The organism is Cesiribacter andamanensis AMV16 (assembly GCF_000348925.1).
Lineage (GTDB): Bacteria > Bacteroidota > Bacteroidia > Cytophagales > Cyclobacteriaceae > Cesiribacter > Cesiribacter andamanensis.
Map to the genome: position 1 here is coordinate 1 of NZ_AODQ01000016.1, position 55,389 is coordinate 55,389.

41 protein-coding genes and 1 pseudogene are annotated in these 55,389 nt (G+C 54.3%); 21 read left to right on the plus strand and 21 right to left on the minus strand.

Annotation, left to right across the window (positions count from 1 at the left end; genetic code table 11):
- Window positions 1-20: 20 nt before the first annotated feature.
- Window positions 21-446: a sigma factor gene (locus ADICEAN_RS20945; RefSeq protein WP_051068791.1), complete on the minus strand. Its 426-nt coding sequence runs from the start codon at window positions 444-446 to the stop codon at window positions 21-23.
- Window positions 447-654: 208 nt separating this feature from the next.
- On the opposite strand from ADICEAN_RS20945, the gene ADICEAN_RS04690 reads away from it, so the two are divergent.
- A complete protein-coding gene (locus ADICEAN_RS04690; protein ID WP_040396245.1) occupies window positions 655-2,994 on the plus strand; it encodes a TonB-dependent receptor in 2,340 nt (779 codons plus the stop codon).
- Window positions 2,995-3,076: 82 nt separating this feature from the next.
- Here the strand turns inward: ADICEAN_RS04690 and glmS are convergent, their stop codons facing one another.
- From glmS to ADICEAN_RS04705, 3 genes are read right to left on the minus strand one after another with little or no spacing between them, the layout of a single operon-like run.
- The gene (gene glmS, locus ADICEAN_RS04695; RefSeq protein WP_009194384.1) at window positions 3,077-4,915 is read right to left on the minus strand and encodes a glutamine--fructose-6-phosphate transaminase (isomerizing); all 1,839 of its coding nucleotides are present in this window, start codon (window positions 4,913-4,915) and stop codon (window positions 3,077-3,079) included.
- A gap of 16 nt (window positions 4,916-4,931) precedes the next feature.
- The gene (locus ADICEAN_RS04700; protein ID WP_009194385.1) at window positions 4,932-6,392 is read right to left on the minus strand and encodes a DUF4270 family protein; all 1,461 of its coding nucleotides are present in this window, start codon (window positions 6,390-6,392) and stop codon (window positions 4,932-4,934) included.
- Window positions 6,376-7,188: a glycogen/starch synthase gene (locus ADICEAN_RS04705; RefSeq protein WP_009194386.1), complete on the minus strand. Its 813-nt coding sequence runs from the start codon at window positions 7,186-7,188 to the stop codon at window positions 6,376-6,378. Before ADICEAN_RS04705 ends, ADICEAN_RS04700 begins: the two co-directional genes overlap by 17 nt.
- Window positions 7,189-7,323: 135 nt before the next feature.
- Between ADICEAN_RS04705 and panC the strand changes: the two genes are divergently transcribed.
- The 7 genes and pseudogenes from panC to ADICEAN_RS04740 all read left to right on the plus strand — a co-directional run bounded on the left by panC (window position 7,324) and on the right by ADICEAN_RS04740 (window position 13,107).
- Window positions 7,324-8,202, plus strand: coding sequence for a pantoate--beta-alanine ligase (panC, locus tag ADICEAN_RS04710; protein WP_009194387.1), 879 nt, complete (start codon window positions 7,324-7,326; stop codon window positions 8,200-8,202).
- 8 nt (window positions 8,203-8,210) lie between these two features.
- On the plus strand, window positions 8,211-8,558 hold the full coding sequence (panD, locus tag ADICEAN_RS04715) for an aspartate 1-decarboxylase (RefSeq protein ID WP_009194388.1): 348 nt from the start codon (window positions 8,211-8,213) through the stop codon (window positions 8,556-8,558).
- A 2-nt stretch (window positions 8,559-8,560) separates the two neighbouring features.
- Window positions 8,561-9,577 carry a lysylphosphatidylglycerol synthase transmembrane domain-containing protein gene (locus ADICEAN_RS04720; RefSeq protein WP_009194389.1) on the plus strand — a complete coding sequence of 339 codons (1,017 nt, stop codon included), beginning with the start codon at window positions 8,561-8,563 and terminating at the stop codon, window positions 9,575-9,577.
- Window positions 9,558-10,049, plus strand: coding sequence for a D-glycero-beta-D-manno-heptose 1-phosphate adenylyltransferase (rfaE2, locus tag ADICEAN_RS04725; RefSeq protein WP_009194390.1), 492 nt, complete (start codon window positions 9,558-9,560; stop codon window positions 10,047-10,049). The genes ADICEAN_RS04720 and rfaE2 overlap by 20 nt, the downstream gene beginning before the upstream one ends.
- A gap of 14 nt (window positions 10,050-10,063) precedes the next feature.
- Window positions 10,064-10,756 carry a zinc metallopeptidase gene (locus ADICEAN_RS04730; protein ID WP_009194391.1) on the plus strand — a complete coding sequence of 231 codons (693 nt, stop codon included), beginning with the start codon at window positions 10,064-10,066 and terminating at the stop codon, window positions 10,754-10,756.
- A 162-nt stretch (window positions 10,757-10,918) separates the two neighbouring features.
- Window positions 10,919-12,057 (plus strand): annotated as a pseudogene (locus ADICEAN_RS04735) (acyl-CoA dehydrogenase).
- Between the two features lie 129 nt (window positions 12,058-12,186).
- Window positions 12,187-13,107, plus strand: a complete 921-nt coding sequence (locus tag ADICEAN_RS04740; RefSeq protein WP_009194394.1) for a helix-turn-helix domain-containing protein — start codon at window positions 12,187-12,189, stop codon at window positions 13,105-13,107.
- Here ADICEAN_RS04740 and ADICEAN_RS04745 read toward each other — a convergent pair.
- The 4 genes from ADICEAN_RS04745 to ADICEAN_RS04760 all read right to left on the minus strand — a co-directional run bounded on the left by ADICEAN_RS04745 (window position 13,090) and on the right by ADICEAN_RS04760 (window position 16,249).
- On the minus strand, window positions 13,090-13,866 hold the full coding sequence (locus ADICEAN_RS04745; protein WP_009194395.1) for a geranylgeranylglyceryl/heptaprenylglyceryl phosphate synthase: 777 nt from the start codon (window positions 13,864-13,866) through the stop codon (window positions 13,090-13,092). The genes ADICEAN_RS04740 and ADICEAN_RS04745 overlap by 18 nt on opposite strands.
- Window positions 13,859-14,239 (minus strand): hypothetical protein, encoded by a 381-nt coding sequence (locus ADICEAN_RS04750; protein WP_009194396.1) that lies wholly within the window; start codon window positions 14,237-14,239, stop codon window positions 13,859-13,861. The genes ADICEAN_RS04745 and ADICEAN_RS04750 overlap by 8 nt, the downstream gene beginning before the upstream one ends.
- 51 nt (window positions 14,240-14,290) lie before the next feature.
- Window positions 14,291-14,968, minus strand: a complete 678-nt coding sequence (locus tag ADICEAN_RS04755; protein ID WP_009194397.1) for a phage holin family protein — start codon at window positions 14,966-14,968, stop codon at window positions 14,291-14,293.
- Between the two features lie 90 nt (window positions 14,969-15,058).
- Entirely contained in the window at window positions 15,059-16,249 is a 1,191-nt protein-coding gene (locus ADICEAN_RS04760; protein WP_009194398.1) for a Na/Pi symporter, read from the minus strand.
- Window positions 16,250-16,596: 347 nt separating this feature from the next.
- Here ADICEAN_RS04760 and ADICEAN_RS04765 point away from each other — a divergent pair, with 347 nt between their 5' ends.
- The gene (locus ADICEAN_RS04765; protein WP_009194399.1) at window positions 16,597-17,724 is read left to right on the plus strand and encodes a hypothetical protein; all 1,128 of its coding nucleotides are present in this window, start codon (window positions 16,597-16,599) and stop codon (window positions 17,722-17,724) included.
- Between the two features lie 129 nt (window positions 17,725-17,853).
- Here the strand turns inward: ADICEAN_RS04765 and ADICEAN_RS04770 are convergent, their stop codons facing one another.
- The 9 genes from ADICEAN_RS04770 to ADICEAN_RS04810 all read right to left on the minus strand — a co-directional run bounded on the left by ADICEAN_RS04770 (window position 17,854) and on the right by ADICEAN_RS04810 (window position 28,215).
- Window positions 17,854-19,044 carry a M20 metallopeptidase family protein gene (locus tag ADICEAN_RS04770; protein WP_009194400.1) on the minus strand — a complete coding sequence of 397 codons (1,191 nt, stop codon included), beginning with the start codon at window positions 19,042-19,044 and terminating at the stop codon, window positions 17,854-17,856.
- A 65-nt stretch (window positions 19,045-19,109) separates the two neighbouring features.
- Window positions 19,110-19,652 carry an SPOR domain-containing protein gene (locus tag ADICEAN_RS04775; protein ID WP_161622662.1) on the minus strand — a complete coding sequence of 181 codons (543 nt, stop codon included), beginning with the start codon at window positions 19,650-19,652 and terminating at the stop codon, window positions 19,110-19,112.
- Between the two features lie 118 nt (window positions 19,653-19,770).
- A complete protein-coding gene (gene secA / locus ADICEAN_RS04780) occupies window positions 19,771-23,154 on the minus strand; it encodes a preprotein translocase subunit SecA (protein ID WP_009194402.1) in 3,384 nt (1,127 codons plus the stop codon).
- A gap of 148 nt (window positions 23,155-23,302) precedes the next feature.
- Window positions 23,303-24,079 (minus strand): diaminopimelate epimerase, encoded by a 777-nt coding sequence (gene dapF / locus ADICEAN_RS04785; RefSeq protein ID WP_040396258.1) that lies wholly within the window; start codon window positions 24,077-24,079, stop codon window positions 23,303-23,305.
- A 129-nt stretch (window positions 24,080-24,208) separates the two neighbouring features.
- Complete coding sequence (locus ADICEAN_RS04790; protein ID WP_009194404.1) at window positions 24,209-25,432, minus strand: S8 family peptidase; 1,224 nt, start codon at window positions 25,430-25,432, stop codon at window positions 24,209-24,211.
- Window positions 25,433-25,917: 485 nt separating this feature from the next.
- A complete protein-coding gene (gene rplS / locus ADICEAN_RS04795; RefSeq protein WP_009194405.1) occupies window positions 25,918-26,271 on the minus strand; it encodes a 50S ribosomal protein L19 in 354 nt (117 codons plus the stop codon).
- 151 nt (window positions 26,272-26,422) lie between these two features.
- Complete coding sequence (gene trmD, locus ADICEAN_RS04800) at window positions 26,423-27,127, minus strand: tRNA (guanosine(37)-N1)-methyltransferase TrmD (RefSeq protein WP_009194406.1); 705 nt, start codon at window positions 27,125-27,127, stop codon at window positions 26,423-26,425.
- A complete protein-coding gene (gene rimM, locus ADICEAN_RS04805; protein ID WP_009194407.1) occupies window positions 27,127-27,651 on the minus strand; it encodes a ribosome maturation factor RimM in 525 nt (174 codons plus the stop codon). Before rimM ends, trmD begins: the two co-directional genes overlap by 1 nt.
- A 9-nt stretch (window positions 27,652-27,660) precedes the next feature.
- Window positions 27,661-28,215 (minus strand): 30S ribosomal protein S16, encoded by a 555-nt coding sequence (locus tag ADICEAN_RS04810; RefSeq protein WP_009194408.1) that lies wholly within the window; start codon window positions 28,213-28,215, stop codon window positions 27,661-27,663.
- A 266-nt stretch (window positions 28,216-28,481) separates the two neighbouring features.
- Between ADICEAN_RS04810 and ADICEAN_RS04815 the strand changes: the two genes are divergently transcribed.
- The 3 genes from ADICEAN_RS04815 to lpdA all read left to right on the plus strand — a co-directional run bounded on the left by ADICEAN_RS04815 (window position 28,482) and on the right by lpdA (window position 34,620).
- Window positions 28,482-31,370 (plus strand): 2-oxoglutarate dehydrogenase E1 component, encoded by a 2,889-nt coding sequence (locus tag ADICEAN_RS04815; RefSeq protein ID WP_009194409.1) that lies wholly within the window; start codon window positions 28,482-28,484, stop codon window positions 31,368-31,370.
- Window positions 31,371-31,457: 87 nt separating this feature from the next.
- Window positions 31,458-33,098 (plus strand): 2-oxoglutarate dehydrogenase complex dihydrolipoyllysine-residue succinyltransferase, encoded by a 1,641-nt coding sequence (gene odhB, locus ADICEAN_RS04820; RefSeq protein ID WP_009194410.1) that lies wholly within the window; start codon window positions 31,458-31,460, stop codon window positions 33,096-33,098.
- Window positions 33,099-33,216: 118 nt separating this feature from the next.
- Window positions 33,217-34,620, plus strand: a complete 1,404-nt coding sequence (lpdA, locus tag ADICEAN_RS04825; RefSeq protein WP_009194411.1) for a dihydrolipoyl dehydrogenase — start codon at window positions 33,217-33,219, stop codon at window positions 34,618-34,620.
- Between the two features lie 96 nt (window positions 34,621-34,716).
- Here lpdA and ADICEAN_RS04830 read toward each other — a convergent pair whose 3' ends face one another.
- A complete protein-coding gene (locus ADICEAN_RS04830; protein ID WP_009194412.1) occupies window positions 34,717-35,457 on the minus strand; it encodes a hypothetical protein in 741 nt (246 codons plus the stop codon).
- Window positions 35,458-35,644: 187 nt separating this feature from the next.
- The gene (locus ADICEAN_RS04835) at window positions 35,645-38,947 is read right to left on the minus strand and encodes a VPS10 domain-containing protein (RefSeq protein ID WP_009194413.1); all 3,303 of its coding nucleotides are present in this window, start codon (window positions 38,945-38,947) and stop codon (window positions 35,645-35,647) included.
- A 434-nt stretch (window positions 38,948-39,381) separates the two neighbouring features.
- Here ADICEAN_RS04835 and ADICEAN_RS04840 point away from each other — a divergent pair, with 434 nt between their 5' ends.
- The 5 genes from ADICEAN_RS04840 (at window position 39,382) to ADICEAN_RS04860 (ending at window position 45,218) form a co-directional block, all read left to right on the plus strand.
- Window positions 39,382-40,581 (plus strand): hypothetical protein, encoded by a 1,200-nt coding sequence (locus tag ADICEAN_RS04840; protein ID WP_009194414.1) that lies wholly within the window; start codon window positions 39,382-39,384, stop codon window positions 40,579-40,581.
- Between the two features lie 36 nt (window positions 40,582-40,617).
- Window positions 40,618-42,276 (plus strand): hypothetical protein, encoded by a 1,659-nt coding sequence (locus ADICEAN_RS04845; protein WP_009194415.1) that lies wholly within the window; start codon window positions 40,618-40,620, stop codon window positions 42,274-42,276.
- A 407-nt stretch (window positions 42,277-42,683) separates the two neighbouring features.
- Window positions 42,684-43,481, plus strand: coding sequence for a hypothetical protein (locus ADICEAN_RS04850; protein WP_009194416.1), 798 nt, complete (start codon window positions 42,684-42,686; stop codon window positions 43,479-43,481).
- Between the two features lie 340 nt (window positions 43,482-43,821).
- Window positions 43,822-44,601, plus strand: a complete 780-nt coding sequence (locus ADICEAN_RS04855; RefSeq protein ID WP_009194417.1) for a hypothetical protein — start codon at window positions 43,822-43,824, stop codon at window positions 44,599-44,601.
- 224 nt (window positions 44,602-44,825) lie between these two features.
- Window positions 44,826-45,218, plus strand: a complete 393-nt coding sequence (locus tag ADICEAN_RS04860; protein ID WP_009194418.1) for a YybH family protein — start codon at window positions 44,826-44,828, stop codon at window positions 45,216-45,218.
- A gap of 97 nt (window positions 45,219-45,315) precedes the next feature.
- Here ADICEAN_RS04860 and ADICEAN_RS04865 read toward each other — a convergent pair whose 3' ends face one another.
- The gene (locus ADICEAN_RS04865; protein WP_009194419.1) at window positions 45,316-48,453 is read right to left on the minus strand and encodes a WD40/YVTN/BNR-like repeat-containing protein; all 3,138 of its coding nucleotides are present in this window, start codon (window positions 48,451-48,453) and stop codon (window positions 45,316-45,318) included.
- 369 nt (window positions 48,454-48,822) lie between these two features.
- On the opposite strand from ADICEAN_RS04865, the gene ADICEAN_RS22960 reads away from it, so the two are divergent.
- On the plus strand, window positions 48,823-50,622 hold the full coding sequence (locus tag ADICEAN_RS22960) for a MopE-related protein (RefSeq protein ID WP_009194420.1): 1,800 nt from the start codon (window positions 48,823-48,825) through the stop codon (window positions 50,620-50,622).
- A gap of 154 nt (window positions 50,623-50,776) precedes the next feature.
- Here ADICEAN_RS22960 and ADICEAN_RS23505 read toward each other — a convergent pair whose 3' ends face one another.
- A complete protein-coding gene (locus tag ADICEAN_RS23505; RefSeq protein ID WP_009194421.1) occupies window positions 50,777-50,899 on the minus strand; it encodes a hypothetical protein in 123 nt (40 codons plus the stop codon).
- A 316-nt stretch (window positions 50,900-51,215) separates the two neighbouring features.
- Between ADICEAN_RS23505 and carB the strand changes: the two genes are divergently transcribed.
- The 3 genes from carB to ADICEAN_RS04885 all read left to right on the plus strand — a co-directional run bounded on the left by carB (window position 51,216) and on the right by ADICEAN_RS04885 (window position 55,203).
- Window positions 51,216-54,032, plus strand: a complete 2,817-nt coding sequence (carB, locus tag ADICEAN_RS04875) for a carbamoyl-phosphate synthase large subunit (protein WP_009194422.1) — start codon at window positions 51,216-51,218, stop codon at window positions 54,030-54,032.
- An 11-nt stretch (window positions 54,033-54,043) separates the two neighbouring features.
- Window positions 54,044-54,334, plus strand: coding sequence for a DUF4834 family protein (locus ADICEAN_RS04880; RefSeq protein WP_009194423.1), 291 nt, complete (start codon window positions 54,044-54,046; stop codon window positions 54,332-54,334).
- Window positions 54,335-54,423: 89 nt separating this feature from the next.
- Entirely contained in the window at window positions 54,424-55,203 is a 780-nt protein-coding gene (locus tag ADICEAN_RS04885) for a TVP38/TMEM64 family protein (protein WP_009194424.1), read from the plus strand.
- Window positions 55,204-55,389 lie beyond the last annotated feature (186 nt).

Here is a 55,389-nt window from a genome sequence, read left to right on the forward strand (position 1 = left end):
TTCGGCAGTATCAGCCTTTATCAGCTCCTCCTGCGGCAGGCTGCNAGTTTCTTTTTCCGATAATGATCGGTGAGGGTATTTTGGGCAATACGGGTAAGCCAGGCCCGTACATCCCGGGCCTCATGCAGCCGCTCGCAATTCTTATAGGCTTTTAGCATTACGTCGCTGAGCAGATCGTCGGTAAGGCTTTGCTCCCGGGTGCGCTGCTGCAGGTACTGGCGCAGGCTTTTGGCATGTTGCTGCCACACCCCCCAGGCCTGTGTGCATAATTCAGGCACAGCGGTTGCTGCTTCCGGAGCAGCTATGCAGGAGGTGCAGGTATCCGTAGGCTGCGCTACTAGCTGCTGTTGTTGATAAGCGGATAAGGACTCCATAATAAACCAGGGATGTTGGCTTTTTCCAGCATGGAAGCCCGCTGGCTGTACAGCGGCGGTTGCTGCTTCCATGCGAGCTGTACACTAAAGATAGAAAATATTTCCCGTTTTTCTGGTAGGGCAATGGCGCTCCCTATTCTACCAGCATAGCAGATCTGTTCTGGCGGGTGGAGGGTTCAGGGCATGCTGCCGCATTCCGAAACCACAATTTCTCATAGCTCTCGATTTTATGTACCTTGGGCTGTGGCAGGGGTAGTGCCCGCTGCTCAGCTTAATTTTCATGATGGGACAATCTATTTCTACAGGGGCTACCCTTGCCCTGCTGCTTTTTTTATGTTACCCGGCACTGGCTCAGCAACCTCAGCAAACGGTGCGCGGGCAGGTGCTGGACCAGCAAAGCCTGCACCCCATCAGCGGGGTACAGCTGCTGCTGGTTGATGAAGAAGGCCTGCAGTATCAGACCACCAGCGATAGCCTGGGCCACTTTATGCTTACGGTGCCCATTGGGCGCTACCAGCTGCAGGCCCGGCACCTGGCCTACCAACCCCAACAGCTGCCCGAGTTGCTGGTGTATGCCAGCCGGCTACCGGCGCTCCGCCTGCTGCTGGTAGCCCGGCAGGAAGTGCTGCAGGTAGTAACCGTTACGGCAGGGCAAGGGGCAGACCTTCCTGCCACGGCCGCCTCAATCCCCTTTACGGTTGAGCAGCTGCAGCGCACCCCTACCACCTTCTGGGATCCGGCTCGCTTTGTCGCCACAGCCCCGGGCGTTACAACCGTAAATGATCAGGCCAATCATATCTCTGTACGGGGCCTGCCCCCCTGGGCGGTGCAGTGGCGGCTGCAGGGGGTATCCATCCTGAACCCTAACCACCTGGCCAATGCCGGCACCCTGCAGGATCGGGCCGCTCCTGCCGGCGGAGGGGTCAACATCCTGAGCGGACAGCTGCTGGCCAACTCCAGATTCTGGCAGGGCTATGTTCCTCCCGGCTATGGCGGAGCCCTGGGCGGCATTTTTGATATGCAACTTCGGCCAGGTATCCGCCACAAAGCACATCACACCCTGCAAGCCAGCCTGCTGGGGCTTGATGCCGCTACCGAAGGCCCTCTGGGCAAGGGAGGCGCTTCTTACATAGTCAACTACCGCTACTCTACCGTGGGTCTGCTGGGCGATCTGGGCGTAGACTTTGGCGGCGAATCCATCCGTTTTCAGGACCTTTCCTTTCATGTGGCTACCCCTTTAAAGGTAGGGGGACAGCTATCGGTATGGGGCATGGGCGGCCTAAGCGCTAACCAGTTACGCCCGCTGGAAGATCCGGCCAGCTGGGAGCGGGAGCGCGATGCCCTATCGGTTGATTATACGGGCACCATGGGGGCCCTGGGCAGTAGCCTGGAGCTCCCCCTTTCGGGCCGTATTAGTCTGCAGGCCTCGCTGGCCTATTCCCTTCGGGAAGATACCCGGCAGGAAGTACTGACCCTCTCTCCGGGCGGTACGCCTGATTTTCAGGCAGAAGATGACCTAAAGGAACACCTCTATTCGGGCAGGCTATTGGTGCAGGGAGGCAGTGCGCTGCTGCAATGGCAGCTGGGCGTAGAGGGAGAATGGCTAAACAGCAGTGGCGCTGCCAGCAGCCCCCTGCCCACCCCTCAGCAGTACTGGGCGGCCACCCAACGGCAGCAACTGCTGGCCCCCTTTGGCAGCCTGCGCTGGCAGCTTCACCGGGACTGGACGCTTAGCAGCGGCCTGCGGGCAGCCCACTGGTCTGCTGCCGATGCCCTGCTGCTTCTGCCCCGACTTGTGGTAGACTGGCAGGCCACACAGCAACTTCAGCTCTGGCTGCAGCTGAGCCGGGAGGCGCAGCCACTGCCTACCCCCCTTCAGCTGGCACAGGCCTCCCTCTCGCCTGCCGAGCGGGCGCATGCCCCAGTGCAGAGTCTCTCGGCCAGCCTGGGGCAGCGACTTGCCCTTTCGGAGCAGCTGGTGTTTTCTACTGAAGCATTCATACATCGGCTCAGCCACATCCCTTCCCTGACGGGCAGCAGCACCTATCATGCACTAAATCTGCTGGACGAATCCCTGCTGTTACCTCTGGAGGCGCAGGGCAGGGCCAGCAGCAGTGGCCTTACGGCCCAGCTGCGCCAGCAGTTCAGGCGAGGGTATTTTTACCGCCTAAACGGTAGCCTGCTCTATACCCGGCATGAGGTTGGCGGCGAACAGCAACGCCTGCGCTATGACCCGGGCTGGTCGGCTGCACTGGTGTGGGGTAAGGAATGGAAAAAGCAGCGGCCCAGTGCGGTGCGCCGCCTAGGGGTATTTGGCCGCAGCAGCCTGCGGGGCGGGCACCGCTTACCGGGCATTGATGAGGCCGCCTCGCAGCAACGCATGCGCAGCCAGTGGAACTATGCCAGCCAGGAGCAACTTCCCGCCTATGCCAGCCTGGATATCCGCCTGAGCCACATCCGCGAGAAAACCAACTACACCCGCACCTGGTCGCTTGATCTGCAAAACCTTCTGGCCCGGGAAAACATTGCAGGCTACTACTATGATCGCCTGCTGCAGGAAGTTAAACCCCTCAACCAGATGGGTCTGATACCGGTGCTGGCCTATCGGGTAGAATTTTAAGGGGTGCCAATACTCTAGGTCTCAAAAAAAGAAAGCCATCCGGGTGGATGGCTTTCTTGTTTATACTATATAAATCAAGTGCTTACTCTACCGTAACCGACTTGGCCAGGTTACGGGGCTGGTCTACGTTGCAGCCACGCATTACAGCTATGTGGTAGGAGAGCAGCTGCAGCGGAATTACCGATACCAGCGGCATCAGCGCCTCATGGGTAGCCGGCACCTCAATCACAAACTCGGCCATTTCCGGAATTACGGTATCGCCTTCGGTTACAATGGCAATTACCCGGCCTTTGCGCGCCCGTACTTCCTGTATGTTGGATACGATCTTTTCATAGGATTTATCCCGTGTGGCAATGAACACCACCGGCATTTCCTCATCGATTAGGGCAATGGGGCCGTGCTTCATTTCGGCAGCGGGATAGCCTTCTGCATGGATGTAGGAGATCTCCTTCAGCTTCAATGCCCCTTCAAGCGCTACCGGGAAGTTATAGCCACGGCCCAGGTACAGGAAATTGCGGGCATCTTTAAATAGCTCGGAAATGTACTTTACCTGATCATTCAGCTGCAGGGCCTTTTCTACTTTGCTGGGAATGGTTTCCAGCTCAATAAGCATCTGGTTATACTGCGTAAGGGGCAGGGTGCCTCGTTTAAAGGCTACCTGCAGGGCCATCATGGCCAGTACGGTAAGCTGTGCGGTAAAGGCCTTGGTAGAGGCCACGCCAATCTCGGGACCGGCATGAGTATAGGCCCCTTCATGGGTAATGCGGGAAATGGACGAGCCCACCACATTGCACACGCCAAAGATAATGGCGCCTTTGCTCTTGGCCAGCTCAATGGCCGCCATGGTATCGGCCGTTTCGCCCGACTGGGAGATGGCAATCACTACATCCCCTTCCTTGATCACCGGGTTGCGGTAGCGGAATTCGGAGGCATACTCTACTTCTACCGGAATGCGACAGAATTCCTCAAAGAGGTACTCGGCTACCATACCGGCATGCCAGGAGGTACCGCAGGCCACAATAATGATGCGGTCGGCATTTTCCAGCCGGTTGGCGTATTCCCGTATGCCGCCCAGCTTCAGATAGCCCTCATCGGCCTTTAGGCGGCCTCTAAGACAGTCGGCGATGGAACGGGGCTGCTCAAAGATTTCCTTGAGCATGAAGTGATCGAACCCGCCTTTTTCAATGGCTTCCAGCTCCATGTCCAGTACCTGTATATAAGGGTTGGACACCTCATCCTGGGTGTTTTTGATCTGGAGGGTGTTGTTGCGGATTACGGCAATCTCAAAATCGTTCAGGTACACCACCTCATTGGTGTACTCGATGATGGGGGTAGCATCGGAGGCCAGGAAATACTCGCCCTTGCCAATACCTACTACCAGGGGGCTGCCTTTGCGGGCGGCCACAAGGGTGGAGGGATCTTTTTCATCCATCACCACAATGGCATAGGCACCTACCACCTGGGTTAGGGCCAGGCGGACGGCCTCTTCAAGCGAGCACTTTTCGTGCGTCTGAATATCCTCGATAAAATGGATGAGCACCTCGGTATCGGTCTCGCTTTTGAACTGGTGCCCCTTGCGGGCCAGCTCTACCTTCAGGGAGCTGTAGTTCTCAATAATACCGTTGTGGATAATGGCCAGCTTGCCATTTGAACCCGTATGCGGGTGCGCATTTACGTTATTGGGGGCACCGTGGGTAGCCCAGCGGGTATGGCCCATGCCAATGCCGCCCTGCAGGTTCTGGCCCTGCGTTACCTGTTCCAGCTCCGATACCTTGCCCTGCTGCTTGTAGATGTTCAGGTTCCCCTCATGCATCAGTGCAATGCCTGCACTGTCATAGCCGCGGTACTCCAGGCGCTTCAGGCCTTTTAGTACTACCGGATATGCCTCCCTATGCCCTATATAGGCAACAATTCCACACATAACCTACACAAATTAGTTAATTGGATCCTTTCATTTTGGTATACCAGAGCTTCAGCTTCAGCTGGTTGCTCCGCACGGCAAAACCGGCAGGGCTATAGAATGCGGCATCCTGCGGATAGAGCACGGCCTGCAGGTAGCGATCTTCCCCGGTGCGCAAAAACTGCTCCAGATTGTAGGCTACATCAGACTGGTAATAATTTACGTTGGTCTCACCTACAGCATAGGTGCGGTTTACAGTGGTAAAGGCCCGCTCAAAGGGGCTCTGCTGTGTACCTACAGTTGCTAAAAAGCGGCGGTTGTTCTCATCTACAAAGTAGAGTTCCAGGCCCTGCGGCAGGGGCTGGCGGGCGCCTGGGCCGGCAACCACACTGTCTACTTCCACCACAGCACGGTTCAGGATAAAGATCTCATCTTCCATGCCTAGCACAAATTCTTTAAAAGGCGAGAGATCCAGTCTGGGATAAATGCCGCTCAGAGCCTGAAAATAGACCCGCCCATCCTGTGAACTAAACTCTTCCATATGGCCGGCTGCCGATGCACCTTCCAGACCAGTGCCTGTGCGATCGGTGGTAAGGGCAAAATAGGCCGGGTGGGAGGTAAAGTAATATTCGGCTACCAGAGGCTTGGGCTCTATAAACGGCAGGCGTATGGTGCGCTGCTCGGTTCCCTGTGTATAATAAAGGGTAAGACCGGCATTGAGGCTGGTAATGTCGTACCGGGTAAGAAAGGTATTGCCGGCGCTTGGCACAATGGAAATTCCCTTAAAGAACTCAGCAAAGGCAGCTTCCTGCACCTCCCGCTCCTGATCCTGGTTGCTGCGCAGCAGAAGCAGCAGCTGCTCGGCCAGAGCCTGATCAATAGGGGCAGAAATGCGCCGCTGGGCAGGCTGTTGAATGGCCGCCGTGGTATCCAGACTGGTAGAACTGGTCACATACTCCGAGATATCGAGCGAAAACTGCCCGATCTGTGCGCCTACCTCCCGGGTCTGCCCTGCATAGTAGTTGTAATAGCGTACCGGAATGGTATCATTATGCATGGCGGTGCGGGTGGGGGCTATCGGGGCGTTTAGCTGGTGAATGCTAAAGTTCTGCACCGGGGTAAGGCTGGCGCCGTACACATCCCGGTTGTTCCAGTACAGGTTGAGCCTGGCCGAATCCAGGCGTACGTAGGTACCCAGCGTAGGCAGTACCGCCGGCAGGGACAGGTTGGCATAGAGCTCCGCCTGCACCGTACCAAAGGTAGGGCTCTGCAGCCTGCCAATGTAGGGGGCAAAATAAGCAGTTTCGCTGGTGGCCCGCAGCGAGGTATAGAGGCTGTCGGACCTTACCTGAGTGGGGGATACAGAAAACTCGGCGTAGTGGGTGGAAAGATCTCCGGTGTTGGGGTTGAGGTTGGCACCCAGATCGGTGGGTTCTTCACAAGCGAAAAAGAGGGCCGGCAAAAGCGCCAGCCCCATTTTCTTAACCAGCAAGTTCATTATATAAGTTGTAGTAGGAGTCTAGAAAATCTTTGTCTTGGTCAAAGGTATCTATTTTTTTGGTACCGTCAACTCCACTAAAGAGCATATTGAGGCTTTCGCTGAATTTCTCATGGCCCTTTACTACGGCATCGGAATACTGAATACCCACCTTGATAAAGCCTTCAAAGTCGGCCGACTGCAGCGCTTCCAGCATGCTGTCGTCCACATCAATCATTTTTACCTTGTCCAGTAGATCTAGGCCAAATTTATGCTGAAATGAATTGTTATATACTGTGAAAACGGTCTTGGTATTCTTGAAAAGCGGATCGTTTTTGTAGGTACTCTTCAGGTACATGGGAATCAGGCTTGTCATCCAGTCGTTGCAATGTACAATATCCGGTGACCAGCCCAGCTTCCGTACCGTTTCAATCACCCCTTTGCAGAAGAAGATAGCCCGCTCGTCGTTGTCCTTGTAAAATTTATTCTCTTTGTCTACAAAAACGTATTTGCGCTGGAAGTAGTCTTCATTGTCAATAAAGTATACCTGCAGCTTAGCGTTGGGAATAGAAGCCACCTTAATGATAAGTGGTTTTTCTTCATCCCCCACCGAAATGTTAATACCCGAAAGTCTTACCACTTCATGCAGCCGGTTTTTGCGCTCATTGATGAGCCCGAAACGCGGCACCAAAATCCGGATCTCCATACCCCGCTCCTGCATAGCCTGTGGAAGCATGCGCACAAAATTGGCAACTTCGGTGGTTTGCAAAAACGGATCGATTTCACTGGCTACATACAAAATGCGTAATTTACACATACCTTGGGGCTAGATGTTTAGAAAGAACTAAAGTATTCAAGCCCCAAAAATACAAAAAAAAGGGGGCTTTTCAAGAAATAATCCACCAATTAACGTATGTTTGCCGCCATTTAGTGCATTTTGCCTGCTCCTTTTATGTTGGTTTTCAGGAAAAAAGAAGCGCTGCGGCAGCATCTGCAGGAGCAACGCCGGTCAGGAACTACCCTGGGACTGGTGCCTACCATGGGCGCCCTGCATCAGGGGCATCTTTCGCTGCTGCAACACGCCCTGGCCAGTTGCGGGCATGTGGTATGCAGTGTTTTTGTGAATCCCACCCAGTTTACCAGGGCCGAAGATCTGGAAAAATATCCGCGCATGCCCGAGCAGGATCTGGCCCTGCTGGAAGCTGCCGGTTGCCATACGGTTTTTCTGCCTGAAGTAGAAGAGATGTACCCCAGCCAGGCCCTTACCCACATGCACTTTGGCCCGCTGGAAGCCGTAATGGAAGGCCGCTACCGCCCCGGGCACTTCAGCGGCGTAGGCCTGGTGGTCAGCAAGCTCTTTAATATAGTACAGCCCGACAAGGCCTTTTTCGGGCAAAAAGACCTGCAGCAGTGCCGCATCATTGAGCAGCTGGTACGGGATCTCTCCTTCCCCATTGAAATTACACTGGTGCCTACCCTGCGCGAGGCCGATGGACTGGCGCTATCTTCCCGCAACATGCGCCTGAGCGCAGCCGGCCGCCAAACGGCTACCCACCTGCACCAGGCCCTACAGCAGGCCGCCCGGGCACTGCAGGAGGGGGCAAGCCCCCAAACGGCTCAAAATGGGGCATTATCTTACCTGCAGGGGGTACCCGAGCTGGAGCCTGAGTACTTTTGCATTGTAGAAGGCGGAACTTTGCAGGAACTGGACACTGTTTTGCAGGCAGAATCAGTAGCCCTGTGTGTGGCCGCCTATGTAGAAGGGGTCCGCCTCATTGATAATCTGCTTCTTGCACCATATACTATTACTACTACCACTACTAGACCTTAACAGCACCGATGTTTATCCAGGTACTGAAATCGAAAATTCACCGGGTTAAAATTACGCAGGCCGAATTGCACTACGTAGGCAGCATTACCATAGATGAAGATCTGCTGGATGCCGCCGCCCTCATTGAGGGTGAAAAAGTGCAGGTGGTAAATGTGAACAATGGCGAGCGGCTCGAGACCTATGTGATCAGGGGCGAGCGTGGCAGTGGCATGATCTGCATGAACGGCCCTGCCGCCCGCAAGGTGCAGGTAGGCGATGTGGTGATCATTATTTCCTATGCCTTTATGACCCCGGACGAGGCACGTACGTATAAACCCTCGGTAATCTTTCCGGACGATACGAATAAACTCCCTTAGGTGTGAACACCCCCCTACTCAAGCAGGTAGCCAAATACACCCTTCTCTTTCTTCTTTCTATAGCGCTGCTCTGGTATGTACTGCGGCAGGTAGACCTTAACGAGGTTATTTCCCGGCTTGCTGAAGTAAACTATTCCTGGATTGTAGCCTCCATGCTGTTTGGCCTGCTCAGCCACCTGATCCGGGCCTGGCGCTGGACCCTGATGCTGCACCCCCTGGGACACCGCCCTCCCCTTGGCACTACCTTTACCGCCCTTATGGTGGGCTACCTGGCCAACCTGGCCCTGCCCCGTTTTGGGGAGATAGCCCGCTGCGGTGTATTGCGCAAGAATGCCGGCATCCCCTTCCCGGCGGCTTTTGGTACCGTGCTGGCCGAGCGGGCCATCGATCTTATTGCCCTGCTGCTCATTGTAGGGGTTACCCTGCTGCTGGAGTTTGACCGGCTGGGCAATTTCCTGGCCGATGTGTTTGCCGGCGGCAGCCGCCCCAGCACCGGCTTTCTGCTGGCCGTGGGCATTGGCGGCCTTAGCCTGCTGCTGGCAGGCCTCTACCTGTGGCGGCTTTTTCATCCCCGCCTGATGCGCTACCCCCTTTATCAGAAAGTAGTAGCCCTGGGCAGCGATCTGGTCTCCGGCCTGCTGAGTGTAGGCCGCATCCGGCAGCAGGGGGCCTTTTGGGGCAGCTCGCTGCTGATCTGGGGCCTTTATTACCTGATGTCGTATATCGTAGTCTTTTCCATACCGCAGACGCAAGAGATCAGCCTGCTGGCGGGCCTCTCCATCCTGGCCATGGGGGGCATTGGTATGGCCGCCCCGGTACAGGGGGGTATTGGGGCCTATCACCTGCTGGTAAGCGGCGTACTGATCATCTATGGCGCCAGCCAGAGCGATGCCGTATTGCTCACCCTGCTGCTGCATACCTCCCAGATCTTGCTGATTCTGCTGGTAGGCGGCATCAGCCTGCTTGTAAGCATTTTCACCCAACCCACAGCACCCAACCATGCGGCTAAACCAGCATAGCTCGGCCAAGATCCTGAGCCAGCCCGCCCTGCAGCTAACCCTGACAGAATGGCGCACCAATGGCCAGCGTGTGGTCTTTACCAACGGTTGTTTTGACCTTTTGCACCTGGGCCACGTAGACTATCTTGAAAAAGCCAGCCAACTTGGCGACCGGCTGGTGATTGGCATAAATTCTGATGCTTCTGTAAAGAGGTTAAAAGGAAGCAGCCGCCCCCTGCAGACGGAAGGGGCCCGCGCCCGCCTGCTGGCCGCACTCTCTTTTGTAGATGCGGTTGTGCTCTTTGAAGAAGACACCCCCCTGGAGCTCATTACCCTTGTGGCACCCGAGGTGCTGGTAAAGGGAGATGACTATTCAATTGAAAATATCGTAGGGGCTGATGTCGTTCTTGAGAAGGGAGGCGTGGTACGGACCATTCCGCTGGTAGCGGGCTGCTCCACTACAGCCATCGTTACTAAAATAAAGAACACTTAAAATACGATAGACCTATGGCTTTTGACGGAACAGGACTTCTCATATTTGCCGTTTTTGCCATCCTTAGCTGGCTGGTAGGCCAGCGGCTGCGCAGCAAGTTTGCCAAATATTCGCAAATACCCCTACGCAGCGGCATAAGCGGTGCCGAGGCCGCAGCAAAAATGCTGCAGGATGCCGGCATTACCAATGTGCGCATTGTATCGGTAGCCGGACGGCTTACCGACCATTATAACCCCGCCGACCGAACGGTGAACCTAAGCCAGGAGGTATACCAGGGCCGCAACGCCGCTGCGGTTGCCGTAGCGGCCCACGAGGTAGGCCATGCCGTGCAGCATGCCAAAGCCTACAGCATGCTTAAATTTCGCTCGGCCATGGTACCGGTACTTTCGGTATCTTCGCAATACCTGTCCTGGGTGATCCTGATCGGGATATTCCTGATCAATACCACCCCTGTACCCCTGATGCTGGGCATTGGCCTGTTTGCCATTACCACCCTCTTTGCCTTTGTGACCCTGCCGGTAGAGTTTGATGCCAGCCGCCGGGCATTGGCCTGGATGGGCACCACCGGCCTGGTAGACCAGCGGGAAATGGGCATGTCCAAAGACGCCCTCAAATGGGCTGCCATGACCTATGTGGTAGCTGCCCTGGCCTCACTGGCCCAGCTACTTTATCTGGTGATGATCCTCATGGGGGGCAGACGAGACTAATAGCTTGTAAGAATTAAGTACAGCCGGCTAATAACCGGCTTTTTTATGCCGTGGCACCCCTTTTCCAGCGGCAGAACAGCCATTTGCTGAAGGCAAAAAGAAAAAAATGCCGTATATTCGTGCCGTTCAAACGATTACTATACGATTAATCAGATATTCAATATGGTTTTTGAGCTTACAGAAGAGCAGAAGGCTGTGCGCGATGCCGCCCGGGATTTTGCCCAAACCGAACTGCTCCCAGGCGTGGTAGAGCGCGATGATGAACAACGCTTTCCCTATGACCAGGTGCGTAAAATGGGCGAACTTGGCTTCATGGGCATGATGGTAGACCCTGCCTATAACGGCAGCGGCCTGGATACCATCTCCTACGTGCTGGCCATGGAAGAAATATCCAAGGTAGATGCCTCTGCCTCGGTATGTATGTCGGTAAACAACTCCCTGGTATGCTGGGGTCTGGAGAAATTCGGCACCGAAGAGCAAAAGCAAAAATTCCTGACCAAGCTGGCCACCGGCGAGCAAATAGGGGCTTTTTGCCTTTCTGAGCCCGAAGCCGGCTCCGATGCCACCTCACAGCGTACCACCGCCGAAGACAAAGGCGATTACTATCTGCTGAATGGTACCAAAACTGGATCACCAACGGTAGCACCGCCTCCATTTACCTGGTGATTGCGCAGACCAATCCCGAGCTGGGCCACCGCGGCATCAACTGCCTGATTGTAGAAAAGGGCATGGAAGGTTTTGTGGTAGGCAAGAAAGAAAATAAGATGGGCATCCGCGGGTCCGATACCCATTCGCTGATGTTCCAGGATGTAAAGGTGCCCAAAGCCAACCGCGTAGGCGAAGATGGTTTTGGCTTCAAGTTTGCCATGCAGACCCTGAGCGGCGGCCGCATAGGTATAGCCGCACAGGCCCTGGGTATAGCCTCAGGTGCGCTGGAGCTGGCCATTGCCTACTCCAAGGAGCGCAAGGCCTTTGGCAAAACCATCAACCAGCACCAGGCCATCCAGTTTAAACTGGCCGATATGGCCACCAAGGTAGAAGCAGCCCGTTTGCTGGTGCTAAAGGCCGCCTGGCTCAAAGATCAGAAGCAGGATTTTGGCGCTGCCAGTGCCATTGCCAAGCTGTACGCCTCAGAAATTGCCCAGGAAGTAACCAACGAAGCGGTGCAAATTCATGGCGGCTATGGCTACGTAAAAGAGTACCATGTAGAGCGCCTGATGCGGGATGCCAAAATAACCCAAATTTACGAGGGGACCTCTGAGATTCAGAAAATTGTAATTTCTAGGGAACTTTTGAAGTAAGTACTGTTGTAATCCTACTGAAAAAAATGCATTTTGACGAAATAAATTACACTATTCCGATAAAATGCCCTGAAAAGACTTTCTTTGTGTAATTTTAAATAAAATTAGAATTCCATTCTGGAGTGCATAATGGAGGATTACAATAAAATAATCGAGTCGCTGAGCATACGCTACCTGAAAGCCAAACATTTCAGGGTAATAGAGCCTGTTACAGTAGACAATTACTACGACGTTGAGAACACCGTACTGTACATGCGCCGCGGCCAGTGCAGTTTTAATGGTGAAGAAGTAGTGAATGAAGGCGAAGGCCTGTTTATCCCCGGAGGTAAAAATACCTCGCTTACGTTTGGCACAGGGGCTAGTTTAAAGGTCAACAACGAGGATTTCCTGACCAACCGGGAAAAATACCTGCAGGCGATCTCCTTTGAAGAAGCAGAGCGCAGCACCGGTATTGTGGTAACGCAGGTGAGCTTTGAGGCCAAGGTGTTTGATTCGGTGAACTTCTTTGCTTCGCTGGATATTCGTGCCTTCCGCCTGGAAGATAACCCGGTTATTTACGAGATCATCGATGATATTTCGCGCGAGGCCGCTTCCAAAAAGCCGGGCAAAGACCGCATTGTTAAAATCAGTACCGATCTGTTGGTAGTGGAGGTGATCCGTCACATCCTGGACCGCAAGCTTTTTGTCGAGCAGCTGGCTACCAACAGCACCTATTTTAACGATCCGCGCCTAATTGACATATTTACTTACATCAAGGAAAATATTTCCGGCGATCTTTCTAATAAAGTACTGGCCAATGTGGCCAACGTGTCAGAAGATTATGTAGGGCAGTATTTCAAAATGCTTACCGGCATCAACCCGCAGGATTACATTGAGTACCAGCGGATGGAAAAAGCCGTAACGCTGCTGCGCACCTCCAAGAAGAGCATCCGTGAAATTGGCAAAGATGTGGGCTATAAAGACACTGCCTACTTCTGCCGCCGCTTTAAGATGATGTTTGGCATTCCGGCCGGCAAGATGCGCCGCCGCGAATCACTCATGAATGTTTAAGGCGCCATTCAGCTCCTTTACAATACCAGAAACCTCAATCAGCAGATTGAGGTTTTTTTCTATCCCATTGCCAATCACCACCACATCGGCACCGGCCTGCAGCGCCTGTTTGGCGGCATTGCCTGAGCGAATACCACCCCCTACGATCAGGGGCACCTCCACACTGCGGCGCACCACTCCGATTACGCGCGGCGAAATGGGCTCGAGCGCACCGCTACCAGCATCCATGTACAGCACACGCAGGCCCAGCATCTCGCCGGCCATGGCTGTACAAGCCGCTATGGAGGGTTTATCATTGGGGATGGGCAGCGTATTGCTGATGTAGGCCGCCGTGGTCTGTAATCCGGAACCTACCAGCATGTATCCAGTAGGAATAACCTCCAGCTTGCTCTTTTTAAGAATAGGCGCCGCCACCACCTGCTGGCCGATCAGAAATTCCGGGTTGCGGCCCGAGATCAGCGACAGAAACAGAATGGCATGGGCCTGCTGATGAATGTGCAGGTTGCTGCCCGGAAAAAGCACCACCGGCAGCGTGCTTTCTTCCCGCAACAGGCTAATGACCCAGTCCAGACTATCATCGGTAATCAGGCTACCCCCTACAAAGAAAAAATCCACCCCGTGCTGCACACTCAGGTGAATTAATTTCAGTAACGACGCTTCATCAGCCACCTTATCGGGATCTATCAGCACGGCAAAGCTTTTTCTGCCGTGTTTGCTGCGCCCGCTCAGGAGGTCCAGCATCAGCTGTTTACTAGTCATTCAGAATATTTCGCTCTTTTAAGACGCCCTTAATCCTGCTGGCAATGATGAGCACCGCTATGGTCATGAGCTGCTGCTTCATGAGCTGACCAAAGGTAGGCTTTATGTGGGCCTCCCCTTTCAGGCGAATGGGCCCGCTACCGTTCGGATTAAAAACTAATTTTTTTTTTCGCTTGTCCCGGGTTACATACCGGGCCAGTTTATAGGCCAGAAAAATCCCCCCTCCTACCATCAACACCGTTTTTCCAACCGAGGCAGCATCGTCCTTGATATAGTCCAGCTGCATTTCCATTTCTGCTTTAAGCCGTTCCTGGTCTGCCAGTAGTTGCTCTTTGTTTTTTTCGGGTAATTTGGTTTTATCCAGGGTTTCCATACGAGAGTTAGACAAGATACACTAAAAAAATAGTTTGTACAAAAGGGGTGGTTAGGATTGCTGATCGTTGCGAACAGAAGAGGAAGCCGAACTTTTGGTACTGCCTGCAGGATTAGGCATGGGCTCCCGGGAGGGGGCCGGTGCTGACGCGGCGGGCCGGTTCTCTATAGGGGCGCCTGCCCGCTTGTCAATTACAATCACCTCCTCCTCTTCTTCGGTTTTGGCAGTATGGGCCCGCGGCTGGCCATCCTGCTGTACTTCCGGCTCGCTCTCAGGCTCTTCAAATATAAATTTCTTATGCTCTACGGCAGGATTTTCCTGATACCCTACGGCAGCTTCTTCACCCTTTTCCCGCTTTTTCTCATCAGCGCTTTTTTCTTTCAGGAAGGAGGTGCTGCCATCCACAATCTTTTTCTTAAGTGCTTCGGAATTGCGCAGGCTAAACAGTACCCCGCAAAGGATGATGTACACTACCGACACGATGAGAAATCCCCACACCCGGCTGTCCAGCCATACATTCAGGGCCTGGGCCAGGGTAAGGCTCAGGAACATAAGGGCAAACAGGCCCAGGATGGCAATTGGCATATAGACGATCATGGACCGTACCGCATCCCCTATCTTGCTCTTGATCTCCAGCTTTGTGATGGCAATACGGTTTTCGGCGTATTCAATTATATTCTGGACAAAGCTCTCCAGTCGTAAAAATTTTAGTAATCCTTTAGGTTGCACGTTGCTCGTATTTAAAAAATAATAGATACCGTTTCCATGGTATTAACCACAGTACGAGCGTATTGTTTGCGCTTTGTGCTGACCAGCAGCCTACTTTGAGATATCTCCAGCCGCCGGTGCCGGCCCCAAACTACTTTCCTGCTGGGTTGGCGGCGGCGTATCCTGTTGCCGCTCGGCAAAATAGATAAGCGCAAAGGGTAGCAGAAAGAAAGTGATCAGGATATACAGAAAGCCGATCAGGCGGTGGCGGCTGGTAATACGGCCCATGCGCCTGGCCAGCCGAATGGGTATTTTCCGAATAGCGCCAAAGGGAAAAAACAGCAGCACGCCAAACAGATTGAACAGCACATGCACCATGGCAATGCTGATGGCGGCATTGGAATGAAAAAGTGCGGCTAGCAGAGCGGTAAAGGTAGTACCCAGGTTGGCCCCCAGAATATAGGGAAAACTTTTGCGCAGGCTGATTTTTCCGGTAGCCACCAGGGGCACCACCAGAGGGGTGGTTACCGAACTGGATTGTACGGTGGCCGTTATAAGGGTGCCCCAGCCAAAAGCTTTCAGGGGGGTGGCAAATAGAATTTTCTCAAAATCGGAGCGAAAACTCCCAATGAACAGGCCATATATAGCATTGGCCAGTACTTTTATGGAAGCAAACAGCAACACAAAGGCTACGATCAGCACAATCCAGGTGTGCTTTACGGTATCTACTACCCACTGCACCGGGGCAAGGTCATGCCAGAAACCATAGGTAAAACTATCACTTGAGTCAAAGCCAGAAAAAGGTACAATCAGCTCACCTATGCTGCGGGCTACTGAAGAAAGCACACCAAAATAGAGCTCCAGCGGCAGCAAGATAAGCGTTACCATAATGTTGAAAAAATCATGTACGGTACCGGCTGCAATGGCCTTTTTAAACTCTTTTTTCTTGGCAATGAAGCCCAGGGATACCAGCGTACTGGTAAGGGTAGTGCCTATGTTGGCGCCCATGATCATGGGTACGGCATTTTGCATGCTGAGCGAACCGGCCGCTACGGCAGCCACCACCATTGAGGTGGTAGAGGAGGAACTTTGAATAATGGCGGTGATCAGCAGGCCAATGAACAGGCTGATAAAAGGGTTGGCGGTAACCTCCAGGATCTGGCGGGCCGTACCAGCCGCCAGCAGTTTAAAGGCATGCCCCATTAAACTGATGGCAAACAGAAAAAACGTAATCCCCAAAACGATCATTACGACCTTTTGTGCAAGGGCAATAGGCTCTTTCTGCGTTTTTAGCGGATGCATGAAAGAAGTGAGTTGGGTTTTTTCAGTATCTTTCCGGATATACAGGGCGTACCCCCTTCAGATACGCATGGCGAAAATGGGGCAGGGCTACGGTTAAGCCTTACAAAGATATCCCATGCCGGCCGGAATGCGAACAGGAAGTATATGAAGCAATTGTTAATTTTTTATAGGCCAGGGAAACATTACCAGCCGTAATGGTTTGATAATAAACCGCTTGTACGCAATCAGGCAGCAGACAGGGGCAGGAACGAACAAAGACTTAACATAGGCGTAATCTGGCAGTAAAAACTATTTTATACCTTTGTACACCCTACTATTAGCGATCCGAGCCAGCGGCTCATCTCTACATGGCAAATAACATAAACCAACGCATTACCTGGGACAAGCTATCCAGGCGCCCCCTCCAGATCTTTACACTGGTTAAAGGAGAGCGAAATTTTCTCATTCTTATAGCTACCCTCTTTATAGTCTGTGCTTTTGTAACGCCTTTTCCGCATGTGGCCATGTGGGTGGGCTTTGCCATTGCCGGCTATTCTGCCATTGCCAACGACAGTATCCAGACCCTGGGTACCTTTATTGCTTCCAACAGCCAGCGCAAATGGTGGATCCTGTGGCTTTACATGGGCCTTATCTTTGTAGCTACCATGCTCTACAGCTGGCTGGTGTATGATGGCGATGTTAGCTACCAGCGCCTAAGCTCCAAGGGCTTTGATGAAGCCCCCACGTCGTTTTCATTTCTGCAGCTGGCAGCGCCCATCTTTCTGCTGCTGCTTACCCGGCTGCGGATGCCGGTATCTACCACCTTTCTGATCCTGAGTGCCTTTGCCACTACCTCAGACGCCATTCTGAGCGTACTGAGTAAAAGTATGGTGGGCTACCTGATTGCCTTTTTTGCGGCCTTACTGGTCTGGTTTGCCGTAGCCCGCTTTACCAAAAACCTGTTTAAAGGAAAACCCGCCAGCTGGTGGCTGCCGGTGCAGTGGGTCACCAGTGGCGCCCTGTGGTTTACCTGGCTCTCGCAGGATGCGGCCAACATTGCCATCTTCCTGCCCCGTAGCCTGAGCGTAGAACAGTTCATCGCCTTTACCGGCTACATTTTCCTGGGTCTGGGGCTCCTGTTCTATCTTAAAGGAGACAAGATTCAGTCGGTGGTGAGCGAAAAGGCCGGCATTGCCGATATACGGGCGGCTACCATTGTAGACTTTATCTATGCGCTGCTGCTCTTTTACTTCAAAACGCTGAGCACCATCCCCATGAGCACCACCTGGGTATTCCTGGGCCTGCTGGCAGGACGGGAGCTGGCCATCAGCATCAGCAAAAAACGGAAGAAGAAAAAATACCGCAGCACCAAGCGCACCATGCGCATGATTGGCAAAGACCTGCTGTATGCCCTTATTGGCCTGCTGGTTGCCGTTATCCTGGCGCTTTCCATCAACGCGCAGGTACGGGCCGAGGTATTTGATGCACTCTTCTAACAGAGGGTACTGAACTTTCTTAAAAGCTGTTTCTTCCCGTAGGAAACAGCTTTTTTTGTGCCTATCAACAGAAGGGGGCAGCCCCGAAAGACTGCCCCCTGACTACAGTATGTATAGAGTACCCGCCCCTTAGCTGCCAAGCTGCCGCAGGGCAATCCAGGCCATCAGGCCCGCACCAATGGGCAGGGCCGCTTCATCTATATCAAAGGTAGGGGTATGTACCGAGGCCGTGATACCCCTAGCCTCATTGCGGGTACCCAGGCGGTAAAAGCAGGCATCTACTTCATGGGAGTAATAGCTGAAATCTTCGGCTGCCATCCAGAGGTCCAGGTCTACTACATTCTCTTCGCCCAGGTATTCCACGGCCGCCGCCCGGGCCTGCCGGGTCAGCTCTGGCTCATTCACCAGGTAGGGGTAGCCTATGCGGATCTCAAACTCACAGCTGCCGCCCATGCCTTCGGCAATGCTTTCGGCCATTTTCTTCATGCGCTTGTGGGCTTCGGCCCGCCACTTCTCGTCCATGGTACGGAAGGTGCCCTCCAGCTTTACTTCATTGGGAATTACATTGGTAGCGCCATTGGCAATCACCTTCCCAAAGGAGAGTACGGAGGGCACCTTGGGGTTGGCAAAGCGGCTTACAATCTGCTGCAGCGCTACCAGGATATGGGCCGATATCAGCACCGGATCAATGTTATGCTCGGGCATGGCGCCATGGCCTCCCTTACCCTTTACTGTTACATACAGCTCATCGGCCGAGGCCATGTACATGCCCTCCCGAAAGCCTACTTTTCCTACCGGGATCAGCGGCATCACATGCTGCCCTACAATGGCGGCGGGCTCGGGATTTTTGAGCACCCCCTCCCGGATCATGTGCGAAGCACCGCCGGGAGCTACTTCTTCTCCTGGCTGAAAGATCAGGCGCACGGTTCCCTCGAATTGGTCTTTGAGTGAATTCAGGATGCGGGCAGCACCCAGCAGGGAGGTGGTGTGCACATCATGTCCGCAGGCATGCATCACCCCCTGCCGGGTAGAGCGGTAAGGCACTTCATTGGCCTCCAGTATGGGCAGGGCATCCATATCGCCCCGCAGGGCAATGAGCTTTTTGCCCGGGTTTTTTCCTGCTATGGTACCAACCACCCCCGTATTGGCTACCGGCGCCTGAAAGGGAATGCCCCAGCTTTTTAGGCGCTCCTGTACAAAAGCAGCCGTTTCAAACTCCTGAAAGGAGAGTTCGGGGTGGGCATGAAGGTGGCGGCGATCGGCCACCAGATCCTGCTCATACTGGGCAGCCAGGGCTTTTACGCGCTGCAGTAGTTCCATAGATGTGCGGGTTAGGGTATTGCTAAATGAAAACAGCAGCTGTTGGGCTGCTGTCTGTAAGAGGTTTAGTCGTTGATCTGGATCCGGTCCGGAATGATCAATGCATTGGGAAATTCGCTGCGCAGGTCGGCATACATCTGCTGGGCCTCCAGCCGGTCTACAAACTTGCCTACAAACACCCGGTAGTTGGGCTGCACAAAGCGAATTTCGGGCCGGGCATCGGGCAGGGCCATGTACACCTGGCGCTGGGCCATGTTGGCCGCTTCCCTGCTGGTGCCCAGATAGACCTGTATGGTAAAGCCCGGCACTGATTTTATCTTGCGGTTTTCTTCGGCAGAGGCCGTCAGCAGGTTATCCAGCTGGCTGGTTACATCACGGCGGGCCAGCACGGTACCGGTGGTAGTACCCGTAGGCTGCTCGGCCGAGGGTTGGGCAGGTGTAGGCGTGGCATCAGCTACTTTAAATTCTTCTCCACGGCGTAGGCCGGACAGATCTTCGGTATAGGAGATCTGCTGAGGCGACTGTCCCGGGCCGGCACAGCTAAAGTACAGGCCCAGCATCATAAACCACATCATACTATATCGTTTGGGCAGGCGGAATTGTCTCATAACGGAAAAGGTCTGGAGGCACATATAAAAAACGTAGCTAGTATAGCGTAAATTTTTTAGCAGGGTTAGCCTCCGTAAGAAAAAACCGCAGAATGCCTGCGGTTTTCCCCAACAGGAATTAGTCTTCGGTTTCTATGATTACGCAGCGGCTGGCTTTAATGTCTTCCTCTACGAGCTTGAACTTTACATTTTTCTTGATAGAACCATCAGCATACTGCACGCTTACCCGATCATTGCGGCCGGCCACCTTGGCAGATTTTACCGGGGCAACCTTCTGGGCCGTTTGGGTAGCAGCCCCCTGGGGCACGCCCCCTCCTCCACTCACCAGCGACTCACTTTCTTCCTTCTTCTCCTGAAGGCGCTGCTGTTGCTGGCGCATGCGCTGCATTTGCGCTTCCTGCACCATGTTGGGTTCCCGCATGGGCAGGTTGGCCTTGATCAGGAAGGAGATGGTTTCCTCATTTACCCGGCCTATGAAGCGCTTGAACAGCTCAAAGGCCTCAAATTTATAGATCAGCAAGGGGTCTTTCTGCTCGTACACTGCATTCTGCACCGATTGCTTCAGGTCGTCCATATCCCGCAGGTGGTCTTTCCAGAGCATGTCAATGATGGAGAGGGTAATGGCCTTCTCCATAGAAAGGATCAGCTCCTGTCCCTCTGTGCTCAGGGTGCGTTCCAGGCCGGCCTCTACGCCTATTTGGCGCTTGCCATCGGTAAAGGGCACCACAATGTTCTTCACCAGGGCACCGCGCTCTTCCTGCACCTGTTTGATAACCGGCAGGGCCTGCTCGGCAATGCGCTGGTTCTTGGCATTGTAGTGGGCATAGGCCTTGTTGTAGAGGTTCTCGGCCAGTGTGGCTGCGTTTCCTTTGCGGAAGCTCTGCTCATCCAGCTGGTAATCAAAGCCCAGGATGCCCAGCACGTTCAGCTTCAGGTTGTCGTAATCATCGGCTCCCTTGGCATTCTGGATCAGGTCTTCGCTTACCTGATAGAGCATATTCATGATGTCCAGCTGCAGACGCTCGCCATAGAGGGCGTTTTTGCGCCGGCGGTAGATCACCTCCCGCTGCGAGTTCATCACATCATCATACTCCAGCAGGCGCTTGCGCATGGCAAAGTTGTTCTCCTCTACCTTCTTCTGGGCGCGCTCAATGGATTTGGTGATCATGGAATGCTGGATCACCTCCCCTTCTTCATAGCCCATGCGGTCCATCAGGCGGGCAATGCGGTCGGAGCCGAACAGGCGCATCAGGTTATCTTCCAGTGACACAAAAAACTGGCTGGAGCCGGGGTCACCCTGACGGCCGGAGCGGCCGCGCAGCTGGCGGTCTACCCGCCGCGACTCGTGGCGCTCGGTACCAATAATGGCCAGACCCCCTGCCGCTTTAGACTCGGGCGCCAGCTTAATGTCGGTACCACGGCCGGCCATGTTGGTGGCAATGGTAACGGTGCCCGGCTTACCGGCTTCGGCTACAATTTCGGCTTCGCGCTGGTGCTGTTTGGCGTTGAGTACCTGATGGGGAATGTTGCGCAGCTTGAGCATGCGGCTAAGCAGCTCGGAAATTTCTACCGAAGTAGTACCCACCAGAATGGGGCGGCCGGCATTGCGCAGCTCTTCCACTTCTTTGGCTACGGCATTGAATTTCTCGCGGGTGGTTTTGTATACCAGGTCCTCGCGGTCGTCCCGCACAATGGGGCGATTGGTGGGGATCACCACCACATCCAGCTTATAGATATCCCAGAACTCGCCGGCTTCGGTTTCGGCCGTACCGGTCATACCGGCCAGCTTATGGTACATCCGGAAGTAGTTCTGCAGGGTAATGGTGGCATAGGTTTGGGTGGCATCTTCCACCTTTACATTTTCCTTTGCCTCAATGGCCTGGTGCAGACCATCGGAATAGCGGCGGCCTTCCATTACCCGGCCGGTCTGCTCATCCACAATCTTGATCTTGCCCTCCTGAATGATGTACTCGGTATCTTTCTCAAAGAGTGAGTAGGCCTTCAGCAGCTGGTTAACCGTATGGATGCGCTGCGATTTGGTACCGTAATCTTTGATAAGGGTATCTTTTTGTGTCAGCTTCTCCTCATCGCTCAGGCTGGTGTTATGCTCCAGCTTGGCAATTTCGGTGCCGATATCAGGCATAATGAAGAAGTGCGGATCTTCGCCGGCGCCGGTGATCAGGTCAATGCCTTTTTCGGTCAGCTCAATGGTATTGTGCTTCTCATCAATGGTAAAGTACAGCTCCTTGTCGGCCTCGGGCATCATCTTCTGGTTATCGGCCAGATAGACCCCCTCGGTGCGCTGCAGCACATTGCGGATGCCAGGCTCACTCAGGAATTTGATCAGCGGCTTGTATTTGGGAAATCCTCTGTATGCGCGGAACAGGGCCAGGCCTGCTTCCTCGCTTTTTACATTTTCGTTCAGTCCTTTTTTAGCTTCCTGCAGCAGGCCGGTCACCAGTTTGCGCTGGGCTTCTACCAGGCGGGCCACGCGGGGCTTCAGCTCATAGAATTCATGCTCATCGCCGCGGGGCACCGGGCCGGAAATGATCAGGGGGGTACGGGCTTCGTCTACCAGTACGGAGTCTACCTCATCCACCATGGCGTAGTGGTGCTTGCGCTGCACCAGATCCTCGGGGCTGCGGGCCATGTTATCGCGCAGGTAGTCAAACCCAAATTCGTTGTTGGTACCGTAGGTAATGTCGGCACGGTAGGCCTTGCGGCGGGCTTCGCTGTTGGGCTGGTGCTTGTCAATACAGTCGCAGCTCAGGCCGTGGAAGTTAAAGAGGGGTCCCATCCACTCGGAGTCGCGGCGGGCCAGGTAATCGTTTACCGTTACGATGTGCACCCCGCGGCGGGCCAGGGCATTCAGAAAAGCGGGCAGGGTGGCTACCAGGGTTTTACCCTCACCAGTGGCCATCTCGGCAATTTTACCCTGGTGCAGGACTATGCCACCAATCAGCTGCACATCGTAGTGCACCATTTCCCATTTCATGAGGCTGCCGGCGGCCATCCACTCGCCCTTCCAGGTAGCGGTGTCGCCCTCTATCTGCACATGGGGGTGGGTGGCGGCATATTCGCGGTCATATTGGGTAGCAGTTACCACCAGTTTTCCATTCTCCTTCCAGCGGCGGGCGGTTTCGCGCACCACGGCAAAGGCCTGGGGAAGCACCTCCAGCAGAATTTTTTCCAGCTCGGTGTTGCGCTCTACCTCAAGTTTATCGATTCTGTTAAAAAGTGCTTCTTTCTGATCGATATCCAGGTTGGGCTGATCGGCTACCTGTTTGTGCAGGGCTTCCAGCTGATCATCGATGTTGCGCAGGGCGCTGTCAATCGTAGACTGGATTTCCTGGGTGCGGTTGCGCAGGGCGTCGTCAGACAGGCTGCTAAGCTTTTTGTACTCCTCGTTTACCCGGTCCACCATGGGCAGCACCAGTTTCACATCGCGCTCCGACTTACTGCCTACCAGTTTCTGTATACTCTTGGTTATAAAATCTAACATATCAGAAGGTCAATCCCCAATTAAATTACTGCTTTATCTTGTGATCTCTATGGTGCCGGCTCAGGCCCGGGACTATGGGTAAGAGAATCAGCAAATATAATACCTTATTTAACAGTAGGCCACCCCAAATGGTGCGCCTGCCAGCTTGTCAGATATTTATTTCTCCCTTAAACACAAAAGTGGCCGGCCCTGACAGGTAAATGTCGGTAAACTGATCATTGCCCTTGGTCTTAAAGGCTACCTGCAGCTGGCCGCCGGGGGTCAGCAGCTTTACCGGTGAGCTGTAGCCCAGGTAGGTGCTGGCCAGCGCCGCTGCGGTTACGCCCGTGCCGCAGGAGAGGGTTTCATCCTCTACCCCCCGCTCATAGGTACGTACGTACAACTTGCCCTCCTGGGTGGGCTCCACAAAGTTTACATTGGTGCCTTCGGCTTTGTACAGCTCGGAGTTGCGGATCTTGCGGCCCTCTTCCACCACATCCATGGCCGCCAGTTCTTTCACAAACCGGATGTAGTGAGGTGATCCCGTATTGATGAACATGTCTTCTTCAAACTGCTCTACCTTCTCTACATTGCGCATGCGCAAAAACACCTGATCCTGCATGATGTAGGCTTCATGAAAGCCATCAATGGCCTTAAATTCGGCATTGTCGCCCACCATGCCCAGGTAGTTGGCAAAGCTTACGGCACAGCGGCTGCCATTGCCGCAAAAGCTCTTGGAACCGTCTGAGTTGAAATAGATCATCTCAAAATCGGTCTCCTGGCTGTTTTCAATCAGGATGAGCCCATCGGCCCCAATACCATAGCGGCGGTGGCAGAGCTGCTTCACCAGCGCAAGGTCGGTTTTATCCACTACCTCCTGCCGGTTATCGATCATGATAAAATCGTTGCCGGTACCCTGGTATTTATAAAAGTGTATTACAGCCATAGGATGGTCACTACTAAAGGCCTGCACCTCCACTCGGAAAACAGGCCAGTTCGCTGCAAAGATAATAAAACAAGATAGCCGCTCCCGTAGGAGCGGCTATTTATTAGTGGATCAGGGATGTAAATCTGCTTAGCGACGTGCCAGGCGATCGGCATTTCCGTCGGGATCGCCCGTTACATAGCCTCTGGTGTTTACCGTACCACTGTTTACCAGCATGATGCCGGCTACGTGTGGCGTGGCCATGGAAGTACCGCTAATGGTTCTGTACCCGCCATTGAGCCAGGTAGAGTAGATGCTTACGCCCGGAGCGCAAAAGTCAATGGGCGGGTTGGCATAGTTGGAGAAAGAAGCAAAGCGGTCGTTGCTGTCATGGGCCGAAACGGTGCGGATGCGGCTGCCATTGGCACGTGCCGGCGATACGTTATTGGCATTTTGTGACTCGTTACCGGCAGCTACGGCAAACCAGATGCCCTGGTTAGAGGCATTGATCACCGCCTGATCCAGCGTGCTATAGGCGCCACCACCCAGGCTCATGTTGGCCACATCACCGGAGTAGGCATTGCGGCTTACCCAATCCACACCGGACAGAATGCCTGACATGGAGCCACTGCCCTGTGCATTCAGTACCCGTACCGATACCACGGTAGCACCGGCCGCTACGCCTACTACCCCTATGGTATTGTTCTTGGCCGCAATGGTGCCGGCTACGTGGGTGCCATGGCCATTCTGGTCATCGGCCGTACCGCCTACAAATGAGCGGCTGTAGCTGGTGTTCACATTCAGGTCTGGGTGGTCCAGGTCAATGCCGGTGTCCAGTACCCAGGCCCAGTAGTAGCCATTGGCATAATTAACAGCACCGCCTACCCGGCTAATGCCCCAGGGGGTAGACTGCGCCTGTACGCTGGCATTCTCGGCTGGCTGGCTTTTTACCTGATTGAGCTCCACGCGCATGTCGGCCTCTATACGGTCTACCCGATCATCGAGCTTCAGGGAGGCTACTTCTTCTTTAGAAAGAGTAGCGGCAAAGCCGGCCAGGGTAGCGCTGTACACATGCTTGAGGTTTTCGGCGCCGATGCTGTGCTTGCGCAGAATAGCATCTACCCCTTCGCTTACTTTGCGGTGATTGGCTTCAAAGGCTTCTGCCTTATCTTCCCGACTGGCAAAAGATTTGTCGCGTAATTGGCGGGCAGAGTTAGTACCATCCTCCTTCAAAACCACGATGTAGCTGCCTTCAATAATGGCCGCATTTTGCTGAGCATCCTGTATGTCCTGATCAAGGGCTTGTTCCTGATCGGTATTACAGGCAGAAGTGGCGAGGAGAGCGCCCAGGCACAGACCGGCCACGGCTCTCATTGAAAAATGAGTGTTGAACATTGAAAAATTGGTTAAAATTGGAAAATTGTAATTTTTGGACAGTTGGATATCCAAGACCAAAGTATTTTATTCTGCTGAAAGATCAAAATTATTAACTAAATTTTGTCAATTTCTTTTTTCAGCCCCTTTAATTAGTGCCACTATAACAATTAGCACTAAAATATCAATGTTGCAACATATTGTACTTTATAAAGATAAAGCAAAATTATTCAGTTCAGTTTAGCAATTAGTATTCGATTACATCTATACATTATTATTTTGAAAATATCTTGTAATGCAAAATTTAATTTGTTTTAAAAGTCATAAAAATGGCATATTGATTCGAAATATAGACGTTATGCAATCGATTTCGGTATCTAAGCTTCATCATTAGCCTCAGTCATAATTTCATCAATTAAATAGGTACCAAAACAAAAAAGCCTTGCATTGCTGCAAGGCTTCTGTAAAATGCTTTAAGGTAGGTACTATACCAGTTCTTTGATCCTGGCTGCTTTGCCCTGACGGCCACGCAGGTAGTACAGGCGGGCTCTTCTTACGCGTCCTCTGCGCACCAGCTCGATCTTGTCGATGTTGGGTGACAGCAGGGGGAAGATACGCTCTACACCTACACCGTTGGAAACTTTACGCACGGTGAAGGTCTCACCATTGGTGCCGGAATTCTTGCGCTGGATAACGGTACCCTGAAACTGCTGGATACGCTCTTTGTTACCTTCGCGGATCTTAACGTGTACATTTATTGTATCGCCGGCCTTGAAAGAAGGAAGGTTTGTCCGCACTTGCTGGTACTCCTTCTCTACAAATTTTATAAGCTCGCTCATATCGCTATAATTTTCTGCCTCCGTAAAAGGAATCGCAAATATAAGAGTTTTTTTTCTTTACTTGATGCTAGTACATTAAAATTTTACAACAAGCTGCTGCCAACTGGGTGTAAAGGGTTCCGGGAGCCACTTCTTCTCAGAAGGGGCGCTCTTAGTTACCGGCCTCAGCGGAGCTGCTGCCGTCCTGCAGCAGATCGGGCCGTCGCTGCTGCGTGCGGGCTACTGCCTGTTGGTGGCGCCAGTCCTCAATCCTGCCTTCATGCCCGCTTAGCAGCACCTCGGGCACCTTCCAGCCCCTGAAATCGGCCGGACGGCTATAGACCGGCGGCGCCAGCAGCCCATCCTGAAAGGAATCACTCAGGGCCGAGGTTTCGTCGTTGAGCACACCGGGCAGCAGCCGAATGATGCTATCAGAAAGCACCGCCGCCGCCAGTTCTCCCCCGCTCAGCACATAGTCGCCTATGCTGATCTCCCGGGTGATAAAGTGCTGCCGTACCCGCTCATCTACTCCTTTGTAATGGCCGCAGAGGATCAGCAGGTTCTTCTTCAGGCTTAGCTCGTTGGCAATGCCCTGGTTGAGGGTTTCGCCATCGGGGCTCATGTAGATGAGCTCATCGTAGGAGCGCTGGGCCTGCAGCTCTTCAATGCAGCGTACAATGGGCTCTATCTGCAGCACCATGCCGGCACCACCGCCATAGGCATAGTCATCGACTGATTTATGCTTGTTGGTGCTGTAGGGCCGCAGATCATGCACAACCACCTCTACCAGGCCCTTGTCCTGGGCCCGTTTTAGGATGGAGTGCGAAAAGGGACTGTCCAGCAGGCGGGGCAGTACGGTTATGATGTCGATGCGCATCAGGCCTCCAGGTAAATATCCAGTAAGCCTTCGGGCAGCTGCATGTGCAGTTCCTGCTTTTCCCGATCCAGGCGTACAATCAGTTCGTCATGCAGGGGCACCAGTATTTCAATGCCCGCCCGATCGGCCACCAGCAGATCCTGCTGCCCGCTGATCACCTCGCTGATGGTTCCTACCTCGCCGGAAGTAACATCCACTAGCCGAAAGCCGATGATCTCATGGTAGTAAAAGGCATTGCCCTCCAGCGGCGGCAGGGCTGCCAGGGGCAGGTAGAGCTCCCGGCCTGTCAGGCTGCCGGCGGCTTCCACACTGTCTACTTCCTCAAATTTGAAAATGGCTTTCTGAGCCTGCACATTTACCCCTTCAATAAAAAAAGGAATCAGTTGTCCGCCCTGATCGACGAACACTGATTCCAATTCTGTATATAAGGAAGGATCATCAACATCCAGAAAAACTGCTACCTCGCCCCGTAAGCCATGTGGCTTCTGTATGGTACCTAACTGGTAACACTCTTCCTTACGCATGCCAGTTCCTTATTCTGCAGCCGTTTCGGTAGCCTCGCCTTCTTGGGCAGCTCCTTCTTCTCCGGCAGCACCTTCTTCTTCACTTGCATTAAGGGCCGCATTGGCTTCCTCCTGCTTTTTGCGCAGGGCTTCGGCACGGGCTTCTTTCACCTTGGTCTCTGCCTCCAGACGGGCTTTGGCAGCAGCATCGCGCTGAGAGGCCAGTTGCTCGGTTTTGCCCTGGATCTTGCCTTGTTTGGCTTCCAGCCAGTCGGCCAGACGCTTATCGGCATCTTCCTGGGTGATGGCGCCTTTGTTTACACCAATTTGCAGGTGCTTGCGCATCAGAATGCCCCGGTACTTGAGCATAGCGGCTACGGTATCAGAGGGCTGAGCGCCTTTCATTACCCAGTCAAATGCTTTTTCGGTATTGATATCTACCGTAGCGGGGTTTGTATTGGGGTTGTACACACCAATCTTCTCGATAAAGCGACCATCCCGTGGTGCTCTAGCGTCGGCAACGACTACATCGTACATTGCGCGTTTCTTGCGGCCTCTGCGGGCCAGACGAATACGAACTGCCATAAATTATATAGTATAGATTCGGTGCGGAACACGTCCGCGCTGAACAGGGGGCAAAGATAGAAAAATATCCGGAAGATTCCCAAGGAGTTAGCCAGGGGATCTGCGTGTTAAACATTCAATTGCTCGAAACACTTTTTTGCTTTCTGCTTTACTATATTGTAGGCGCTCCTGCCAAAATATCGAAAATATCCAATATTCGCCTATGCGAATATGCGGTTTTGCTTAGTGTACCAGATTCTTTAGCTTTGTCCAAACGATTTTTAGCAATGGATAAATTCTCATACATAGCCAACGCCCACGGCCACTACCTAGAAGAACTCTACCAGGCCTATCAGGCGGATCCCCAGTCGGTAGACCCCAGCTGGCAAAAATTCTTTGAAGGCTTTGATTTTGCCCAGCAGGCCTTTCCCATGCTGCCCGGGGGCGAATCTACCGCCGAGCGCAACGGCCAGCAAACAGCTGCATCGCCCCGTGCGGCCGATACTCCTGCAGCTGCTGCACCCGCTATCTCCAGCGGCAATGCCAAAGAGCTGAACGTAAGCCAGCTGATCCATGCCTACCGCAGCCGCGGCCACCTGAAAAGCAAAACCAACCCGGTGCGCGAGCGACGCAACCACAAAGCCTATCTGGATATTACAGACTTTGGCCTGACCGAAGCCGATCTGGATCAGGAGTTTGATGCCGGCAAGGAAATTGGTATTGGCCGTGCCCCCCTGCGCAAGATTGTAGAAGCGCTGCGCTACATCTATGTAGGTACTGTGGGCTTTGAGTTTATGTATATCCGCAACCCGGACATGCTGGAGTGGTTCAAGAACAAGGCCGAAGAAGAAGCCCTCAAGTTCAACCCCCCGCTGGAAGAAAAGAAACAGATCCTCAAAAAGCTGAATGAGGCCGTGGTGTTTGAGAACTTTCTGCACACCAAATACCTGGGACAGAAGCGCTTTTCGCTGGAAGGGGGCGAAAGCACCATCCCGGCCCTGGATGCAGGCATTACCCGCGCCGGCGAGCTGGGCGTAAAGGAAGTAGTGATTGGCATGGCCCACCGCGGCCGCCTCAATGTGCTGGCCAACATCATGGGCAAAACCTACGAGCAGATCTTCAACGAGTTTGAGGGCGGCTATGACGTAGACCTGACCATGGGCGATGGCGACGTAAAATACCACATGGGCTACAGCAGCCAGGTAGATGTGGGCGGCAACCGGGTTGACCTGAAACTGGCCCCCAACCCCTCGCACCTGGAGGCGGTAGATCCGGTAGTGGAAGGCTTTGCCCGCGCCAAGATCGACTGGCAATATAATAATGATGTAAACAGCACGCTGCCCATCCTCATCCATGGCGATGCGGCCGTAGCGGGTCAGGGCATTGTGTATGAGCTTATTCAGATGAGCAAGCTCAAGGCCTATGCCACGGGCGGCACCATTCACTTTGTGATCAACAACCAGGTGGGCTTTACCACCGATTATGATGATGCCCGCTCCAGCATTTACTGTACCGATGTAGCCAAGGTGGTAGATGCCCCCGTGCTGCACGTAAACGGCGATGATCCCGAGGCGGTGGTCTTCTGTATGAAGCTGGCCGTGGAATACCGCCAGAAATTCAACAACGATATCTTCATTGACATGGTGTGCTACCGCCGCCATGGCCATAATGAGAGCGACGAGCCCAAATTCACCCAGCCGCAGCTCTATAATATTATCAGCAAGCACGCCAACCCGCGGGAGTTTTATAACAAGCGCCTGATGGAGCGCGGCGATGTGGATGCCCAGCTGGCCCAGCGCATGGATGAGGAATTTCGCCAGCTGCTGCAGGACCGCCTGGACATGGTAAAGCAAAAACCCCTTCCCTACCAGTATCAGGAGCTGGAGCAAGCCTGGCAAAGCCTGCGCCGCTCCAAGCCCGAAGATTTTGAGCAGTCGCCCGAAACTGGCGTAGCCCAGGAGGTATTGCACAAGGTAGCCGAGGCACTGGTAAAGGTGCCGCAGGGCTTCCGCCCCATCAAGCAAATTGAAAAGGCCCTGGTACAGCGTAAAGAAATGTTCTTTGAGCAGAAAGAAGTAAACTGGGCCGGCGCCGAGCTGCTGGCCTATGGCTCACTGCTGGAGGAGGGAAATATGGTGCGCCTGGTAGGCCAGGACGTGGAAAGGGGTACCTTCTCGCACCGCCATGCCGTGTTGCACGATGCCAAGACCGGCCAGGCCTACAACAGCCTCAATCACATTCGGGAAGATAACTCCGAACCCTTCCGGGTCTACAACTCCCTGCTGAGCGAGTATGCCGCCATGGGCTTTGAGTTTGGCTATGCCATGGCCAACCCCCATGCGCTGGTGATCTGGGAAGCCCAGTTTGGCGACTTTGCCAACGGTGCCCAGGTGATGATCGACCAGTTTGTGACCCCCAGTGAAAGCAAGTGGCAGCGCATGAACGGTCTGGTACTGCTGCTGCCCCACGGCTACGAAGGCCAGGGACCCGAGCACTCCAGCGCCCGCCTGGAGCGTTTTCTGCAGCTATCGGCCGAAAACAACATCATCGTTGCCAATGTAACCGAGCCGGCCAACTTCTTCCACCTGCTGCGCCGTCAGCTGGCATGGCCGTTCCGCAAGCCCCTGATTGTAATGTCGCCCAAATCGCTGCTGCGCCACCCCCGGGTGGTAAGCCCCATGAGCGAACTTACAGAAGGACGCTTCCGGGAAATATTGCCCGACAGCAAGGTGCGGGGCGAGGGGGTAAAGCGCGTACTGCTCTGCTCCGGCAAGGTGTACTACGATCTGCTGGAGCGTCAGGAGAGCGAGAAGCGCCAGGATGTAGCGATCATTCGCCTGGAGCAACTGCACCCCTTCCCGCAAAATGCCCTGGATGCCGAGCTGGAAAACTATCCCAATGCCGAGCTGTTCTGGGTACAGGAAGAACCCGCCAACATGGGCGCCTGGAACTTTATCCTGCGGGTATACCCACGCCCGGTGCGCTTCATTGGCCGCAAGGCAAGCTCATCGCCTGCCACCGGCTACTACAAGGTGCACAACAAGGAGCAGGAAGAGCTGATAAACCGCTCCTTTGCCATTGATCAGGCTCCCGAATTACCCGCTACCGATGCAGGGCCTGTGATGCAGGCCGAGCCTCGCCAGGCCGAACCTGACCACCGAAACAAGTCAAAGTAATTTTTAAGCAGGCTGAAAAGCAAAAGAGGGGTACCCTCTCCTGCTTTTCAGCCTTATCCATACCCTAAAGTACCTACCTACAATACCATGAGTCTAGAAATAAAAGTGCCCACGGTGGGCGAATCCATCTCGGAAGTTACCATTGGCCAGTGGTTCAAACAAGACGGCGACTACGTAGAGCGCGACGAGAACATTGCCGAACTGGAATCAGACAAAGCTACCTTTGAGCTAGCTGCCGAGCAGGCCGGCATTCTGCGCATTAAGGTTCAGGAAGGCGAAACCGTACCCATTGGCGAGGTAGTGTGTGTGATTGAAACGGGTGCGGCACCGAGTGCGGCCCCGGCCGGTGGCAATGGCAGCGCCAAAGCCGAAGCCAAACAGGAAACACCCAAGCCGGCCGATCAGGGCGCTGACAGCAAACCAGCCCCCGCCGCCAATGCCCAGGGTGGCAGTAGCCAGGGACAACTGATAGACATGGTAGTACCAACCGTAGGGGAGTCGATTACCGAAGTAACCATTGGCCAGTGGCTGAAGCAGGATGGCGATCCTGTACAGCTGGATGAGGTGATTGCCGAGATCGAATCCGACAAGGCTACCTTTGAGCTGCCGGCCGAGGCCGCCGGTGTGCTGCGCATTAAAGCACAGGAAGGCGAAACCCTGCAAATTGGCGCCCTGATCTGCCAGATCGAAGCAGGCGCCGGCCAGTCCGGCAGCGGATCAGGCGCACAGGGGGGTAGCAGCCAGCAGACCCAACAGCAAAGCGCTCCGGCGCAGGGCCAGCAGGCTCAGGCCGCTTCACAAGGGGGCTATGCCAGCGGACACCCCTCTCCGGCCGCCGGCAAGATCCTGGCCGAAAAAGGCCTTAGTGCCGATGCCGTTAAAGGCACAGGCGTAGGCGGCCGCATTACCAAAGAAGATGCCCAGAATGCACAGGCGGGCACCCAGAAATCTGCCCAGCCGCAACAGCAGCAAGCCGCAGCCTCATCAAAAGAGCAGGCGCCTGCCGCTACTACCGCCAGCCAGGGCAACCGCCAACAGAACCGGGAGCGCATGAGCTCACTGCGCCGTACCATTAGCCGCCGCCTGGTAAGTGTAAAGAACGAAACGGCCATGCTCACCACCTTTAATGAGGTGAACATGAAGCCCATCATGGACATTCGTAGCAAATACAAAGATCAGTTCAAAGAGAAGCACGAGGTAGGCCTGGGCTTTATGAGCTTCTTTACCAAAGCCGTAACCGTAGCGCTGCAGGAGTGGCCGGCCGTAAATGCCCAGATCGATGGCAACGAGATCGTGTACAATGATTTTGTAGATGTATCCATTGCCGTATCCAGTCCCAAAGGCCTGGTGGTGCCCGTGGTGCGCAATGCCGAGAGCATGAGCTTTGCCCAGATCGAAAAAGAGATCCTGAGCCTGGCCAAAAAGGCCCGCGATGGCAAGCTCAGCATTGAAGAGATGCAGGGCGGCACCTTCACCATCACCAATGGGGGAGTATTTGGTTCCATGATGTCGACTCCCATCATCAACGCCCCGCAAAGCGCCATTCTGGGCATGCACAACATAGTGGAGCGTCCGGTGGTGGAAAACGGCGAAATTGTGATCCGCCCCATTATGTATGTAGCCCTGAGCTACGACCACCGCATCATTGACGGCCGGGAGTCGGTAAGCTTCCTGGTGCGCGTAAAACAACTTCTGGAAGATCCGACCAGGCTGCTGCTGGGCGTTTAATACTTGTTCAATGTATAGGGGATAGCCCCGGCCGCTGAAACTAGCGAGGGAATTAATTCCCTCGCTAGTTTCAGCGGCCGGTCTCACTACCCAATACCAACTACCCAATACTAAACAAATGCAATACGATGTAACCGTAATCGGTTCGGGACCCGGAGGCTATGTGGCGGCCATTCGCTGCGCACAGCTGGGCCTCAAAACCGCACTCGTTGAAAAATATACTTCCCTGGGCGGCACCTGCCTCAACGTAGGCTGCATTCCCAGCAAAGCCCTGCTCGATTCGTCCGAGCACTTCTTCAACGCCTCTCATACCTTTCAGGAGCACGGCATCGAGCTGAAAGACCTGCAGGTAAACCTGGGCCAGATGATCGGCCGCAAGCGGGAAGTGGTGAAGCAGACCGTAGCCGGCATCGACTACCTGATGAAGAAGAACAAGATCGATGTAAAGACCGGCATGGGCTCGTTCGTCGATAAGAATACCATTAAGGTTACGGGTAGTGAGGGCAAGGAAGAAACCTTCCAGACCAAAAACACCATTATCGCCACCGGCTCCAAGCCCATGGCCCTGCCCTTTATCCCCCAGGATAAGGAGCGCATCATTACCAGCACCGAAGCCCTGGAGCTGAAGGAAGTGCCCAAGCACCTGATCGTTATTGGCGGCGGGGTCATTGGCATGGAACTGGGCTCGGTATACGGCCGCCTGGGTGCCAAGGTAACCGTGGTGGAATTCCTGGACCGCATCATTCCCGGCATGGATGCTGCCTTGGGCAAAGAACTGCAGCGGGTGCTCAAAAAACAGCTGGGCTTCGATTTAAAACTCAGCACCAAAGTGACCGGCGTAGAGCGCAAAGGAGATGAAGTAGTGGTGCGGGCCGAGAACAAAAAAGGCGAGCAGCTTGAAATAACCGGCGATTACTGCCTGGTATCCGTAGGCCGCAGCCCCTATACCCAGGGCCTTGGCCTGGAGAAGGCAGGGGTAAAAGTAGATGAGCGCGGCCGTGTGGCCGTAGACGATCACCTGCGCACCAATGTAGCAGGCATCTATGCCATTGGCGATGTGGTGAAAGGCGCCATGCTGGCCCACAAAGCTGAAGAAGAAGGGATATTTGTAGCCGAAACCATTGCCGGCCAGAAGCCACACATCAACTACAACCTGATTCCCGGCGTGGTGTATACCTGGCCCGAGGTGGCGGCTGTAGGCTACACCGAAGAGCAGCTGAAGGAGATGGGCCGCGAGTTTAAATCCGGCAGTTTCCCCTTTAAAGCCTCCGGCCGTGCCCGTGCTTCTATGGATACCGATGGCTTTGTAAAAGTACTGGCCGATAAGCAAACCGACGAGATCCTGGGCGTACACATGATAGGTCCCCGCACCGCTGACATGATTGCCGAGGCCGTGGTAGCCATGGAGTTCCGTGCCTCTGCCGAAGATGTATCGCGCATGAGCCACGCCCACCCCACCTTTACCGAAGCCCTGAAAGAAGCATGCCTGGCCGCTACGGAAAATAGGGCGTTGCACATATAACCAACAGCATCCTTCTGTAAAGTCATCAGATAGAAAAGCACTACTCCTATCAAAAAGGGTAGTGCTTTTTACTTTTTATCTATTGAACCCTACTTTCTAAGAGAAAGTGATTTCCGAAGTTTCAATCTCATTGCTGCTTTGCAATTTCCGGTCGACTATTCTGAGTTTCAGTTTAATGGTTTTGCCAGCAAAAGTTTGTCTAAAGGAACGACTGGTAAGATTATAGGTGATTTCTCCTTTGTACAGCCCATCTAACAGCAGCTCAAATCCACTACCTAAATCTGGAACTTTAATCCGCTGACCGGAACGCGCATAGTTTTCTAAGCGCGGCAATCGGCCATGTAAGTTTATATAACAATAAGCCCCTCCCAACGTTAAATCGAAGAGTTCAAAATCATTTCCCTCCTTTACGTACAAATCTACGAAGATATTATAAAAGAACTCATTCTTTTGGACATACACCGTATCTTGAAAAGGAAGGCTATCCCGTATCACATAATCATCGCAGTTAAAGGAAGGGAGGGTAGGCAAATCGCCTATTTTTATGAGATCGGTCCTATAGATATCCTGTGTTGTAGTCATCTGGCCATTCTCCAGGTAAAAGAGATAAAAGGAATGGTATGGAGGCGCTATTTCATCCCAGCGTAAACCTATATCTCCACCCCCATCCACAAAAGAAAAGGTAACCTTTAATGTATCGAGTAAACTTGGGTTGTTTTGATTCCGAAACTCAAATTCTTTGAAGGATATCACTGGAATATCAGAAGGAATGTCTTCCTCCTTTTCGCAGGATAAACATATTAATGTTACTAGAACTAGAAGTAAATATTCCCTCATAATGGCAAGTATAAGATAGCTCTACGCTTTAAGGGCGTGATGTTGGAAATCTTGTGAAAGATCAAACAAATATATACCATTTGTTAATTTATTCATAGCCTTAAAATTTTGCCATCATAAAGGCAACTACTTCTTGATCCGATATGAAAAAAGGCGCCAATAAGAATCTGGCGCCTTTTTTCTATGCTTATTGCTCTGTCCATTCCGGCCAACGGCCCGGGGTGTAGGGCGCACCGGATAGCTCCAGCTTTTTCTGCAGGGCGTCTGCCTGATCGGCGATCTCGCGCAACTGCCTAAGCACCGGGCCAAACTGCCGGGCCGCAATGGCATAGGATTCACGGTAGGCCTGCGGAGGGGTGGCCGTACTGGTCCACATGCCGTACTGCAGGGTACCGACGCGGTCGGCAATGGAGGGGGGCGTTTCGAACTGCAGACGGGCACGCACATCGTCACCGGTCAGTAGTAGTTTTACCTGCAGCAGGCGGCGCTGCAGCTGGTATATTTCCTTTAGGGCCTCAGCAGGTGGGGCGGGCATGTCCATCACTGCATTTTGCATGTGCGTAAGGTTGGCAAAAAGCTCCTTCTGGATGTTGGTAGCCGCGCTTACGGCTTTGGTCATGCGGCTGATATTCTCGGTAAACTCCTTGTACGCCTGCCAATCCTGCGCCTGAAAGGTAGCTTCGCCCAGCGCCTTCACCCGGAAGCGCTTCTCCTCGGTGAGCGGGCTTAGTACCCCATCTTCATATTTGCTCAGGCTTACCCGGTACTCTCCGGGGATGGCCAGCTGCCCTTTGGGTGCAGAGCCAAACAATTCATCGGGGGCGGGCACGGTACGGTTGGTCACCGGCGCGGGCACATTATGACGAAAATCCCAGACTATACGCTGCAATCCTTTTTTGGCTGGCGCTTTTAGATGGCGCACTACATTGCCTTCCCCATCGGTGATGGTAAAGAGTAAGTAAGGCTCGGGCTGGTCCCCTTCCAGGCGCAGGCTGTCCAGGCTGGGGTAGTAAATACTTTCATTTCGATCTAGGGCCGCTTTCTCCAGCTCCCGGCGACGGCTGCGCAGGGTCTTGGGTTCTTCGCGCAGGTAGTAGGTAAAGACAGGTCCTACCGGTGGGTTGGCTGCTGCAAAATAACTGCTGCCCAGATGGCCTTTGTCGCGCAGGCCCAATGGATAGCGTTCTACAAATAACCAGCTGTCTTTTATGGGAAGTATAGCTGCAGCTTGGGCAAAGCTTTGCTCGTTAAGCGTCCGCAGGGGGGAATAATCATCCAGCACATAAAAGCCCCTGCCAAAGGTACCCAGCACCAGGTCGTTTTCCCGGCGCTGAATCTCGATATCCCGCACGGCAATGGTAGGCAGGCCGCTTTTAAGGGGCACCCAATTGCTGCCGCCATCCTGGCTAAAGAATACGCCAAACTCGGTGCCGCAAAACAGCAGGTTGGGGTCTACATGATCTTCGGCAATGGTATACACGCTGCCCCGCTGGGGAAGGCTGGCATGCAGGGGCCGCCAGCTTTTACCCCCATCGCTGGTTTTGAACAGGTAGGGCTTAAAATCGCCGTAGCGGTGGTGGTTAAAGGCCACGTAGGCTACATTTTTGTCGTGGAGGGAGGCAATTACCTGGTTCACATAGCTTTGGCGGGGCGCACCGGCAATATTGTCGATCTTCTGCCAGTTTTGGCCGCCATCGCGGGTCAGGTGCAGCAGGCCATCGTCGGTACCTACCCAGAGCAGCCGCTCATCCAGACCGCTTTCGGCAATGGTGGTAGTCTGTCCATAAATGTCGGTAGAGCCGTTTTTTGCAATGGCATCCACGCTCCATATCCTGCCCATCATGGGCAGGCGGTTGCGATCGATGCCCCGGCTCAGGTCCGGACTGATGGCACGCCATGAGCTGCCCTGATCGTCGGTGCGGTATACCCTGCTGGCCCCAATGTAGAGGCGCTTGGGCTGGTGTTGCGAGATGAGCAGGGGCGAATCCCAGTTCCAGCGCAGGGGTTCTTCCCCCTCGCCTTCCATGGGCTTGATGTAGAGGTACTCGCCACTGCGGCGGTCGAAACGCACCAGGCCGCCATGCTGGCTCTGGGCATAAATGATGTTGGGGTCGGTGGGGTCTACCTGGCTTTCGAAGCCATCGCCAATGCTGGTGATGTACCAGTCGGCATTCACAATTCCATTGCCGCTGGTGGTGCGGCTGGGCCCGCCCAGGCTCAGGTTGTCCTGGGTACCGCCGTGGATGTGGTAGAAGGGTTCGGCATTGTCGGTGGCCACTTTATAGAATTGCACTACCGGCAGGTTGGGCTTAAAGTGCCAGGTTTTGGCAAAGTCCCAGGTTTCGTAAATACCTCCATCACTACCAACCAGCAGGTGATTGGTGTTTTTGGGGTTGATCCAGATGGCGTGGTTGTCGATGTGCTTGTTGAGCTCGCCCAGGTTGCGCACCGTTATGCCCCCATCGTCGCTTACCTTGTACCACACATCGGTAATGAAAATACGGTCCGGGTTCACCGGATCGCAGGTTAGCTCCTGGTAATAATTGCCACTGGTAAAGGTGCCGCTCTGGCGCTTCCAGCTGGCACCCCTATCGGCCGAGCGGTAAATGCCCCCCTTATCCTCCGGCGCTTCTACCACAGCATAGACCACGTCCGGATTGGCCGGCGACACATCGATGCCGATGCGGCCCACATCACCACCGGGCAGGCCGCCTTCCAGCTTTTTCCAGCTCTGGCCCCCATCGGTGGTTTTGAAAAGGGCCGATTCGGGCCCGCCCCCGATGTAGGTAAAGACCGAGCGCTGCCGCTGGTGAAAGGCGGCGTAGAGCGTATTGGGATCGCGGGGGTCCATCACCAGATTGTTGCAGCCGGTATAGGGGCTTACTTCTTTCATGAGCTTCCAGCTCTGGCCGCCATCGGTGCTTTTGTATACGCCCCGCTCGCCGCCATTGCTCCAGAGGGGGCCATAGGCCGCTACCCAGATGATGTTGCTGTTGGTAGGGTCTACCAGTATGTTGGCAATGTGCTCGGAGTTTTTCAGACCCATGTTTTGCCAGCTTTTGCCGCCGTCCAGGCTTTTATACACCCCATCGCCATAGCCTACCGAGCGCTGGTTGTTGTTTTCGCCCGTACCAACCCACACGGTGCTGGGGTTGGAGGGGTCCAGGCTTACGCAGCCAATGGAGTAGCTCCCCTGCCCGTCAAAGAGCGGTTCGTAGGTAGTGCCCCGGTTTTCGGTTTTCCAGACGCCCCCTGAAGAAGAGGCCACATAGTAGAGATCCGGACTCTGCGGATGCACGGCAAAATCGGAGATACGGCCCGAAGTAACCGCCGGCCCCACGCTTCTGAACTGAAGTGCCTGATAGGTATCAGACTGGAGATGCTGAGGCTTTTCGGTTGTTTTCTGATTGGCCTGCTGCTTTCGGGACTGGGCATCGGCCGGCAAGGCAACAGCCACCAGCAATACACTGGCAAGGAATAAATGGCGCATAACGCTAAGCGAGTGGTGTAAAAAGTGAAAGAATCTGGAAGAACATGGTAAGCAGCAGGGCAGCTTCCTCTCCTGGAATCTGGACTATGGAAATCAGCCGCCGAAAAGCTATCTCCTTCATTCAGGAACCGACCCTAAGGTAAAAAATTAGCCCCTGATCTACAACAGACTGCCAGCGGTCAGAGCCAGATCAAAAAAGGGGTGTCTCTCCGCCAAAACATCTAAACTGTTAAGAGGCCGGCTACAAGCTGCCAGATAAAGAAAGTTGTAAAGGCCCTCTTATACGCGCCATTAGATAGGTACGCCCTTCCAGTGTAGGCGGCCGACTAATGAGAAGGCTCCTCCTGAAGAGGAGATTGCGTCCCGAGAATATCAAAGAATTCATTTTATCGCACAAAACCTTTATATTGTGCCAAAACCACCCCTTATCCACTATGGGTTCACTTGTAATTCCTAAAACCGAGGCGGCTCCGGCCCTGGCCAATGACAGCGGTGCCCACATTCCCCTCTACCTCTATGCCACCGTGCTAGCCTCTATCAGCATTATGGTAGGGCTGGTCTGGGACATTTCCTGGCACATGAGTATTGGGCGGGATGGCCTGCTGTCGGCCCCGCACCTGGCCATTTATTTTGGCGGCGTGCTCGCCGGGATCTTTTCCGGCATTCGCGTGCTAAAGATCAGCTTTGCCGGCACCCCTAAGCAACGGGGCGAAAGCGTTAAGTTCTGGGGTATTTTTTACGGCTCCCTGGGTGCCCTTTTCTGCATCTGGGGTGCCTTTGCCATGCTTACCTCGGCGCCCTTCGATGACTGGTGGCACAATACCTATGGCCTGGATGTAACCATTCTATCGCCCCCGCATACCGTACTGCTGCTGGGCATGATCACCATACAGTTTGGCGCCATGCTCAGTGTGCTTTCCCGCCAAAACAAAACGGCGGCCCACTTGCTGCCCCCTACGGTGAAGCTGCTGCTGAATGTGCTCTTTGCCCTTTCCTCCGGCTTCTTGCTGGCGATGGTATTTACCATGGCTTCGGAATACCTGGGCCGGCATGATATGCATGGGGTACTCTTTTACCAGGTAGCCTCCCTGCTGTTTCCGCTGCTGCTGGTAGCGGTGTCTATTTCCTCCATCAGCCGCTGGGGCGCCACACAGACGGCAGCGGTGTATATGGTATTTATGATGCTGATGGTCTGGATTTTGCCCCTGTTTCCGGCAGAACCCCTGCTGGGCCCGGTGCTAAATCATATTGATCATTTTCAGGCCTTTGATTTTCCCCTGCTGCTGATTGTGCCGGCCCTGGCCATTGACCTGATTAGCCAGCGGATGAGCCATAAAAACAGCTGGCTGCGGGCGCTGGCCTATGCAGTTGCCTTTCTGGCTACCCTGCTGCTGGTGCAGTGGCCGTTTGGCGATTTCCTGATGTCGGAATGGGCCCGTAACTGGTTCTTTGGTACCGAAACCTGGTACTTTGGCTCCGACCCCAACTGGGAGTTTCGCTATGCATACGGCCCCTGGATGGTTAGTAGCGGACTGGAGCTGCTTAGCGGACTGGGCATTGCGCTGGGAATAGGGCTGCTCTCCAGCCGCCTGGCCATTGCCTGGGGCGGCTGGATGAAACGGGTAATGCGCTAGTGCTCCTGCTGGCTTTTTAGTTTTAGACCAATCAACATGAAAAAATACCTTTTCTTTCTTTCCCTGGCCTTGGTGGCGCTCATCAGCCAGGGTCATATCGGCAGCCCGGGCGTAACGCTGGAAGGCAGTGCCGGCCCTTACCGGCTTACGGTACTGGTAAGCCCGCCAGAAGTAATTCCCGGCACCGCTACGGTAGATGTGTACCTGCAGGCCGAGGGCACCGAAGCCATTTTTCTGAAACCTATTTACTGGTATGCCGGGGGCGAAGGCACCCCCCGGGCCGATGAAGCCCTGCCGGTAGCCGGCGAGCCAGGCCACTACCAGGGCCAGATCTGGCTGATGAATGGCGGCACCTCAAGCCTGGAGGTGGAAGTGGTAGGCAGCCAGGGCGAAGGCAAGCTGCTGGTGCCGGTAATGGCGGTCTCTACCGCACAGAACAGCATGGACCCCAGCCTGGGGTGGGTACTGGCAGGCCTGGCCCTGTTTCTGGTGATCCTGATGGTGACCATCATCAGCGCCAGCAGCAGCGACGGGCTGGTAAAACCCGGGGCCCCGGTACCCTCTAACCTGCGCCGCAAGCGCTGGGTGGGGGCCATAGCCGGCTTTGTGGTGCTCTCCCTGATGCTCTGGGGCGGTAAAAGCTGGTGGGATAGCTGGGCCAGCAACTATCAGCGGTTTTTATACAAGCCTTTTCAGGCACAAACTACTGTAGAAGATGCCGGTGACCGCCAGCTAATGCGCTTCCAGATCGATTCCGGCCGGATCAACACCCTGTACCTGACGCGCCGGCTGAGCTACCTCATGCCCGACCATGGCAAGCTGATGCACACCTTTCTGATCCGCTCCGGCAGCCTGGATGTATTTGCCCACCTGCACCCCCAGCGCCGTGATACCCTTACCTTTGAATCCGTGCTGCCACCGCTGCCGGCAGGTCGTTACCTGCTCTTTAGCGATATTACACGCTTGAGCGGCTTTAGCGAAACCATACCCGATACGGTAGATATACCCGCGCCCAGTGAAGCGCTGCTGGCGGCCTGGTCGGACTCCCTGCTCATGGACCGCGATGACACCTATTATGTTACCAGCGCCATCACCCCCAGCAGCCAGCAGGCTAAGCTACCCGGCAGTGACATTATTGTCTGTGGCAGCCCCGGCATGCAAACCACGCTGGCCGATGGCTCTACCGCCACCTGGGAGCTGCCCAAAGAGCAGAAGTTTCTGGCCGGCAAGCTCTATTCCCTCACCTTTGCCATACAGGATCCGGAAGGGAAACCAGCCCAACTGGAGCCTTACCTGGGCATGATGGGGCATGCAGTAGTTTTTAAGGAAGATGCCAGCGTATACATTCACCTGCATCCGGTAGGCACCTATTCCATGGCTTCTCAGCAAACCATGCTGGCCCGCTTCCAGAACGAGAGCGGCCCTGTGCAATGGGATAAGCTGCCCAAGCCGCAGGTATTTGCCGATAGCATTGACCGGATGGTGGCCAGCCTGAATGCCCTGCCGGCTGCCGAGCGGGAAAAGCGGCTGATGGGCGATATGGAACATGGCAGTCTCAGCGATCCGGAGCATCCCGAGCATGCGGTGGTTTCCTTCCCCTATTCCTTTCCAAGTGCAGGCCGTTACCGGGTATACCTGCAGATGAAGCGGGAAGGCAAGATCTTAAACAGCGCCTTTGATGTGACGGTAGAATAAACTGCCGACTCCGAAGCTTCACTGCTATCCCGTATACGAACCAGCCCTGCATCCCCTGCAGGGCTGGTTCATTTATAGGCGGCACCTGTATACGGGTTAGTGCCTGTGGCTCAGATTCCCGGGTAGCCAGTTCAACAAGCAATGCCTCACTCAAAGCCGGCGCCTGAGACCATGTTTTTTGTCACTGGCGTACTATTTGGCAAGAAATAGTGGCTATCCCTAACAATTCGCTCATATTCTGATAACAATTAGGAAGAACAGCGAGTATCTATAAGAACTGCCTGCTTAGGCCGGAGATACACTCCCTTTGGCCGTTCCCGCTGCAGAGAGCAGCTGCTGCCGGGCATATTACCGGGCAATTGCCTGAAAGCTGCCAGCAGCCTGGCCTATTCCTAACCCTCGCTCCGATGACGATCCGCTTACGTCCAAATTACATCATCTACCTCTTTGGAAGCATCATTGCCCTTCTGATCCTTGCCCATATTGCCGGCTTGGTCATCTTCTATTACTTCCGGCATACCGGCTCCTATTATACCCTGGAGTATTTTAATTTTGCCAGCGAAAATAACTTCCCTACCTTTTTTTCCAGCATGCAGCTCCTGTGCTGTAGCCTGGTGCTTGCCCTGATCGCTATCATACACAAGAAAAGAGGGCTCAAGTGGGTATGGCACTGGGCTGGTCTTTCTGCCCTTTTTCTGTTCATGAGCCTGGATGAATCCCTGATGATCCATGAGACCGTTTCCATAAAAACCCGGCAGTACATGAACCTGCAGGGCGAGAATTTCTTTGTCTGGATCATCCCCTATAGCCTGTTGGTGCTGCTGGTGGGAATTGCCTACCTCCGCTTTCTATTCGGGCTGCCCCTTTATGTGCGGCAACGGGTTATCCTGGCTGCCGCTGTTTTTGTAACAGCCGCTATTGGTCTGGAGGCGGTAGAGAGCTATTACTTTACTATAACCGGCGTGCTCGACTTTAACTTTGCCATGCTTATTGCGCTTGAAGAAGCCATGGAGATGATCGGTATCCTGCTTTTCCTGTATACCCTTTTCCACTACATCGCCTACCATCTGAAGGGAGTTGAGCTACACCTGAAGTCCGAAGCAGCGGCCATTCCCTTAGCGCCGGTAGCCAGGCAGAAGTCCCATCCCACCCTTTCGGAGCCCGGCATGCACCCCCAGCTGGCTTCTCAGGGACGCATTTCCTAAGGCTGGTTCAGCAATGGGTGCCCCCCTCCCGGCAGCTGGCGGGCTTGCTACGAAGGGTTCCGCCCTTAAGGTTGCACCATAGGTAGCCCGTTATGGGTTAAAAAAGGGTAGATTCAAAAAAATTATTTTACAAACTGCTGCCTATTATGCTGGAATTTGGCAGCAAAATCTTAACTTTTTCGTAATACAAAAGTAATAGGTATAAAGAGGTCACAGGGCGTTTCTTCAACCTCCTGCTCTAGTTTGAAAGTGGCAACCGGCATGATCGGGCGGGGGTGTTCAGTATACTACCACTGCTGCACTATTTTTTTTGAAACCGAGCTTTATAATTTTTCCCTATATGCTAATCACAAGTAAGCCAAAAACGGTATTTGGTATTCTTTGCAGTGTAATTGCCCTGTTGCTGATCATGCACCTGATCTTTGGCGTATATGCCAACTATTACCTGAATGCCACGGCCTATGGCCTGGTGGATCTCTTTAATATGGATCAGGAGCATAATATTCCTACCCTCTTTTCGTCGCTGATGCTGCTAACCTGCTCCCTGCTGCTGCTGCTAATTGCAACCGCCAAGCGCAAGGACGGTAATAAAGAGCACTGGTACTGGCATGGCATGGCGGCAGTTTTTCTTTTTCTATCGGTAGATGAGATCACCAGCCTGCACGAGCGCTTCAACGGCCCCATCAGAAATGCGCTGGAAACCTCGGGTGCCCTCCATTTTGCCTGGGTAATCCCTTATGCGCTGCTGCTGCTTGCACTGGCAGGCCTGTATGCACGCTTTGTATTTAAGATACTGCCCGGGCAGACCCGTACCCTCATGATCCTGTCGGCAGCCATTTTTATAGGGGGTGCGCTGGGGCTGGAACTCCTGGGCAGTTACTACTTTTCCAAGACCGGTGAGATAGACCTCACCTTTGCCCTTATGGCTACTGTTGAAGAGGTAATGGAAATGTTTGGGGTAGTGCTGTTCATTTACACGCTTATGCGCTACCTGGCTACCGAGCACAAAAGCCTTTACTTTCATGTGGGCTCCGATCGGGAGGAAGACCTTAGCCCTGCCACATCGCCCGCATACCCCTTGCGCAATGGCGAGCGTATTGCGGTAGAAAGCAGACAATAGAGCCGCAGGCGGGCAGGCCGTCGTATACAAATAAAGCATCACCGGAGCCGGGAGTTACTTCTGATTGAAGCGCTCCCGGCTCTGTTTTTTTGGTGCTCGCCTGCGCTTTTGGCAAAAATGAGATACTGCATCCGCCTGAAAATCAGCCCAGAAACTACTCCATTTATGCTATTTTTTATATCTTAGGTTCAATGATTTTTTTCACTCTCTAACCCATTATTTTTATGATCAGCACCAGCACCGACATTAGCGCAGCCATCCGCAAGGCCAATGATGCTTTTGAGGCCACCTTCTCAAGAGGCGATGCCAACGGCATGGCCGGGCTCTATACCGAGCAGGGCAGCCTGTTGCCTACCGGCACCCAGATTATTCAGGGACGGGAGGGCATTCGCCACTTCTGGCAAAGCGCCATGGATGCGGGCATTAAAGAAGCCCGCCTCAACACCCTTGAGGTAGAAGAACAGGGAGATACCGCCATAGAGGTGGGCCACTATACGCTTAAGGGAGAAAACAGCACCCCCATTGACGAAGGCAAGTACCTGGTGGTCTGGAAGCAGCAGAACGGCAACTGGAAACTGCACAAAGACATCTGGAACAGCAACCAGTCACCCGCCTGATACCGGCCATTTTCTTCTGATCTCAAGATTACTCCTAAAAAAAGAGGTACAGCTTTGGCTGTACCTCTTTTTGATTGGATCAAGAACATAAAAGCGCCTAGCGTGGGCTTACTGGCTCACTCAGCTTTACGGCATCTACCTGTTTCTGGCGTACCAGCTCATTAAAGGCCGGGAGTTCCTGCTGGCGAATCTGGTACCATTTGGCCAGTTCGGCATCAATGGCGGCTGTTATTTCCTCTTTAAACGCATAGGCCTGCCGGGGTGGGCGGCTATCAGAGATGCTGTAGAGCGAGTTCAGGTGCGCCAGCTTGTTGGTAAGCCGGATGGGGTAGTTCAGGGGGTCCTGTCCGCTACGGTTCTTGGTCTGGTACAGGGCTTCTTCCACCTTCGTCATCTTAGTATCCAGCTCCCTGGCGGCCTTTAGCACCTGCTGCATGCTGCTGTCTGCGCCGATGCGGCTGCGCAGGCTCTCCAGCTGCTTGCGCACGCTGCGCATATCGGCAATGGCCCCATGGGCTTCGCTTACCTTATCCCGCACCGACTTCAGAAAATCAAACTGCGCCTGCAGGTCTCCTTGTGTGGCCTCAATGCGCGGATCGGGCAGTATGGTAAAGCGCTGCTCCTGCACCTGATCGCCCAGCTGCAGACGCACGGTGTACTCACCGGGCACCGCCTTGGGGCCCTGCAGACCGGCCCACCAGAGCACCATACCCTCAAAATCTTTGCCTCCCTCGTAGCGCATGTCCCACACAAAGCGGTTCAGGCCCGCTTTCAACTCCTCCAGCTTAACCTTCTTATCCTTGGCATCGGTGGAAAAGGAGCGGATGAGCGCGCCGCCGGGCTCCAGAAACTCCAGCTTTACCTGCTGGGCCGAATCGGGCTTCTGCTTCAGGAAGAAGTGGACCATGACCCCGCCGGGGTGGTTGGTGCCGGCCGAGCGGTTACGCAGGTTCTGCCCGCCCTCCATGCGGTAGCTGGGCATGGGTTTGAACAGATGAGCAGGGCTGCTGCTTACCTGAGCGCTGAGCTGGTGCAGAGGGGTAAGGTCATCGATGATCCAGAGGCTGCGGCCCTGGGTGGCCACAATCAGGTTATCCTGTTTCAGGGCAAGGTCGGTAATGGGCACCATGGGCAGGTTGAGCTGAAAGGGCCGCCAGCTGGTGCCATCATCAAAGGAGATGTACATGCCGCTTTCAGTACCGGCATAGAGCAGGCCCTGCCGCTTGGGGTCGGCCCGCACCACCCGGGTAAAGTGTCCGGCATCAATGCCACCGGTAATACGGGTCCAGGTTTTGCCATAGTCTTTGGTGCGGTAGAGGTAGGGCTGGTAATCGCCCAGCTTGTAGCGGGTACCGGCCACATAGGCGCCCCCCTTCACAAAGGGGTCTGGCTCTACGCTGTTGAACATCATCCACTCGGGCATGCCGGCAGGGGTTACATTCTGCCAGTTTTTACCCCCATCGCGGCTCACATGCAGCAACCCATCATCCGAACCGGTCCAGATCAGGCCCGGCTCGTAGGGCGATTCCGCTGCGGCAAAAATGGTCCCGTAGTACTCTACGCTGGTATTGTCTTTGGTAATGGGGCCGCCGGAGGGGCCCAGCTTGCTTTTATCGTTGCGGGTAAGGTCAGGGCTGATGGTTTCCCAGCTCTGGCCCCCATCCCGGGTAGTATGCAGGTGGTTGGAGGCTGCATAGAGCATGTCCTTCTGGTGGGGGGAGAAAAAGATGGGGAAGTTCCACTGAAAGCGGTACTTCATGCCCTCGGCTCCATGCCCCATGGGATTGTCGGGCCAGACGTTTACGGCCTGCTCCACCCCTGTTTTGTGGTTGAGGCGGGTAAGGTATCCCCCATAGCTGCCGCCATATACCACATCGCTGTCGGTGGGGTCTACGGCAATATGGGCGCTCTCTCCGCCGGCGGTCTCTTCCCAATCCCGCTCACCAATGCTGTTGCCGCGGCTGCGGTGCGAGATGCGGATGGTGGAGTTGTCCTGCTGGGCGGTGTAAATACGGTAGGGAAAATGATTGTCGGTCTCCAGCCGGTAAAACTGGGCCGTTGGCTGGTTGTGGTAGGTGCTCCAGTTCTCTCCCCCGTCAAAGCTCACCTGGGCGCCGCCATCGTCGGCTATCACCATGCGCTGCGGGTCTTCGGGGGCTATCCAGAGGTCGTGGTGGTCGCTGTGCGGCGACATGTGCGAGGAGAAGGTCTTGCCCCCATCGCCGGAGATGTGGTAGGCCACATTGAGCACATACACCTTATTGGCATCCTTGGGATCGGCATAAATGCGGGTATAGTACCAGGCGCGCTGGCGCAGGGCCCGGTCGTCGTTGAGCTTCTGCCAGCTTTCGCCCCCATCGTCGGAGCGGTATACCCCCCCCTCGTTGGCTTCAATGATGGCCCATACCCGCTCTGGCTGCGCCGGTGAAGCCGTAATGCCAATAATGCCGCGCGGGCCTTTGGGCAGTCCCCTTTTATCGCTCAGCTTTTTCCAGCTATCGCCGCCATCGGTACTTTTCCAGATATCGGAGCCCTCACCGCCGCTCTCCAGGCTATAGGGGGTACGGCGGATGCGCCAGGTGGTGGCGTACAGAATGCGGGGATTGGTAGGATCAAAGGTAAGGTCTACGGCGCCGGCGTTTTCATTGGCAAAGAGTATACGCTGCCAGCTCTTGCCCCCATCGCGGCTGCGGTATACGCCCCGCTCCTGCGTGGGTTTGTACAGATCGCCCATCACGGCGGCATAGACCAGCTCCGGATCCCGCGGGTGAATGCGGATGCGGCTGATGTGGCGGGAATTTTCCAGGCCTATGGCCTTCCAGCTTTTGCCGGCGTCTACCGACTTCCACATGCCGTAACCGTAGCTTACATTGCCCCGCACGGTTTTTTCGCCCCCACCCACATAGATCACATTGGGATCGTACTCGCTTACCGACACCGCCCCTATGGAGCCGCCAAAGTAGCCGTCGGAGATGTTATGCCAGCTCTGGCCACCATCCTGGGTGCGCCATACCCCCCCGCCGGTAGCCCCAAAATAGTAGAGGTTGGGCTGGCTCGGCACACCGGCCACCGCTGCCGAGCGGCCACCCCTGAAAGGGCCCAGGTGGCGGTATTGCAGGCCATGGTAGAGAGCGGTATCAAATTGCAGGGTATTGGCTGGGGCTTTTTTACGCTGCGCCTGGGCAGGCGCCCCCATCAGGACAAGCAGCAAGAGCGCCAGAAAACAGGAAGGCATCCGGTACATAAAAAAAGAAGAAATTGGTTCGGGTAGGAAGATAGCAATTTTTTTGGCTAGCAAACCAGTCCCAAGCCGGGCATTTAAGGGGGTGGGTCTGGCAGGGAACACAAAAATAGCTAATGTTTTACCGATCCTTTTTTAAAACACTAGCCACCCATCCCGGTTCATCTTTGCAGACCTACTCCTAAAAGAGCGGTTTGTAAGCTTTGCTTTTCAGCGGAACCCCAAATGGCAGGGCATGCGTGCGCCAGCCCGGACTTATGTATTCCCACTGATGCAGTTACTTTTTCTGCCTTGCCTCTCCTCCACCACCGGATGTTTCCATTCGGCCAGGCCTGGCATTTCTTACCTTAATTTTTTATATACATGCAACACTCTACTTTTCCAAAACTAACCCCCTCCCTGCTGGCCCTGCTGCTCTGTTGCCTATGTGCAGGTAGTAGCTGGGCAGATTCAGCTGCTCCGGCTGCCGATGAAGAGAATCAGGCCCCCACCCTTACCCTCTCGGGCGATGCCGGACTAGAGCAGTATGAGGCAGGCCAGGAGTATACTATCCTTGTTACGGTGAGCGATCCGGAAGGCGATGAGGTAAGCCTGGATATGAACGTATACCAGTGGTATCCAGACCCGGATGCAAGCAAAAGGCCGCTTACCACTGCAGATTTTAGTCCGCAGTTTCCTATTACCCAAACGGCTCCCTTTACGGTAGAGCTAACCTTTACCCCTACGGAAACGGTTAGCCGGGAAAATCAGCTGACATTTACCGCCACCGATGCGGCTGGCAACACCACCGAAACCAGCACCAGCCTCTACATCTGGCAGGCACCCAGCTTTGTACTCCCCGAGCAGCCGGTTGTCCTGGCCGTGGAGGAGCCTTTCCGCCTAGAGGTCCCCATCCAAAACTGGCTGGATGGGTATATGTATGAAATAAGTAGCCCCACCCTGCCCCTGGCCTGGGAGGGCGACTATGGCATTCTGATCTTTACAATGGGCGACGGCGACGCTCCCCGCCAGGAGCACATCGGTACCCATGAGGTGGTGCTTACCCTCACAGCCGGTGACTACCTGCACCAGGCAACCCTCACCATAGTAGTAGAAGGTGAGTGCGAACCCCAGACCTGGTATGCCGATGCGGATGGCGATGGCTGGGGCGATGCCTGGGATAGCGTAGAAGCCTGCACCCAGCCCGAGGGCTATGTGGACCGGGCCGGTGACTGTGATGACGAAAACCCCGATTTCCACCCGGGCGCCATCGATTACCCCTGGCCCTTCGATGACTATGATTCGGACTGTGATGGCCAGGAGCCTCCCTTTGATTTTGATGAAGACGGAATCAATGATCATTTTGATAACTGCCCCAATTCCCACAATCCCGATCAGGCCGACCTGGATGGCGATGGAATAGGCGATGCCTGTGATGACGACATCGATGGCGATGGCGTAGTCAATGAAGAGGATTGCGACCCCTTTGATGCCAGCGTGTATCCCGGCGCCCTGGAGCTTAGCGAAGACGGCATCGACAACAACTGCGATGGCCGTGTGGATGAAACCAATGAAGTAGAAACCTGCCTGGCTGAGCAGCCGCTCAAACTCACCGCCCTTTGTTCAGAGCTTGCATCCCAGCACCGCTGGATGGTCTACAACCCCAACCCCTGTGCTGTAGAGGTGCGCTGGGAGGTGCACAAGACCGGCCACACAGGCGCCCTGACCGTACAGGCGGGCGAGACCTACCTTAGCACGCCGGTTAGCGGTAAGAACAATGATGTGGTCTTCCTTCACTGGCAGGATGCGCAAGGCAAATGGAAGAAAAAAGGAATGGCCTCTTCCAGCGCCCATTGTGGCAAGCAGGCTGCCAACCCGGGCAAGGGCAAAGGCAAGAACAGCCGTATCGGAGCATCTGCAGAAGGCATCTCACTCTATCCGGTTCCCTTCCGGCAGCAGCTTACCGTGGAGCACGAAAGCATTCTGCCAGGAGCATCCACCCGCCTGGTGCTTATTGGCCTGGATGGTCGCCAGACCGATGTATCGGCCCAGATAGTGGAACATGGGGAAGGCTACCTGCAGCTTAACCTGCAGCAGGTGACGCTTGCCAATGGCCTCTATATTCTTTGCCTGGAAGTAGCCGGCCAGGAGCCTGTCTATAAGCGGGTATTGCGGCAGGACTAAGCAGTTTCCAATCCGTACAAAAAGCCCCGGCTGCAGGTGCAGCCGGGGCTTTTTAGTTTAAAGAGCGTGCTGGAGTCAATAACAATAAAAAAAAGCCGCGTTTAAGCGGCTTTCTATCTACAATCAGGTAATACGTTCTTTAGATCGGGCAGGCTTACTGGCTATTGCGGTTACGCACAGGCACAGGAACCAGCTCCGGTTTAGGACTCAGCTTCTCCTGCAGTGAGGAGAGCAGGTCATTTATCAAATCGATGAGTTTATCTATATTCAGGTTCATCTCTATATCCTCCTTAAGGCTTTAAGTTATCTACTAAAAGTGATTAATCAAACTTTATACCAAAGTTAATTCTACCCTACTATACGAACACAAAAGCTTACGGGTTGACTTTCAGCACTTTCAGAGAAAACAGCATGCTCCGCCCCCCAAATCAGGCTTTCTCCTATAACGCCTTTTCCGTTGCTGCTAACATAGCCCCATCCTGTTATTTTTCCGCCCCCATGTAAGAAAATACAAAAGCTTGCATCTACTTTCGGGCAGGGTTTGATTCCTGCCCCCGTGTTACTACCTTTGTCTCCCGAATATTTCCGCGCCAATGCCAAAAGACCAATCCATCAAGTCAGTTCTCATCATCGGGAGCGGACCTATCGTCATCGGGCAGGCTGCCGAGTTCGACTATTCGGGCACCCAGGCCGCACGCTCGCTCCGCGAAGAAGGAATTGAGGTAATCCTCATCAATTCCAATCCTGCCACCATCATGACCGACCCCATCACAGCAGACCATGTGTACCTGCTGCCGCTGGAGAAAAAGTCGATCATCAAAATCCTGAAGGAACACCCCCAGATTGATGCCGTACTGCCCACCATGGGCGGCCAGACGGCCCTTAACCTGGCCATCGACTGTGATAAGGCCGGTATCTGGGAGAAATTCGGGATCCGCATCATCGGGGTGGATATCAACGCCATTGAGACCACCGAAGACCGGGAGAAATTCCGCCAGAAGATGCTGGAGCTGGGTGTAGGCGTCTGCCAGGGCTCTACGGCCACCTCCTTTCTGCAGGGCAAGGAAATAGCCCAGGAAATTGGCTTTCCGCTGGTGATCCGCCCCTCCTACACCCTGGGGGGTACCGGAGGCGGCTTTGTGGAGAAGGCCGAAGATTTTGACAAGGCCCTGACCGCCGGCCTGCATGCCTCGCCCATCCACGAGGTGCTGGTAGAGCAAAGCATTATGGGCTGGAAGGAGTACGAGCTGGAGCTGCTGCGCGACAATATCGGCAACATCATCATCATCTGTTCCATCGAGAACTTTGACCCCATGGGGGTGCACACCGGCGACTCCATCACCGTGGCCCCGGCCCAGACCCTGCCCGATACGGTTTATCAGAAAATGCGCAACCTGGCCATTAAAATGATGAACGGCATTGGCCAGTTTGCAGGGGGTTGCAACGTACAGTTTGCTGTAAATCCGGAGAACGATGATATCGTTGGCATTGAGATCAACCCGCGCGTAAGCCGCTCCTCGGCCCTGGCCTCTAAAGCCACCGGCTACCCCATTGCCAAAATTGCAGCCAAGCTGGCCATTGGCTACAACCTGGATGAGCTCACAAACCCCATCACCAAAACCACCTCGGCCTTTTTTGAGCCGGCGCTGGACTATGTGATCGTAAAAATACCGCGCTGGAACTTCGATAAGTTCGAAGGGGCCAACCGCTACCTGGGCCTGCAGATGAAATCCGTAGGCGAGGTAATGGGCATAGGCCGCAATTTTCAGGAAGCGTTGCAGAAAGCCTGCCAGAGCCTGGAGATCAAGCGCAACGGCCTGGGCGCCGATGCCAAGGAGCTAACCAACCAGGAGCAGATCCTGCACAGCCTGAAAAATCCCAGCTGGAACCGCCTGTTCCACATCTATGATGCCTTTAAGCTGGGCATTCCCATGCGCACCATTCAGGACCTGACCAAGATTGATAAATGGTTCCTGAGCCAGATCGAAGAGCTGCTGGCCCTGGAGCGCGAAATACAGAAATACACACTCGACACCATCCCCCCTTCGCTCATGAAGGAGGCCAAAAGCCTGGGCTATGCCGACCGCCAGATTGCGCACCTGCTGCGCTGCCTGGAGAGCGAGGTGCACAGCAAGCGCCTGGAGATGGGCATCAAGCGGGTGTTTAAAATGGTAGATACCTGCTCGGCCGAGTTTGAGGCCAAGACCCCTTACTTCTACAGCACCTTTGAAGAAGAGAACGAATCCATCGTATCGGACAAGAAAAAGGTGGTGATCCTGGGCAGCGGCCCCATCCGCATTGGCCAGGGCATTGAGTTTGACTACAGCTGTGTGCATGGCCTGCTGGCCGCCAAGGAGTGCGGCTACGAGACCATCATGATCAACTGCAATCCCGAAACCGTAAGTACCGATCCCGATATTTCGGACAAGCTCTACTTTGAGCCGGTCTTCTGGGAGAATATCTATGACATCATTGAGCACGAAAAGCCCGAAGGGGTGATTGTGCAGCTGGGCGGCCAGACGGCCCTGAAACTAGCCGAGAAGCTGGACCGCTACGGCATCAAGATCATGGGCACCGATTTTAAATCGCTGGACCTGGCCGAAGACCGGGGCTCCTTCTCTACCCTGCTGAAGGAGAATGGGATCCCCTACCCCGAGTTTGGCTCCATTGATGATGCCGAGCAGGCCGTGGAGCTAAGCCGCAAGCTGGGCTTTCCGCTGCTGGTGCGCCCCTCCTATGTACTGGGCGGGCAGCGAATGAAGATTGTGATCAACGAGCGGGAGCTGGAAAAGCATGTAATTGATGTGTTGCGCGATATTCCCGGCAACAAAGTGCTGCTGGACCACTTCCTGGAAGGGGCCATAGAAGCCGAGGCCGATGCCATCTGCGATGGGGAGAATGTGATGATCATAGGCGTTATGCAGCACATTGAGCCGGCCGGTATTCACAGCGGCGACTCTTATGCCGTGCTGCCCCCCTACAACCTGGGCGACTTTGTGATGCAGCAGATTGAGGTGTATACCAAAAAAATCGCCCTGGCGCTTAAGACCAAAGGGCTCATCAACATTCAGTTTGCCATTAAGGATGATAAGGTGTACATCATTGAAGCAAACCCACGGGCCAGCCGCACGGTGCCCTTTATTGCCAAGGCCTACCGCCAGCCCTATGTAAACTGGGCCACCAAGGTAATGCTGGGCGAGCGTAAGGTAACGGATTTTGAGTACGCTCCGTACCGGAAGGGTTATGCCATAAAGGTGCCGGTATTCTCCTTCAACAAGTTCCCGAACGTAAACAAGGAGCTGGGACCAGAGATGAAAAGTACGGGGGAGGCCATCTATTTCATCGAGGACCTGATGGACGACTACTTCCTGCAGATCTACTCCGAGCGAAACTTATACCTCAGCAAGTAGGTTTATAGGGTATGATAAAGACGCTATTCACACTCCTTCTGATCTACATCCTCTACCGGGCGGTGCGCTTTTTCTTCACTGCTTTTATGATGATGTACCGGCAGCGCAAGCAGGTAAAGTCCATGCTGGACCTAATGCGGCACATGCGGCAAAATCCGCAGCAGGCGCAGCAACAGGCACAGCGGCCCTACCGTCGGGAAGGAGAGGTAGCCATTGACTACATACCCGAAGAACCTCAGAAGCCGGGCGAAAAGCCCCGACCCAAAGGTGGCGAATATGTCGATTATGAGGTAGTAAAATAACCAAAAGCCCCGGCCCCTGCAGCCGGGGCTTTTTTTTGAGTTTGCCGCACTTAACCAAGGCGGGGGTTCATCCGTTAGAAAACGAAACGATGAAAAACAGCAATTCTACATCTGCAGAAGAGAATCGATGGCACCTGCAGGCCGAAGAGCCCCCCATTGATACAGTACAAAAAAGCAAAGGACCCCTTTATATTTCCCTGGGCCTGGTAGCAGCCCTGGTCGGCAGCTATTTTCTGGTGCCGGGCGTGCAGGAATTTTTTAAAGAAGCCTGGGAGGTGCTTACCAGCGACAATGAGGCGCGCATCCAGGCCTGGGTAGGGCAGTTTGGCTGGCTGGGTCCGCTGGTGATCATCATTGCCATGGTGCTGCAGATGTTTCTGCTGGTGATTCCCACCCCCCTGCTCATGGTGGTGTCGGTGCTGGCCTTTGGCCCTGTATGGGGCACACTCATTATTCTGGCGGCGGTCTTTTGTGCTTCCAGCATCGGCTATATGATTGGCGCCTACCTGGGCCCGCCGGTAGTGGGCAAGCTGCTGGGCAAAAAGGGGCAACGCACCGTAGAAGGCTTTATTGATGACTATGGCTTCTGGGCCATCTTAGTGACCCGCCTGGCCCCCTTTCTTTCCAACGATGCCATCTCGTTTGTGGCCGGCATGCTGCGCATGGGCTACTGGCGTTTTATTGGGGCTACGCTGCTGGGCATTACCCCCCTGGCCATTCTGATCGCCTGGCTTGGGCAGGAAAACGATCGTCTCAAGAGCGGCCTCATCTGGGTATCGGTGATCAGCTTTATAGGATTTGTGGGGTATGTGTGGTGGGACCGGCGGCGGAAAAAACGGATCAGCAACAGAATAAATCCTTCTCACTGATTTTTATAACACTACCTACTACAACTGGCTCGATAATTGCTTTCTGCAAGAAGACCTTCGATTCTTCAACCAAATCATTTAACACAAATGCAGAAAGCACTTTTATCCCTCTTGCTGGCTTTTGGGCTGGCTGGCGTTACTTTTGCCCAATCCGATTCGCTTGCCCACTCCAGAGAAGTTGGTTTT

What these genes read in the sequence shown, in the direction of transcription:
- ADICEAN_RS04690 (WP_040396245.1), top strand. Translation starts at nt 655, where the DNA reads ATGATGGGACAATCTATTTCTACAGGGGCTACCCTTGCCCTGCTGCTT.
- glmS (WP_009194384.1), bottom strand. Translation starts at nt 4,915, where the DNA reads ATGTGTGGAATTGTTGCCTATATAGGGCATAGGGAGGCATATCCGGTA.
- ADICEAN_RS04700 (WP_009194385.1), bottom strand. Translation starts at nt 6,392, where the DNA reads ATGAACTTGCTGGTTAAGAAAATGGGGCTGGCGCTTTTGCCGGCCCTC.
- ADICEAN_RS04705 (WP_009194386.1), bottom strand. Translation starts at nt 7,188, where the DNA reads ATGTGTAAATTACGCATTTTGTATGTAGCCAGTGAAATCGATCCGTTT.
- panC (WP_009194387.1), top strand. Translation starts at nt 7,324, where the DNA reads ATGTTGGTTTTCAGGAAAAAAGAAGCGCTGCGGCAGCATCTGCAGGAG.
- panD (WP_009194388.1), top strand. Translation starts at nt 8,211, where the DNA reads ATGTTTATCCAGGTACTGAAATCGAAAATTCACCGGGTTAAAATTACG.
- rfaE2 (WP_009194390.1), top strand. Translation starts at nt 9,558, where the DNA reads ATGCGGCTAAACCAGCATAGCTCGGCCAAGATCCTGAGCCAGCCCGCC.
- ADICEAN_RS04730 (WP_009194391.1), top strand. Translation starts at nt 10,064, where the DNA reads ATGGCTTTTGACGGAACAGGACTTCTCATATTTGCCGTTTTTGCCATC.
- ADICEAN_RS04740 (WP_009194394.1), top strand. Translation starts at nt 12,187, where the DNA reads ATGGAGGATTACAATAAAATAATCGAGTCGCTGAGCATACGCTACCTG.
- ADICEAN_RS04745 (WP_009194395.1), bottom strand. Translation starts at nt 13,866, where the DNA reads ATGACTAGTAAACAGCTGATGCTGGACCTCCTGAGCGGGCGCAGCAAA.
- ADICEAN_RS04750 (WP_009194396.1), bottom strand. Translation starts at nt 14,239, where the DNA reads ATGGAAACCCTGGATAAAACCAAATTACCCGAAAAAAACAAAGAGCAA.
- ADICEAN_RS04760 (WP_009194398.1), bottom strand. Translation starts at nt 16,249, where the DNA reads ATGCATCCGCTAAAAACGCAGAAAGAGCCTATTGCCCTTGCACAAAAG.
- ADICEAN_RS04765 (WP_009194399.1), top strand. Translation starts at nt 16,597, where the DNA reads ATGGCAAATAACATAAACCAACGCATTACCTGGGACAAGCTATCCAGG.
- ADICEAN_RS04770 (WP_009194400.1), bottom strand. Translation starts at nt 19,044, where the DNA reads ATGGAACTACTGCAGCGCGTAAAAGCCCTGGCTGCCCAGTATGAGCAG.
- ADICEAN_RS04775 (WP_161622662.1), bottom strand. Translation starts at nt 19,652, where the DNA reads ATGAGACAATTCCGCCTGCCCAAACGATATAGTATGATGTGGTTTATG.
- secA (WP_009194402.1), bottom strand. Translation starts at nt 23,154, where the DNA reads ATGTTAGATTTTATAACCAAGAGTATACAGAAACTGGTAGGCAGTAAG.
- dapF (WP_040396258.1), bottom strand. Translation starts at nt 24,079, where the DNA reads ATGGCTGTAATACACTTTTATAAATACCAGGGTACCGGCAACGATTTT.
- ADICEAN_RS04790 (WP_009194404.1), bottom strand. Translation starts at nt 25,432, where the DNA reads ATGAGAGCCGTGGCCGGTCTGTGCCTGGGCGCTCTCCTCGCCACTTCT.
- rplS (WP_009194405.1), bottom strand. Translation starts at nt 26,271, where the DNA reads ATGAGCGAGCTTATAAAATTTGTAGAGAAGGAGTACCAGCAAGTGCGG.
- trmD (WP_009194406.1), bottom strand. Translation starts at nt 27,127, where the DNA reads ATGCGCATCGACATCATAACCGTACTGCCCCGCCTGCTGGACAGTCCC.
- rimM (WP_009194407.1), bottom strand. Translation starts at nt 27,651, where the DNA reads ATGCGTAAGGAAGAGTGTTACCAGTTAGGTACCATACAGAAGCCACAT.
- ADICEAN_RS04810 (WP_009194408.1), bottom strand. Translation starts at nt 28,215, where the DNA reads ATGGCAGTTCGTATTCGTCTGGCCCGCAGAGGCCGCAAGAAACGCGCA.
- ADICEAN_RS04815 (WP_009194409.1), top strand. Translation starts at nt 28,482, where the DNA reads ATGGATAAATTCTCATACATAGCCAACGCCCACGGCCACTACCTAGAA.
- odhB (WP_009194410.1), top strand. Translation starts at nt 31,458, where the DNA reads ATGAGTCTAGAAATAAAAGTGCCCACGGTGGGCGAATCCATCTCGGAA.
- lpdA (WP_009194411.1), top strand. Translation starts at nt 33,217, where the DNA reads ATGCAATACGATGTAACCGTAATCGGTTCGGGACCCGGAGGCTATGTG.
- ADICEAN_RS04830 (WP_009194412.1), bottom strand. Translation starts at nt 35,457, where the DNA reads ATGAGGGAATATTTACTTCTAGTTCTAGTAACATTAATATGTTTATCC.
- ADICEAN_RS04835 (WP_009194413.1), bottom strand. Translation starts at nt 38,947, where the DNA reads ATGCGCCATTTATTCCTTGCCAGTGTATTGCTGGTGGCTGTTGCCTTG.
- ADICEAN_RS04840 (WP_009194414.1), top strand. Translation starts at nt 39,382, where the DNA reads ATGGGTTCACTTGTAATTCCTAAAACCGAGGCGGCTCCGGCCCTGGCC.
- ADICEAN_RS04845 (WP_009194415.1), top strand. Translation starts at nt 40,618, where the DNA reads ATGAAAAAATACCTTTTCTTTCTTTCCCTGGCCTTGGTGGCGCTCATC.
- ADICEAN_RS04850 (WP_009194416.1), top strand. Translation starts at nt 42,684, where the DNA reads ATGACGATCCGCTTACGTCCAAATTACATCATCTACCTCTTTGGAAGC.
- ADICEAN_RS04855 (WP_009194417.1), top strand. Translation starts at nt 43,822, where the DNA reads ATGCTAATCACAAGTAAGCCAAAAACGGTATTTGGTATTCTTTGCAGT.
- ADICEAN_RS04860 (WP_009194418.1), top strand. Translation starts at nt 44,826, where the DNA reads ATGATCAGCACCAGCACCGACATTAGCGCAGCCATCCGCAAGGCCAAT.
- ADICEAN_RS04865 (WP_009194419.1), bottom strand. Translation starts at nt 48,453, where the DNA reads ATGCCTTCCTGTTTTCTGGCGCTCTTGCTGCTTGTCCTGATGGGGGCG.
- ADICEAN_RS22960 (WP_009194420.1), top strand. Translation starts at nt 48,823, where the DNA reads ATGCAACACTCTACTTTTCCAAAACTAACCCCCTCCCTGCTGGCCCTG.
- ADICEAN_RS23505 (WP_009194421.1), bottom strand. Translation starts at nt 50,899, where the DNA reads ATGAACCTGAATATAGATAAACTCATCGATTTGATAAATGACCTGCTC.
- carB (WP_009194422.1), top strand. Translation starts at nt 51,216, where the DNA reads ATGCCAAAAGACCAATCCATCAAGTCAGTTCTCATCATCGGGAGCGGA.
- ADICEAN_RS04880 (WP_009194423.1), top strand. Translation starts at nt 54,044, where the DNA reads ATGATAAAGACGCTATTCACACTCCTTCTGATCTACATCCTCTACCGG.
- ADICEAN_RS04885 (WP_009194424.1), top strand. Translation starts at nt 54,424, where the DNA reads ATGAAAAACAGCAATTCTACATCTGCAGAAGAGAATCGATGGCACCTG.